Source organism: Sulfitobacter aquimarinus (assembly GCF_040149565.1).
Classification (GTDB): domain Bacteria; phylum Pseudomonadota; class Alphaproteobacteria; order Rhodobacterales; family Rhodobacteraceae; genus Sulfitobacter; species Sulfitobacter aquimarinus.
On record NZ_JBEFLO010000016.1, the window covers coordinates 1 to 48,054 of the forward strand.

At 59.8% G+C, this 48,054-nt stretch carries 33 protein-coding genes and 1 pseudogene; 13 read left to right on the plus strand and 21 right to left on the minus strand.

Annotated elements, in window-relative coordinates; genetic code table 11:
- The 5 genes from ABMC88_RS17890 to ABMC88_RS17910 form a co-directional block, all read right to left on the minus strand.
- Positions 1-286, minus strand: a 286-nt coding sequence (locus tag ABMC88_RS17890) for a sulfotransferase family 2 domain-containing protein (RefSeq protein ID WP_349578252.1), incomplete at its 3' end; no start/stop codon positions are given.
- Positions 287-288: 2 nt separating this feature from the next.
- Positions 289-1,017, minus strand: a complete 729-nt coding sequence (locus ABMC88_RS17895) for a CatB-related O-acetyltransferase (protein WP_349578253.1) — start codon at positions 1,015-1,017, stop codon at positions 289-291.
- Complete coding sequence (locus ABMC88_RS17900) at positions 1,014-3,491, minus strand: glycosyltransferase (protein ID WP_349578254.1); 2,478 nt, start codon at positions 3,489-3,491, stop codon at positions 1,014-1,016. The genes ABMC88_RS17895 and ABMC88_RS17900 overlap by 4 nt, the downstream gene beginning before the upstream one ends.
- A gap of 192 nt (positions 3,492-3,683) precedes the next feature.
- On the minus strand, positions 3,684-4,673 hold the full coding sequence (locus tag ABMC88_RS17905) for a ParB/RepB/Spo0J family partition protein (RefSeq protein WP_349578255.1): 990 nt from the start codon (positions 4,671-4,673) through the stop codon (positions 3,684-3,686).
- A gap of 98 nt (positions 4,674-4,771) precedes the next feature.
- Positions 4,772-6,157, minus strand: coding sequence for an AAA family ATPase (locus ABMC88_RS17910; protein ID WP_349578256.1), 1,386 nt, complete (start codon positions 6,155-6,157; stop codon positions 4,772-4,774).
- 438 nt (positions 6,158-6,595) lie between these two features.
- Between ABMC88_RS17910 and ABMC88_RS17915 the strand changes: the two genes are divergently transcribed.
- From ABMC88_RS17915 to rfbA, 4 genes are all read left to right on the plus strand, one after another.
- Entirely contained in the window at positions 6,596-7,663 is a 1,068-nt protein-coding gene (locus tag ABMC88_RS17915) for a replication initiator protein A (protein ID WP_349578257.1), read from the plus strand.
- Between the two features lie 77 nt (positions 7,664-7,740).
- Positions 7,741-8,304, plus strand: a complete 564-nt coding sequence (gene rfbC, locus ABMC88_RS17920; protein WP_349578284.1) for a dTDP-4-dehydrorhamnose 3,5-epimerase — start codon at positions 7,741-7,743, stop codon at positions 8,302-8,304.
- Positions 8,305-8,307: 3 nt separating this feature from the next.
- Positions 8,308-9,348 carry a dTDP-glucose 4,6-dehydratase gene (gene rfbB / locus ABMC88_RS17925; protein WP_349578258.1) on the plus strand — a complete coding sequence of 347 codons (1,041 nt, stop codon included), beginning with the start codon at positions 8,308-8,310 and terminating at the stop codon, positions 9,346-9,348.
- A gap of 43 nt (positions 9,349-9,391) precedes the next feature.
- Positions 9,392-10,267, plus strand: a complete 876-nt coding sequence (rfbA, locus tag ABMC88_RS17930; RefSeq protein WP_349578259.1) for a glucose-1-phosphate thymidylyltransferase RfbA — start codon at positions 9,392-9,394, stop codon at positions 10,265-10,267.
- Positions 10,268-10,288: 21 nt separating this feature from the next.
- Here rfbA and ABMC88_RS17935 read toward each other — a convergent pair whose 3' ends face one another.
- Together ABMC88_RS17935 and ABMC88_RS17940 are read right to left on the minus strand one after the other, a co-directional pair.
- A complete protein-coding gene (locus ABMC88_RS17935; protein ID WP_349578260.1) occupies positions 10,289-11,893 on the minus strand; it encodes a sulfotransferase in 1,605 nt (534 codons plus the stop codon).
- Between the two features lie 271 nt (positions 11,894-12,164).
- A complete protein-coding gene (locus ABMC88_RS17940) occupies positions 12,165-13,223 on the minus strand; it encodes a DUF2793 domain-containing protein (protein ID WP_349578261.1) in 1,059 nt (352 codons plus the stop codon).
- Positions 13,224-13,451: 228 nt separating this feature from the next.
- On the opposite strand from ABMC88_RS17940, the gene ABMC88_RS17945 reads away from it, so the two are divergent.
- Both ABMC88_RS17945 and ABMC88_RS17950 read left to right on the plus strand, forming a co-directional pair.
- Positions 13,452-14,609: an NAD-dependent epimerase/dehydratase family protein gene (locus tag ABMC88_RS17945; protein ID WP_349578262.1), complete on the plus strand. Its 1,158-nt coding sequence runs from the start codon at positions 13,452-13,454 to the stop codon at positions 14,607-14,609.
- 131 nt (positions 14,610-14,740) lie between these two features.
- Complete coding sequence (locus ABMC88_RS17950; protein WP_349578263.1) at positions 14,741-15,364, plus strand: sulfotransferase family 2 domain-containing protein; 624 nt, start codon at positions 14,741-14,743, stop codon at positions 15,362-15,364.
- Between the two features lie 23 nt (positions 15,365-15,387).
- Here ABMC88_RS17950 and ABMC88_RS17955 read toward each other — a convergent pair whose 3' ends face one another.
- The 7 genes from ABMC88_RS17955 to ABMC88_RS17985 all read right to left on the minus strand — a co-directional run bounded on the left by ABMC88_RS17955 (position 15,388) and on the right by ABMC88_RS17985 (position 28,845).
- On the minus strand, positions 15,388-18,270 hold the full coding sequence (locus ABMC88_RS17955) for a calcium-binding protein (RefSeq protein ID WP_349578264.1): 2,883 nt from the start codon (positions 18,268-18,270) through the stop codon (positions 15,388-15,390).
- Positions 18,271-18,494: 224 nt separating this feature from the next.
- The gene (locus ABMC88_RS17960) at positions 18,495-22,067 is read right to left on the minus strand and encodes a beta strand repeat-containing protein (RefSeq protein WP_349578265.1); all 3,573 of its coding nucleotides are present in this window, start codon (positions 22,065-22,067) and stop codon (positions 18,495-18,497) included.
- Positions 22,068-22,189: 122 nt separating this feature from the next.
- Entirely contained in the window at positions 22,190-22,681 is a 492-nt protein-coding gene (locus ABMC88_RS17965) for a toxin-activating lysine-acyltransferase (RefSeq protein WP_349578266.1), read from the minus strand.
- 257 nt (positions 22,682-22,938) lie between these two features.
- Entirely contained in the window at positions 22,939-25,008 is a 2,070-nt protein-coding gene (locus ABMC88_RS17970; protein WP_349578267.1) for a hypothetical protein, read from the minus strand.
- A gap of 93 nt (positions 25,009-25,101) precedes the next feature.
- The gene (locus ABMC88_RS17975) at positions 25,102-26,010 is read right to left on the minus strand and encodes an NAD-dependent epimerase/dehydratase family protein (RefSeq protein ID WP_349578268.1); all 909 of its coding nucleotides are present in this window, start codon (positions 26,008-26,010) and stop codon (positions 25,102-25,104) included.
- Positions 26,007-26,750, minus strand: coding sequence for a glycosyltransferase family A protein (locus tag ABMC88_RS17980; RefSeq protein ID WP_349578269.1), 744 nt, complete (start codon positions 26,748-26,750; stop codon positions 26,007-26,009). Before ABMC88_RS17980 ends, ABMC88_RS17975 begins: the two co-directional genes overlap by 4 nt.
- Entirely contained in the window at positions 26,740-28,845 is a 2,106-nt protein-coding gene (locus ABMC88_RS17985) for a glycosyltransferase family 4 protein (protein WP_349578270.1), read from the minus strand. Before ABMC88_RS17985 ends, ABMC88_RS17980 begins: the two co-directional genes overlap by 11 nt.
- Before the next feature lie 253 nt (positions 28,846-29,098).
- On the opposite strand from ABMC88_RS17985, the gene ABMC88_RS17990 reads away from it, so the two are divergent.
- Genes ABMC88_RS17990 through rfbD form a run of 3 tightly spaced genes read left to right on the plus strand, consistent with a single transcriptional unit; the run spans position 29,099 to position 32,594 of the window.
- Positions 29,099-30,271, plus strand: coding sequence for a nucleotide sugar dehydrogenase (locus ABMC88_RS17990; RefSeq protein ID WP_349578271.1), 1,173 nt, complete (start codon positions 29,099-29,101; stop codon positions 30,269-30,271).
- Positions 30,272-30,295: 24 nt separating this feature from the next.
- A complete protein-coding gene (locus ABMC88_RS17995) occupies positions 30,296-31,720 on the plus strand; it encodes a mannose-1-phosphate guanylyltransferase/mannose-6-phosphate isomerase (protein ID WP_349578272.1) in 1,425 nt (474 codons plus the stop codon).
- Between the two features lie 22 nt (positions 31,721-31,742).
- A complete protein-coding gene (gene rfbD / locus ABMC88_RS18000; protein WP_349578273.1) occupies positions 31,743-32,594 on the plus strand; it encodes a dTDP-4-dehydrorhamnose reductase in 852 nt (283 codons plus the stop codon).
- 8 nt (positions 32,595-32,602) lie between these two features.
- Here the strand turns inward: rfbD and ABMC88_RS18005 are convergent, their stop codons facing one another.
- Entirely contained in the window at positions 32,603-34,087 is a 1,485-nt protein-coding gene (locus tag ABMC88_RS18005) for a phosphomannomutase/phosphoglucomutase (protein ID WP_349578274.1), read from the minus strand.
- Between the two features lie 43 nt (positions 34,088-34,130).
- Positions 34,131-36,782, minus strand: coding sequence for a calcium-binding protein (locus tag ABMC88_RS18010; RefSeq protein WP_349578275.1), 2,652 nt, complete (start codon positions 36,780-36,782; stop codon positions 34,131-34,133).
- A gap of 105 nt (positions 36,783-36,887) precedes the next feature.
- Between ABMC88_RS18010 and ABMC88_RS18015 the strand changes: the two genes are divergently transcribed.
- Positions 36,888-37,556 (plus strand): hypothetical protein, encoded by a 669-nt coding sequence (locus tag ABMC88_RS18015; RefSeq protein WP_349578276.1) that lies wholly within the window; start codon positions 36,888-36,890, stop codon positions 37,554-37,556.
- A gap of 6 nt (positions 37,557-37,562) precedes the next feature.
- On the opposite strand, the gene ABMC88_RS18020 is transcribed toward ABMC88_RS18015, so the two are convergent.
- Both ABMC88_RS18020 and ABMC88_RS18025 read right to left on the minus strand, forming a co-directional pair.
- The gene (locus tag ABMC88_RS18020; RefSeq protein ID WP_349578277.1) at positions 37,563-40,115 is read right to left on the minus strand and encodes a M10 family metallopeptidase C-terminal domain-containing protein; all 2,553 of its coding nucleotides are present in this window, start codon (positions 40,113-40,115) and stop codon (positions 37,563-37,565) included.
- A 141-nt stretch (positions 40,116-40,256) separates the two neighbouring features.
- A complete protein-coding gene (locus ABMC88_RS18025) occupies positions 40,257-42,713 on the minus strand; it encodes a M10 family metallopeptidase C-terminal domain-containing protein (RefSeq protein WP_349578278.1) in 2,457 nt (818 codons plus the stop codon).
- A gap of 135 nt (positions 42,714-42,848) precedes the next feature.
- Here ABMC88_RS18025 and ABMC88_RS18030 point away from each other — a divergent pair, with 135 nt between their 5' ends.
- Both ABMC88_RS18030 and ABMC88_RS18035 read left to right on the plus strand, forming a co-directional pair.
- Positions 42,849-43,769: a glycosyltransferase gene (locus ABMC88_RS18030; protein ID WP_349578279.1), complete on the plus strand. Its 921-nt coding sequence runs from the start codon at positions 42,849-42,851 to the stop codon at positions 43,767-43,769.
- A 116-nt stretch (positions 43,770-43,885) separates the two neighbouring features.
- The gene (locus ABMC88_RS18035; protein WP_349578280.1) at positions 43,886-44,725 is read left to right on the plus strand and encodes a Stf0 family sulfotransferase; all 840 of its coding nucleotides are present in this window, start codon (positions 43,886-43,888) and stop codon (positions 44,723-44,725) included.
- Here the strand turns inward: ABMC88_RS18035 and ABMC88_RS18040 are convergent, their stop codons facing one another.
- Positions 44,726-45,385, minus strand: coding sequence for an ABC transporter ATP-binding protein (locus ABMC88_RS18040; RefSeq protein WP_349578281.1), 660 nt, complete (start codon positions 45,383-45,385; stop codon positions 44,726-44,728). It abuts the gene before it with no gap.
- Between the two features lie 9 nt (positions 45,386-45,394).
- Entirely contained in the window at positions 45,395-46,615 is a 1,221-nt protein-coding gene (locus ABMC88_RS18045) for a KpsE/RkpR family capsule polysaccharide export protein (RefSeq protein WP_349578282.1), read from the minus strand.
- A gap of 127 nt (positions 46,616-46,742) precedes the next feature.
- On the opposite strand from ABMC88_RS18045, the gene ABMC88_RS18050 reads away from it, so the two are divergent.
- The gene (locus tag ABMC88_RS18050; protein ID WP_349578283.1) at positions 46,743-47,558 is read left to right on the plus strand and encodes an ABC transporter permease; all 816 of its coding nucleotides are present in this window, start codon (positions 46,743-46,745) and stop codon (positions 47,556-47,558) included.
- Positions 47,559-47,587: 29 nt separating this feature from the next.
- Here the strand turns inward: ABMC88_RS18050 and ABMC88_RS18055 are convergent.
- A pseudogene (locus tag ABMC88_RS18055) lies at positions 47,588-48,054 on the minus strand (sulfotransferase family 2 domain-containing protein); the annotation flags it as partial.

Below are 48,054 nucleotides of genomic sequence, written 5' to 3' on the forward strand. Positions count from 1 at the left end.
GGCCCTGCGCCTCTTTGAGAAGATACAAAAAGAACGAGGCAATGCGTTCACGCGGATCACGCAGAACGGTAAAGACAAAGCGGTCGTCGGGCAGAGTCTCAAGCTCGGTCCAGTCGATGTGGCCCGAATACAAGTTATAGCCCATGGGCATCTGCGGCCCTTGGGGCGCTTGCGTGTGCACCCGCACCGGAGAAACAAACGCATCCCCGCCAACAACAGGCACAAGGACGTTATGCACGGTCTGGCCGGCGGTCTTGGGGATATGCAGGAATACGATTGCGGTCATGATTACTCTTTCGACAAATCAACTACTGTGGGGGCAAAGGGTTCAACCTCGTCGATCATTTTCATGACACCTTGCACAAAATCACCGGGCTTGCTCGGCTTCAGATGGGTCAATTGCCACGGCGCGAACTGCCACCATTTGCTGCGCAACATCGGCGAGATCAGCAAAGGATTCAGGCGGTATTTCTTGATGACGGCTGGATTGCCCGCAACAACAGCATAGGGCGGCACATCTTTGGTCACCACCGAATTGGCTGCCACAATGGCACCGTCGCCAATAGTCACACCCGCCTTGATCATAGCACCATGCCCGATCCAGACATCATTGCCGATGTTGGTCACCTGCACTTTGGTCGGGGCCTCGCCGTTTTCAAAACGGTAGGAATGGTATTCCTCGGACCCTTCAAACCCGCCTTTGAGCGAAAAGAGATTGTCATGCAGGTAAAACGCAGGGCTGGTGCTGGCCCATGTCAGCGGGTGGTCCTGCCGCCCGATCTGGATGTCTTCGCCGAACGAGCAATAGCGCCCGATGCGCGCAGCGAAACAATAGCCCGACACCTGATAGGAAAACGCCCCCAGATGGATCGAATGTTCGTACTGCGTCCACTTGAGCGAGGAGGGTGCCTCAAGCACTGTGTTCTTGGGCATGTTGAGCGACAAGGACGCGCCGCGGTTCAACACCTCGACCCCCTGCCCGCGCAGGCGGGAATAGGAAACGGAAACAGTACTCATGCGGTTACACCTTTTGCGTCTTCAAACATCGTATTCAACATCAGCGCAAAGTCGTCTGTGTGCGCGCCAAGGTCAAGCACCCCGCCCTGCCCGTTTGCCGCCGCCGCCCGCCGCGCCGCATCGCCTTGCGCACCCAGATCAAAGCTCCACACCGGCAGACCGGTCGCGATGACTTCGTGGATGGCATAGGAAAACGTCTCGGGCCAGATCGCGGGCATCAGCCAGTCGGTGATGCCGTATTTTTCAACCAGCGCCGGCACATCATCCAGCGCATAGCTGCCGTGGACTATAGCCGGAGAGGCAAGCGCATAGGCGGGGTCCAAGTTACCCACCACCACCAGATGCGCCTCGCCTGTTTTGGCCAAGTGGCGGCTGAGGTCTTGCAAGACTTTCGCGCCCTTTTGCAGGCCAATATTGCCCAGCACACCGATGACGGGTTTGCCGTCCTTGCCCCCGCCCGAAGGCACCACAGGGATGTTGTGCAACAACGTGTGGCGGATGATGCGCAGCCTGTCTTTGACCTGCGGATAGGCATGCAGCACCAGATCGGCGCTGTTTTGCGAGAACACAGTCACATGGTCGGCGGCCGCCATCGCGGTGCCCCATGCCGCGCGCCAGTCTTGCAGCGAAACGGGGACGCCTTCGGCCGTGCGCGTTTGGTGGGCGGGGTCCGTGCTGTCTGCGGCTGGCACCCCGCGGTACACGCCATCTCCGTCAAGCAGCGTATAGGACGGGCTGAGCGGGAAGAAGTCATGCATCAGAATTTCAAGACTATGCTCGGGGCCTTGCGCCAACGCGTGCAGCAAGGTCGGCAGCGCGGCGGGATCACGGTCGCCCACGGCGCAGGAATAGACCACATGCCGCGCGCTCAGCAAATCCATCAGATCGCGCAGCAGATCATCGTCTTCGGTATCGCCTGCAACAACGCCCCCTGCGCTGTGCACCTCGATCTGCCAGCGGTGCGGCCCGCCCACACGCAGCACCACGGCCGCGGCGCGGCTTTCCAGATCAGAGGTGATACGGTCCTTCAGGTAATGCTCGGCCCCGCCGCCCATATCATGCGCCATATAGACAGGCACGGGCCCTGTGTCCTGCCGTGCGGCCTGCGCATCGGCCCAAGCCAGCGACAGTGCCAGACGCGGAGAGCTGAGCGGATCGTGGCGGATGAAATCCTGCACCATCTGGTCATATCCGGCATAGCGTTTCGCGATGATCTGGTTGTTGGCCATCACCAGCTTCAGCTTTTCCTCGGACCCGAAGGACGTCCCGCCACGGTGCTCGACAAACAGGCCCGCATGACCCAAGTGCCGCCCGCCGCGTGCTTTGACACGGCGGCACCAGTCGACTTCCTCGCCGTAGCCCTTGCCGAAAATCGTATCCAGTTGCGGCTCTAACTTGAGGTAATCGATGTTCATCGCCATGCAGAACCCCACGCCGGTGGGCGCCTCGGCAAAGACGGTATCGGTGGACAGGCGGGCGGCGGCAGCGTCGATCAGATCGGCCACGCCGTCCTCCAGCGCGCTGCGCTCGCAGATGACCGGCACGTTGAAAATCTCGGCATCGTTGGACATGGGCGTGACGGTCGCGACCTTGTCGTGGGCAAAGATCGGCGCCAGCAGGCGGCTGGCCCAGCCCGCAGGCACAAACGCGTCCGAGTTCAGCAGCACAACGTGATGCCCCAGTTCCAGCGCGCGATCAAAGGCGCGGTTGACCGAACGGATAAACCCGAGATTCTCGGTATTTTCCAACAGCTCGATCCGCGGGGCGATGTCGGCGGGCAGGGCGGCGTGCCAGTCGCGCAGATAGGGGCGCACGGCCGCGTCGCTGGACTTATCCTCGACGATGATCAGGTGGTAGGGCAGATCGGTATGCGCCAGCACCCGCGCCAGCACATCGGGCAGCAGGTGGAAGGCGTTATAGACCGGCAACACAATGGTGATTTCGGTTTGCGGGGCGGGCAGGGGGGTTTTGGGCTCGGAGAACAGATCTGCATTGATCAGTTCAGCAGCAACAGTTTCGCGCAGGCCAAAGATTTCCTTTACATGCGCCCGCGCCGCAAGATCACGCGAGGCATACCACCGCACAACAGAAGGAACAGCCCTGAACACCGCGCCGATAAAAGGCAAGATCAACTTACGCTGCATGCGCCGCACATCTGATTTGCGAAATCCCGGCACTTCGAACGTCAGCCGTTCACCGTCTTGGTAGGTCCAGAAAACAGTGTGACCAAGAGAATAGCGCACCTCCAGGAAGAACCCTGGCGTTTTGACATCGATATCGCTGAAATTTGCTGCGACGTCCTCTCTTGGAAAGGAGGGAGAAACCTCATCATGATGGCCATCACAGATCACGCCCACAGGCATATGGAAGCACCATCCCTCGACCTTCAGCCGCCCCCCTTCGACAGTCAATGTGTCGATCATCCCCAACATATTTCCGGTCAGGTCTTTGAGCGGGAACCCCTTTGCTTCCATCCTGCCATGATGGCTCGCGTAGCGATGAAAAAGTTGGGACATACGTTTGAACATCAAAATACCCTAATTGCAAAAGTGTCGTCGGTCATGGAAGAAATCAGCCTTCCTTTACGCTGCTATGGCTGGGGTGTCCATTCAGGTATTCCCCCATAGCGCGTAGACGGCAAAGCGGCATGTTTCGCGCGCGAAACATCAGCCAAGCGAGCGGTTGAGCCAGCCCAAAAGCGCATCGCGCAAATCGGGCGTCAGCCCTGCGCCTTCAATCTCGATCCGGCCGTCCTCGAACAGGCGCGCTTGCACACCGCCACGCAGGCGGCGCACCTCCGGCACAGGGGTGCGGGGTTTTGGCTTGGCCTTGCGGGACGGTTTCTTTGTAGACTCTGAATACAGGGATAGAGCCTGTTTTATCGCGTCCTGCTCTTGCTCGGAGGTGGTGATATCTGCCGCTGCCAGCGCCGCACGCAGCGCGGCAATCCGGCTTGTGTCCTTTTGCACATGCTGGGCAATCTGCAATCCCAACCGCTCTCCCAATGTATCTGCAAACCGCAGATCGGCGTCGAGCGCGTGATAAACCGCAACAAAAGATCTGATCTTGGAGCGTTTGGCCCGCGACGCACTGGCATACAGCCTTTTTAGAGCCTCATCTTCATCCTCGAACGCACCTTGTGCCGTGGCTTTGACCGCGATGCGCGCGCGTTCGTAATAGCTGAGCCCCACGCGGATTTCGTTTTCTTCAACCATGGCCAGATAGCTTTCGGCCTGATCATCGGGTTGACGGACCAGCGCCAGCACCATGTCCTGCCCTAACTGCCGCACCGCCTCGCAGCGCCGCCAGCCCGAGATGAGGCCAAAGCGCCCGCCGTCGAGTTCGATCACTTCAATCGGAGTTTGCTGGCCCCGCGCCTCAATGGAGGCAACAAGCGTCGCCATTTCATCCGCATCTGCCCCCAAACGGTCACGCACCAGAAAGTCGGTCTCGATCTGCGCCAGCGGCACCTCGATCACCATACGGCCTTTGGCGCGGGCGTCTTGCAAAGTCTGGCTCAGTTCCGCCAATGCGGCACTGGCGGAGGCATCGGCGGCCACATCGGCAATCGGTGCGCGCATGGCGGGCTTCGGGGCAGTATCGGTGTCGGGCTGATAGTCCGAGATCATCGGCGACAGGCGTTTGCGTTTGGCCATGGGTCAGGCTCCTTTTATCTGGGGCTGCGCAGCATAGGGCAGGGCGGTAGAGGTCGCGTCACCACAGCGTACGGTGCCTATGTTTCGCGCGCGAAACATCACGGCGCATCCCGCGCCAGCTCGTCGCGCCTCCAACTGCCGAGCAGCAATTGTTTGAACGCCGCATAGGTCGCATCAAAGGTCTGCCGGCCGCGCACGTATGTCTCGCGGTTGAAGTCACGGTAGTCGGCTTCATAGATGCCTTGCACCTGTTCGCCCGCTTGCCCGATGAGGGATGTGAAATCCTGCCGGTGCGGCGACAGCACAGGACCCAGATAGGCCTGCATTAGAGCCGCAAGTTCCGCCTGTTGCGTGCCGTCATAGCGCGTGACCACGGCGCGCACCGCGTCCCATTCAAAGTTCAGCTCGGGCCGCCCCAGCGCACGGGCGGCCATGTTCTCGGCCTCCTCGATCGAGCCGAAGGTGGCGTGCAGCATGTCAAAGAACCGCCCCGTGCTGTCGAACTCCAGAAAGGACGCCCCCAGAGGCACCAGCAGGATGTCGGCCGCCGACAGCCCGTTGATGGTGAGATAGCCAAGGGCAGGGGGGGTATCGAGGAAGATCACGTCGTAGTCATCCAGCAGCCCGCCCGCCTCAAGGCTTTCGGTCAGGGCATCCCACAGCTTCCAGCCGCGGGCCGCCATGCGCCAGACGGGGATCTGGAACTCGGCCCAGTAAAGGTTCAGCTGCGCGCCAATGAGATCGATGTTGGGCCAGTGGGTTTTCTGAACCAGCGATTTGGGGTCTACCTCCAGCGCCTCGGTCATCGTCTCGTCCAGCGGGATGGGCGCTTCGCCACGGCTGACGCGGGACTGGTTGTCGGCGCGCACATGCTCGGCGTAGTGGCGGGCGAGCAGGGGGAAGACGGTTTGCCATTCATCCTCGACCTTGCCGCCAAAGATCGAGGTCATCGAGCCTTGGGAATCGAGATCGATCACCAGCACTTTGTACCCGTCAAGGGCGGCGGACATGGCCAGATGGGCAGCGGTCGAGGTCTTGCCCACGCCGCCTTTGAAATTGGCGACAGCGACCATTTTGGCGGGCAGGCCGTCGGGGCGGTAGGGCAGATAGTTTTTCGACTTGGACCCGATAGCCCCGAAATGCGCACGCAGGCGCAAGACCTCATCAAGGGTGAACCACTTGGCCCCGCCCGGTGTCTCGGACATGCCTTGGGGCAGCTCGGGGTTTTGTTTCAGCACGCGGCGGAAGTGACCGGGGGCGACGGGGATCAGATAGCGGGTGATCTCCCATGTAGAGAACGGGCGCAGACTGCGCGTGCCTGTCGCCTCAATATTGCGGGCGGCCAGATCGGCGCGGCCTGCATCACAGCGTTTGGCGATGGCACCAAAGGCATCTGTATCGGTGGCGGGCCCCAAAGCGGCCAGTGCTGCATCGGGATCAATATTGAAATAGGGCGGCAGGGCGGGGTCTGGATCTGATGTCATGGAATGCTCGATGTTCTTGCTTTTTGCTGATGTAGCATAAATGCGCGAACATGGGAATATAGCACGCACGCCTATTCCTTTTTCTAGGCAAATCAAGGGATCAGGCGGGGGATACGGGGGGAGTTTGGCGGTGCAAACCTCTTTTGACCAGTTATTTATAGGTTATTTATTAGTTAAGGGATGCGGGTGCTGGAAATAATCGCTTTGAAACATTGGGTTGGGAGATGAATTTCTGGTTGGGCGACTCTAAAACGACGACAAGGCGACTCTGATCCTTCGTTGCTGCGACTCTGATCCGCCGATGCGGGATGTTACCGTGCTGGACGCAGCTTGTGGATAACTTTACGCTGGTGTCACTGAAACCCCGAAGAATCGGGGGCAGTCACTTCAAGAGCCGGACAACCGGCCGAGAAATACCAGCGGTCGGAGCAGGACGCGATGCAGCAGCGAATACAGGCAGCGGGGGTACACCCTGCGCAGGGCGGGCTTTTACCCGATCGCCATCCCACGGCGGATTTCTTTATATGTGATGTGTTTGATGCGGCCCCCAAGGGGGATCTTGCCTCGATGGAGCATCCGATCTTTTCGCTCTCGACCAAGCCCGACCGCCGCATCCTGAGCTATGCGCATAATGGCTATAAGGTAGAGGTCACGCCTTCGGTGCGGGGCCGGGCCACGATGCATGACAAGGACATCCTGATCTATTGTATCAGCCAGCTGATGGCGGCGCTGAATGCGGGGCGTGCGTTGTCGCGCACGCTGACTTTGCGGGCACATGATCTGCTGATTGCCACCAACCGCAATACATCGGGCGACAGTTACGCCCGCCTGCGCGAGGCGTTCGAGCGTCTGGCAGGCACGCGCATCACTACCAATATCACCGTCGGCGGGATCGAAAGCACCCGCGGGTTCGGCCTGATTGAAAGCTGGGAGATCAAGCGCCGCGCAAAGGCGGAAGACGGGCGCGAAGGCCGGATGATCAGCGTGCAGGTGACATTGTCGGAATGGCTGTTTCGGGCGGTGACCTCGAAATCCGTCCTGACGCTGAGCCGTGATTATTTCCGCCTGCGCAAACCGCTGGAGCGGCGGGTCTATGAATTGGCGCGCAAACATTGCGGGCGCCAGTCGGGGTGGAAAGTCGGCATGGCGACGCTGCATAAAAAGGCCGGCTCGGCCGCACCGTTGCGGGTGTTTCGGGCCGCCATGCGCAAGATGATCGCGGGCGGGCATTTGCCCGACTACACCATGTCGATGAGCGATGAAGACGACATGGTCTACTTCACCCGCAGCGACACGGTGGTGGAACCCGCCACCCGCACAGGCCCCGTGCTGAGCCCGAAAGCAATGGACCAGGCCCGCGCCCAGATGCCCGGCTGGGACGTCTATGCGCTGGAAGCGGAATGGCGCACCTTCTGGGACCGCTCGGGGCGGCCCGCGTTGCAAGACCCCGACCGCGCCTTTGCCGGTTGGCTGGCGCGTAAGGCGGCGGATGCAAACAGTCTTTAGATCATGTGGTAATCGGTCTATAGGATCATCAAACGGGCCGGCCTTGGCCTGATAAATAAGTACAGGTGTTCGTGATGTTGGAAGTAACCCAGACCAAATTGCCCGGCGTGGTCTTGTTGGAGCCGCGCCGCTTTGGCGATAACCGCGGCCATTTTTCAGAGACGTGGAACGCCGCACGCATGGCCGAACACGGGCTGGAATACGATTTTGTGCAAGACAACCAGTCGCTGAGCGCGCAAGCCGGCACCGTGCGCGGCCTGCATTTCCAGACCCCGCCCCATGCGCAGACCAAACTGGTGCGCTGCACCCGTGGGGCGCTGTTTGATGTGGCGGTGGATATTCGTGAGGGCAGCCCGACCTACGGCCAATGGGTCGGCTATGAGCTGAGCGCCGAAAACGGTTTGCAACTGCTGATCCCCGCAGGCTTTGCCCACGGCTTTGCCACCTACACAGACAACACCGAGATTTGTTATAAGTGTGACGACTATTACGCGCCCGAGTGTGAGGGCGCGCTTCGCTTTGACGATCCTGATCTGGGCATCGACTGGGGCCTTGGCGCCCGTGTGCCGGTGTTGTCGGACAAAGACGCCATTGCAGGCGCATTCAAAGATTTCAAAACGCAATTTACCTTCGAGGGCTAAGACATGAAAATTCTGGTGACAGGTGGCGCGGGCTTTATCGGTTCTGCCGTGGTGCGGTTGGCGGTGGCGCGGGGTCATGAGGTGATTAATCTGGACGCGCTGACCTATGCCGCCTGTCTGGACAATGTGGCCGAGGTTGCACAGGCGCCCAACTATACCTTTGTGAAGGCCGACATCCGTGACCGCGCCGCGCTGGACAAGGTATTTGCCGATCACGCGCCCGACGCGGTGATGCATCTGGCAGCCGAAAGCCATGTTGACCGTTCCATCGACGGGCCGGGCGATTTCATCGAGACGAACATCACAGGCACCTACAACATGCTGGAGGCTGCGCGCAGCTTTTGGATGGCGCAGGGCAAGCCCGACAGTTTCCGCTTTCACCATATCTCCACCGATGAGGTCTTTGGCTCACTTGGCGCGGAGGGGCAGTTCACCGAAACGACGCCCTATGATCCGCGCAGCCCCTATTCTGCTTCCAAAGCCGCCAGCGACCATCTGGTCCGCGCCTGGGCCGAGACCTACGGCCTGCCCGTGGTGCTGACGAACTGTTCCAACAACTACGGGCCCTATCACTTCCCCGAAAAGCTGGTGCCGGTGGTGATCCTGAATGCGCTGGCGGGCAAGCCGCTGCCGATCTACGGGGCAGGGGACAACGTGCGCGACTGGCTCTACGTCGAGGACCATGCCGATGCGCTGCTGCTGGTGCTGGCCAAAGGTGAGCTGAACCGCAGCTATAACATCGGCGGCGAGAACGAGCGGACCAATCTGGAACTGGTGCGCACCCTGTGCGAGATCCTTGATCGCTTGCGCCCTGCGGATAAACCCTATGCCGATCTGATCGAATTCGTCACCGACCGCCCCGGCCATGATGCGCGCTATGCCATCGACCCAGAGCGTATCCGCACCGAGCTGGGCTGGCGTCCTTCGGTCACCGTCGAGGAAGGTCTGGAGAAAACCGTGCAATGGTATCTGGACAATGAAGACTGGTGGCGCGCGCTGCAAAACCGCGATGGCGTCGGCGACCGCTTGGGCGTCAAAGCCTGATAGCCCTTATTAGGGTCTGATATTTAGACAAAGGATTTTCAACATGACACAACGCAAAGGCATTATTCTGGCCGGTGGCTCTGGTACGCGGCTCTATCCCGTGACGATTGGCGTCTCGAAGCAACTGCTGCCGATCTATGACAAACCGATGGTGTATTATCCGATCTCGGTGCTGATGCTGGCAGGCATCCGTGACATCGCGATCATCACCACGCCCGAGGATCAGGCGCAATTCCAGCGCACCTTGGGCGATGGTAGCCAATGGGGTGTGACCCTCACCTATATCGTCCAGCCCAGCCCCGACGGGCTGGCGCAGGCCTATTTGCTGGCCGAGGATTTTCTGGATGGCGCACCCTCGGCCATGGTGCTGGGCGACAATATCTTCTTTGGCCATGACCTGCCCAAACTGCTGGGGGCTGCGGATACCAATGCGGCGGGGGGCACGGTCTTTGGCTACCGCGTGGCTGATCCCGAACGCTACGGCGTGGTGGATTTTGACGCGGATGGCAATGTGCGGTCCATCATCGAAAAGCCCGACGTGCCGCCGTCAAACTATGCGGTCACAGGGCTCTATTTCCTTGACGGCACAGCGCCCGAGCGCGCGCGCGGCGTGAAGCCCTCGGACCGCGGCGAGCTGGAGATCACCTCCCTGCTGGAAAGCTATCTGGAAGACGGCCAGCTGAGCGTGCAGCAAATGGGGCGCGGCTATGCCTGGCTTGATACCGGCACGCATGGCAGCCTGCTGGATGCGGGGAATTTCGTGCGCACGCTGGAGCGGCGTCAGGGCATGCAAACAGGCAGCCCCGACGAGATCGCATTCGCCGCAGGCTGGATCACCGCCGATGCGCTGCAAGAGCGCGCCGAGAAGTTCCGCAAGAATGATTACGGCGAGTATCTGCTGGGCTTGCTGAAAGCCTGACGGTCAACCGCAGATGCAGTTTTAATGCTGCATCTGCGCGATCTGCTTTGCAATCGGCTCGTGCTGGCTGAGCTGGGTCATCAGCGATGTCCAGCCGCCTTCGACGTAGGAATCTGCGGCAGCGTAGGGGGCAAACCCGTGCACTGAACCGCGCAGCAACCCACCGCCCAACGCCGTGAGAGTGCTGGGTGGACCGTCGGGTTTCATATCTGCTTCTACCCACAACAAATGGTGATCGGGGTGGCGGGCGTGAAGCTCTGCCAGCACTTTGCGCACTTTGTCTTCTTGCAGCGTTTTGTTGTCCTTGATGATATAGACAGCGACCTGACGTCTCATCTGGGCCATGAATTTGGCTTTTAGGTGGGCAACTTTAGCGGCTTCAGCCTGATAGATTTCGTCAAATGCCGCTTTGTCGGATAACAGGCGCAAATTGCCTTCTTCGTCGCGCTCTACAAGTTTGGAATGGAATTTGAAGCCGAACCATTTGTCGTGGACCATACCGGGCGAATGCACATCAAGGTCGCGTTGCAAATAGAGGGGGCGGTTCGGGGTCTCGAACATCGACAGCAAACTGTCGATTGGTGTAATGGCCCAGCGGAACAGGCTGGAGGGTTCATACCCGCGGTGGCGCTGCCAAAAGCCGTATTCGCAATTGTCACCAAGGCTTTCGGTCATGCGCATCAGCTTTTGCGTCGGCAAATCAACATCCTTCACGACATCGGGGTGGTTGATTTTTGCTGCGGCCTGCTTGTGTACATTATCAAGCCATGCCTTGCCGGGATCGGGCATCTGATCCGCGAATTTTGTGATTTCAGGCACGATCGCTTTGGCAATCTGTATTTTCTCTTTCGGGGTCAGAGAGCTTGTCCAGATCTGGTCATTCTGGTTTTTGTCGGAATGGAAAAAATCATCCGGTGCGCGGGTTTCCGTTTGCGGGGCCAGATCGAACCCCAGCAGCTGTGCCACACGGGAGGTGAGTGCTTTGGGGTCTTTGATCACATCCTCGAAGGGCAAGGCGATGAAATCATCCCCGAACTCCGCGCGCCATGTGTTGATGACATCGGCATAATCCCAGCGCTGCCGCTGCAGCGGACGCTCCAGAAACTCCGCCAGATCATCATGGGACGGGCGGCCACGGTACATGCCATGAAGGCTAAAATGCAGTTTGATTTGCGAATACAGACGCGGCAGCGGGTCGCGCATCAGATACAGAACCTTGCTGCCCTCGGGCAGACCTTTGCGCAAAAGGCGGATGTTTTCGGGGGGCAAAAAACAATAGGCGGGTGTGATATCAAGCGAGGGACGCCCCTCGACCGACATCAGGTTGATATAGGTTTCCATCGTGACGGGATCATGCAGATTGATCTTGCTCCAATCCTCAAGCCAGCGGGCCTGATCGGCGCTGTCATGGCTGTCTTCGATCTGTTTGCGTGCATCATTTGCCGCGTGATCGCGATGCTGTTGCGTGCGGCGCGAATTCCAGAACCGGACTTCTTTGACCAAAGGGACAAACAGGGCAGGGTGCTGGCGCATTTCGCGGAACAGCCATGTTGTGCCCGCACGCGGCGCGCCGATACACAGGTGGATAGGATGCATAAAGTCTTGCCCGTCTTTATTTTCAGTCATTGTCGTTCACCCTTCGTGCAGAGCCCGTAAACCACAGCTCTCCATTTCAGCGCAAAAAGCTGTATCTTTTCATATGCGATGATGACGCGTGATGCCAGTGCTGCCAACAGCCCCTCCTGCCCGGGGGCCGAATACCGCCTTACGCAAGGCCGGAGGAGGAGGGGGCAAACAGGCGGACCTGTCCAATGCCGGTGCTTGTATCCCGTATGACCATTCGGGACGGGCGAACCACCGCGCCGCAAGCGGAATGCAGCAGCGCGGTGCAGGGCTTCTAGATCATATGCGACAGGGTCACGCGCATATTCGCGGTGTTGGTGAAATTACCGTTGTTCAGTACCGATATCCCGCTGGTGCCTGAATTGAACAGCTGGATGCGGCGGCCCGGGCGGGTCCGGCATTTGGGCACGGTCAACCCGCTGCCGCCGCTGACAAAAAAGATTTCGCCGGGGTAATAGATCGGATTGGCGTCAAACGGCAGGTCCTGAATTTCGGCGGCCCCTGTGGCGGTCCCTTTGAATTGCAGGTCGATTGTGCATTGCAGCATCACAAAATTGCCGATGCGCACATAGCTGCCCAGCTGGTTGTCGTAGGTCATGTCTGTGTCATCGCCGCCAAAGGTCAGGCGCGGGGTCCATGTGCCTTCCTCGTAGTGGTCCAGCGTGGAGCTGCCAAAGCGGATCCCTGCGGGGGCCGACAGGGTGCCTGTGGCGGCATCCGCACTCAGCGCGTCGGTAAAGGTATTGCCATCGGCGCTGACGCGCAGGGCAAAATCCGTGCCCCCCGTCAGACCCATTTCGGCATGACCGGTAAAGCCCGATTGAAACAGCAGGCTGGCGGTGTCGGTGACGGCGGCCTTGTTCACCTTTAGCCGGTGACTGCTGCCCGCATGGGTCAGCAGCGTGGCATCCGAGGCGACGCTCAGCCGGTTGGTGGTATCAGCGCCCGTGTTCACCCCCAGCGTCAAAGCTGCCAGATCATCGGTTGAGCCGCCGCCGGGCTGGCGCCAGTCGGCCCCGTCCCAGACCACGCTCAGGTCCTCGTCCAGCACATAGGCCTGCCAGCCCGGTTGCGGCGCATAAAAAGACCAGCCATTGCCCTCATAAAGGGCGATGTCGCCCGCATGTCCCGTCCAGTCACCCTGTGCGCCAGTCGCCACAATATAGCGGTTGCCCGCATCCAGAGCCGCAGGCGGCGCATTCAGTCCCCGCGATTGCACGCCCAGCTGCACCAGCGCATCCAGCGCGCGCAGCGCCTCGTTATGGGTGACATGCTTTTGCGCCTGAGCGGGCTGTAGATAGGGCATATCCAGAAGGAGAGAGCGGTCAGACATCGGGCGATCCTTTGCAAAGCGAAAACTGGGATTACTCCTATCAATTCCAGCTTTGAGGAGCGGTGAACGCAGCGGGCGGCGCAGGGGCAGTTTACGCAACGGCGGAATACGGCAATTCCTTGCCTAAAATAGTGGCGCCGCGCTCTCTGTGAGGTTGAAAATAGCTTTAATAACACGCAGGCATTTGTCATAAGACGGCTTAATCAAGCTTTTACTAAAGGACATATCATGAAGGTTATTATTCTGGGCGGCGACGGCTTTTGCGGCTGGCCCAATGCATTGCATCTCTCGAACCAGGGCCACGATGTTGTTATCGTGGACAACCTCAGCCGCCGTGCCATCGACCTTGAGCTTGAAGTCGACAGCCTGACCCCCATCCGCCCCATCGGGGAGCGGATCCGCGTGTGGAAAGAACTGACCGGCAAAGACATCAAATTCGTCAACTTCACCGTGGGTGAGAACTATCACCGCCTGCTGACGTTGATCGAAGAAGAAAAGCCCGACGCCATCGTGCATTTCGCCGAACAGCGCGCCGCGCCTTACTCGATGAAATCGAGCTATCACAAACGCTATACCGTCTCCAACAATATCAACTCGACCAATGATGTGCTGGCGGCGATCGTGGAATCCGGTCAGGACATCCACATGATCCACCTCGGCACCATGGGCGTTTACGGCTATGGCACCGCGGGCATGCAGATCCCCGAAGGGTACCTGAAGGTCAAAGTGGACACCCCCGCAGGCGAGAGCGAGCAGGAAATCCTGTATCCCACCAACCCCGGCTCGATCTACCACATGACCAAATCCCAGGATCAGTTGTTGTTTGCCTTCTACAACAAGAACGATCAGGTCAAAGTCACCGACCTGCACCAGGGCATCGTCTGGGGCACCCAGACCGAAGAAACCAAGATGGACGAACGTCTGATCAACCGTTTCGACTATGACGGTGATTACGGCACGGTTCTGAACCGTTTCATCATGCAGGCGGCTGTCGACTATCCGATGACCGTGCATGGCACCGGTGGCCAGACCCGCGCGTTCATCCACATTCAGGACACCTGCAAGTGTATCGAGATCGCGCTGAACAACCCGCCTGCCAAAGGCGACCGTGTCAGCATTCTCAACCAGATGACCGAAACGCACCGCGTGCGTGATCTGGCGCAGATGATCCACGACGCAATGGGCGCCGAAATCGCTTACCTCGAGAACCCGCGCAACGAGGCGGCCGAGAACGAATTGCACGTCGCCAACGACCAGTTCCTTGGTCTGGGGCTTGAGCCGAAAAAGCTCGAAGGCGGGTTGATGGAAGAGGTCAAAGAGATCGCAACCAAATACGCCGATCGTTGCGACAAGACCAAGATCCCCTGCGTCTCCACCTGGAGCTGACACGCCTACAGGGCAAGAATTGAACCGGCGGGCCGCAGGGCCTGCCGGTTTTTTTATGGGCGCAGGGGGCAGCCCTTGCACGGGGGGGCGTGCTGGGTCACATATTTGCAATGGAGTGAAAGGACTGTCTGATGCCCATTTTTGATTTAGACGACCGCCGCGTGTTGTTTCTGCACATTCCAAAGGCGGCAGGATCTTCGATGACAAAATGGCTGTCGGGACATGGCAAAGTGTCGTTTTTCCGCCCCCGCCCTGTGCCGCCACTGACCATCCCGCCCCAGCATTTGCGCTGGCGCGACTTTGATTATTTGCTGAACGATCCCGTCTTCGACTATGCGTTCACCGTTGTGCGCAATCCCTATGACCGCATCGAGAGCGAGTATTTCTGGGCCCACCGCAATGCCGACACCAGCGGCCAGCCGTGGGATGATTTCAACAGCTGGATCGAACGGCAGATAAAGGCCGTGCGCAACAATCCGTTCCACGCCAGCAACCACCTCAGCACACAAGTGAGCTTTTTGGCCGATCCGGTCGAGGTCTTCAAATTCGAAGACGGGATGGAACAGATCACAGCGCAGATCGCCAAGACATTGGGGATCACACCACCTGACAAGGTGCCCTACCAAAACGCCCGCGCTGAAAAGGCCCGCACGCTGGTCTGGTCGATCGAGAGCATTGATCTGGTCCGCGACTTCTATGCCGCGGATTTCAAAACGCTGGGGTATGATCCCGACGGGCGCAGCGTATCTGCGTAACAGACGGCCGCGCCCTGCCGGTATCAGAAGATAAAGTCGTTCGCGTCCATCTGCGCTTCTTGCACGCCCAGCAGGGTAATCTGGTCGCCCCCGCCCAAGGTGATGACCAGATCGGCCCCGACGTTTGACGCCGCGGCGCTGAAGTCCGCGAAATTGTCGATTGCGCCAAGGGCGCGCACGTCCAGATCATCGACGTTCACAAGGAAATCGGTGATCACGTCCACGCCGCTGTTGTCCATAAAGACAAAGTCATCCGCGCCCGCGTCGCCGCGCATCGTGTCATTGCCGCTGCCGCCGATGATCGTGTCATTGTTGCCGCCGCCGCGCAGATTATCATCGCCGGTCGCGCCAATCAGGCGGTCATTGCCCGCTTGGCCCAGAATGGTGTCATTGCCGTCATTGCCGATCACCGTGTCCGACCCTTCGCCGCCCAGCAGGCTGTCGTTGCCGCTGCCGCCTGCGACAAAATCAAGACCCTGACCGCCGTTGACCGTGTCATCGCCCGCGCCACCGCTCAGGCTGTCAAAGCCGCCATTGCCGCTGAGGCTGTCATTGCCTGCGTCGCCGGTGATCGTGTCCGACCCTGAATCGCCGGCGATTTCGTCGTTGCCGTCCCCGCCGCCCAGCACATCGTTATCCAACCCGCCTTCAATTTCGTCATCACCGTCACCGCCCATGAGGGTGTCAAAACCCGAGCCCCCGAAAATACGGTCGCGCCCTGCGTCTCCGCTCACAATGTCGGCGCCGGCCTCTGCAAGGATATAGTCGTTGCCTTCGCCGCCCTCAACGCTGTCGTTGCCCTGACCTGCGACGACGACATCGCCGCCCAGCCCGCCAAACACAGTATCGTCGCCCGCACCGGAATAGATTGCATCGTTGTCGCTGCCCCCATCGAGAACATCATTGCCCGCTGACGTAGAAATGCTGTCATGGCCGATACCGCCAAAGATCGTGTCATCGCCGCCGCCCGCAATAATCGTGTCATCGCCTGCGATCGCGTTCACATAGTTATCGCCAAACCCGACATCGATATAGTCGGTCAGATTGGTGGTGATCAGGTTGGCATCCGTGCCATCGCCGTTCAGGAACTGCATGTGGTCCTGGGAGTTCGTCATACCTGTGAAGGTCCAGCCAGACAGGTTCAATGTCTCGCTTGCTGCGATATCGGTGCGGATAATATCAATCCCGACCGAGCCCTCTACCGCCAGATTGGCATCCAGCGCACCCGCGCCTGTGATGCTGCCAAGGTCCAGCTCGAACAAGGTACCGCCGGCACTGCCAAAACGCAGGACTTCGATGCTGTCAAAGACGATGTCGGCGTTGGTGGCGTAGGTGCCCGCCTCGCGCAGGACCAGCGTGTCGGTGCCGCCCCCGCCTGACAGGGTATCGGCGCCTACGGCATAGGTGGAAATCCGGGCATCGAATTCATCCGCGCCGTTGCCGCCCTCAAGGCTGTCGGTCATTGACGAACCACCGAGGGTGTCATTGCCGCCCGTGCCAACAACTTCGATCACAAGGTCATCGCCGGTGATGTTGTCGAACTGGGTGAAGGTCCATGAGGACATGTCGAAACTACGTGCGTCTGTCACGCGCAGCCCGTCCGCACTGCCTGCGGTGGTGTTGCCGTTAATGTGGTAGTTATCAGCAAACAGGCCCGTCTGGGTGGTGCTGGCCACCAACATCGTGGTGCCTGCGGCGATGTCATCGTTAAAGGCCAGCCCTTCCATGCTGGTGATGTCGAACACGCTCAGATCAAAGGTGCCCTGCGACATCAATTCGATCATATCGCGCCCGCCACCGCCGTCGATGGTGTCCACGCCATTGCTCAGATCATCGAGGAATATCTGCACAAAATCATTGCCTGCGCCGCCCTCGATGATGTCATCGCCCCAGCCGCCCTGTAGAACATCAGCGCCGCCATTGCCCAAAAGCGTGTCGTCACCGCCATTGCCGATCAGCGTGTTCGAGACGCTATTCCCTGTCATCCGGTCGCGGCCATTGCCGCCTGTCGCGCTCTCGAAGCTGGTGAACGTGTTGAATTCGGGGCTGGCAAAGCCCTGTTCCCAACGCTGGTTTTGCAGATCGATATGAGTGCCCGAACGGCCGCCGACAGAAATGTCGAACGTGTCGTTCCCGTTGCCGCCATCACGGATGTAGCCATCTGACAAGGGCTGGTAGCTTGAGCCCATGACAAAAACGTCATCGCCATCCCCGCCGTACATGTCGTCGAGGTTCCGCTCGAACAATGTGTCATTACCCGCCCCGCCATAAAGCTCGCCCGGGCCCGCGCCGCCTGACAGTTGGTCATTGCCATCGCCGCCGTCCAATGTCGTAAAGCCGTTGCCAGAGAACATGATGTCATTGCCCAGCCCGCCATATGCGATACTGAAACCGTCGCCGGTGGTGATCATGTCATCGCCCGCTCCACCTTCGAGGGTCACAAAGCTGTTGCTTCCTGTGATTGTGTCGTTGCCATCCCCGCCAAACACCAGACGCCCGCCGTCTGTCCCGTCAATGGAATCGTCGCCGCCGCCGCCTTTCAGCGTGGCACTGGCATTAGGGCCAAGAATGATGTCATCCGCGCCCAGCACCTCTGACAGAAATCCTGCGGTCGATCCGGTCATCGTGACCAGATCCGCGCTGAGACCTGTGACAACGTATTCGGGGTTGGCAGGGTCATTGGCCCCCAGATCAACCTCGAGCCGCTCAACCGTCCCGCCTGTGGCGACCCCGCCCGAGAATGTGATCCCTGTGCCCCAGGCCTGCACTGCCGTCCCGTCCGGTGTTGTCCACGCAAAGCGGGTGCTGGAATTCAGGCCGGTCATGTCTTGTTGTTGGAAAACGAACTGGTTCTCGTCCAGCATATTGACGATTTGACTGCTGCTGGTGACGGAAAAAGTAGCCATTGAAACCTCGGGGTTGTGATAAGGGCAAGACGCCCAAAAGAATGCCTGGGCGGTGGTGAAAATTTTATAGGTATTTTAACGCGCTAGGGTCAACCATAGGGTGAATCCCTGCACCCTCTCTGCAAAATGCGTTGCATAAAAGCAGAGCAGGGGGGGGCAAGAACGCAAAACGCCCGCGCCAGATCTCTCTGGCGCGGGCGCGTTTTTTGCGATGTCAGTGCAGATTAAAAGATGAAATCTGCCGCGTCGAATTGATTTTCCTGAACGCCCAGCAGGGTGATCTGGCTCCCGCCGCCAAGACCGACAACCACATTGGCACCCACATTGGACGCCGCCGCCGAGAAGTCCGCGAAGGAGTTGATCGCCGCAACAGCCGAGAAGTCCAGATCGTCGACGTTCACAAGGAAGTCGGTGATCACATCCGCATCGTTGATCGCGCTGAAGACAAAGTCATCCGCGCCGGTGCCGCCGGTCATGGTATCGTTGCCGGCACCGCCTGTAAGGGTGTCATTGTTCACGCCCCCCAGGATCACGTCAGAGCCGTTACCCCCGTTGATCACGTCGTTGCCGCCCTGACCTTCCAGCGTGTCGGCACCGCCGTCACCGTTGATCGTGTCAGACCCCGCGTTGCCCAGAACACTGTCGTTGGCGCCGCCTGCATTCACAAGGTCGTTGCCCAGCCCCCCGTCGATGGTATCAAGCCCGGTACCGCCGTCGATGGTATCAAAGCCGTTACCGCCAAGGAGGCTGTCGTTGCCAGCGCCCCCGTCAAGAACATCAGAGCCCGCAACACCCAGCACAGTGTCATCGCCGTTGCCGCCGTTCACGGTGTCATTGTCACCGCCGCCGTCCACAAGGTCGGCACCATCGCCCCCGTCAACAAGGTCAAACCCGGCACCGCCGAACACTTCGTCCTCGTTCTGGCCACCGAACAACTGATCCGCATTGGCCTGACCGGACAATGTATCCTGACCGATGTTGCCGCGCAGGGTGTCATTTCCCGTGCCGCCTGTCAGGATGTCTTCACCGTCACCGCCTGCGGCATCGTCATTGCCGCCGCCGCCTGTCAGCGTATCCTCACCCAGGCCACCGATCAGGCTGTCATTGCCATTGGCGCCGTTGATGTTGGACCCACCATCCCATGCCGTCACAGTGTCATTGCCACCGCTCGAATTACCAAGGAAGTTTTCAAAGTTGACCACAGCGCCTGCGATGCCGTTGACCGTTCCCGCTTCGAGATTGATATTCGACGAAGAGGTCGATGTGTTCTCGTAGGTGTCGATCCCCGTACCGCCATCGATAAAGTCGATGCCTGAGTCAATGAACCCGACAAAGGTGTCATTGCCCGCATTCATGTCCAGTACGTTGATCGAACCTTCTTCGATGCTGTCATTGCCGTTGCCGGTTCTGACATCGCGGACACTGCCTAGATCAACGGACATGCCCGTCGCGGTGGTGAAGGTACTTCCGACGGCCGTGATGCCTGCGGATGTGCCCGTAAAGAGGACAGAGTCACCGCTGAAATCAACAGTGTCGTTTAGGCTGGCACCAACCATCGTCAGCGTATCTGCCGTGTCACCGTCGATGAAGACATAGTCGGCACCGCCACCGCTCAGCACGATGCTGTCGTTGCCGTCAATGACGTACAGCGTGTCGTCACCTGTGCCGCCATCCAGCGTGTCATTGCCGACCGCCCCGACATTTGAATCCGTAGCCAAGGCATTGTCATTGTCGTACAGCACATCGTTATCGGCACCACCAGCGATGCTGTCGCTGCCGCCGCCGCCTTTGATGGTGTCATTGCCAACACCGCCTGCCATGTTGTCATTCCCTGCAGAGGCTTCAAGGCTGTCGTTGCCTGTCCCGCCGATGACGGAGTCGTTGCCAGTGCCGGTCTGGATCGTATCGTTCCCGTCACCCGAGCTAACAGTCGCGTTCCCGTTACCGGTATCGATGTTGTCATTATAATCAGTGGTCGTGAAGTTCGAGGAACTGTTATCACCGTTGATATAATTGATCTGGTCCGCGCCAGCGAACGAGCTGACATCCCAGCCTGAGTGGTCAAACGTCTCGTCCGAGGCCAGATCGATGTTCAGGATGTTCTGGGCAGAGTTGCCCTGAATTGTCCCCGTCGACGAGAATTCGGTATTGGTGTCCAGCTCCTGCGAGATGATGTTGAACGTCGTTGCAGCGGCGCTGTTTTGGAACGAGATCCGCTCAATGCTGCTCAGTTGCAGACCTTCGTTCAGCAGATAGGTGCCGCTGTCTTGCAAGAACAGCTCATCCGTACCGCTGCCGCCAAACAGGCTGTCGTTGCCAAGGTGGTAGGTCGATGTTTGCAGATCAAAGTCGTCATTGCCGTCATTGCCGTTCAGGCGGTCTGTCATAACAGACCCGTCAATGAAATTATTGCTTGTGTTGCCGTTCACCACAATCGCCGCGTCATCTGCGCCGGTGATGTTGTCGAAGCCCGTGAATGTCCATTGCGACATATCAAGGCTGCTGCCGTCCATGTTGATGACCAGCTCGTCCACCGTGCCTGCGTTGCCGTTGCCGTCAATCACCAGATCAGCAGCAAAACCCGTGGCCATCTGCGTGCTGGTAAAGATCATCTCGGTGCCGGCGATGCCGCTCAGACCGCGGAATTCGATCTCTTCGATTGTGCGACCCGAGGCAAAGACAAAGTCCTGGTAGTCGAAGCTGCCATTGCTCATCGAGATCAGCGTGTCATAGCCGCTGCCGCCGTTGATCGTGTCATCGCCCTGAGCGATATCATTTGAATAGACGCGGATCAGGTCGTTGCCCGAGCCTGCATCGATGCTGTCGGCGCCGAAGTTGCCGTCAATGGTGTCATTGCCACCAAAGCTTCTGATCGTATCATCACCGCCGTTGCCGCCGATCCAGTTGGCCTCGTTCCCCGAGATAATATCGTCGTCGCCTTGCGTCGCCTCGAGGTTCTCAAAGTTCGAGATGGTCTCGGTGCTGGTGCCGGCAGCGTTGGTCCATACCCCGGTGAAAATATTGATGCTTGTGCCGTTAATACTGATCGCGTCCATGTCCAGCATGTCGATGCCGTCACCACCGTCAAACACATCCGAGCCGATGCCGGCGCTGGTGACCTGGATGCGGTCATTGTCGTCGCCGCCTTCCAGCGTGTCATTGCCCGCTTCGGTCAGCGTGTCATTGCCCGTGCCACCCTCCAAAAGGTTAAAGCCGCTGCCGCCGTTCAAAAAGTCATTCCCCGAAGAGCCGTCCAGCGTGTCATCACCGCCGTCACCGTACAAAAAGTCGCTGTCCGCACCGCCGTTGATGCTGTCGTCTTTGGCACCGCCCCGGATGGTGTCATTGCCGTCATTGCCTTGCAGGTTATCCGCACCGTCATTGCCCAGAATGCTGTCGTTACCGGCACCACCCTTCAGGCTGTCGTCAAACCCCGAGCCGTTCATCACGTCGTTGCCGGACAATGCGGCAAAGGCAAACCCGCTGGAAAAGCTGCTCAACGCGTTGGGGTTGGCCAGTGTCACCAAATCGGCGCTAAGGCCGGACAGGACAAAATCGGGGCTACTGAAGTTGTTGTTGCCGACGTCGAATTCAAGCGAGGTGACAGTGCCGCCCGTAGGCGCGCCGCCCGAGAAGGTGATGCCCGACCCGTAGGCCTGCACATCAGTGCCGTCAATGGTCAGCCATGAATACTCGGTCGAGCTGTTATTACCGGCGTCTTGAGTGTCAAAAAGCGTGCCCTCACCGGTGAGCATGTCAAAGCCGGCAGTGGCATTTGTGGATGTAAGTATGGCCATGGTTTTCTCCAATATCTTGTGTGTGAATGAGGCCAAAGTGGCAGTCGGCCCCGAATAAAAAGGGTCTTTGATCGTATAAAAACTACAAAAGGGGCCTCTAAATAGCCCCGTCTGGATCGTGTCTAAGTCGTGGGTCCGGGCACTTTAATGTCCCGGTCAATATTCAGTACAAGGGCGCGTGATTTCCCGCTGGTATAACGGCGGCGCGCAAATAGTTTCTTCTTGTCGGTCCATTCCTCCCGCAAACGGCCGAGTAGATACGAGTTCATGTCTTTGCCATCTGCCAGCCAGGAATTCAGGATTACACTATCCCCTGTTTTCCCGTCACCGATGCCGCGCGGATCATTCCGTTCGGCCCAGTCATAAGCAGCTTTTTCAGAGCAATATGCCCAACCGATAAATCCGGTCGGCACATTGTTGCGGCAGATGAAGTAGTAGTGGTTGCGGTTGACTTGTCCCGCAATGAGGCGACCGATTTCACCAAGACGCAGACCCTCGAAGGCATCGTTGTTCATAAGCAGCACCATCGCACGTCCCGCAGCGGCATAGCCGTCTTTGGATCGCACCAGGTCAAATGTGTCCTGTTCGGCGCTTATGTCTGCATCAATTTTCAAAATTTGAACTTCCGGTCGAATATTTCTCGTGTTTATTAAAATTTAACTTATCCGTGAAGAATATTGTTGAAACACCGCCTGAAACGGGCGTGAAAGTAAGGAAATCCATACGTTTCCCGCATAGATATAAGGCGATTTGCAACCCTCGCGTGAGGCGCGTCTTGCGAATCAGTTACGATGCATTCCCAGACCCACGGGGGCAATTTTGCCTCCGCAGATCCTTACACATAACATAATTACAATTATAAAACCAGATGTCAGAGGATGAAGTTCGCCTCTGACAGCACGTGTTCTCCGGTCAGGCGGATGGCAAAATCCGACCATATATCGCCGTCGTTACTGCCGTGGATCACGGTCGTACCGTTGGTGGTGTAATAGCTCAGCTGCCCGCGCTCAAAGACGATCAGATCGGCCTCACCCACGAAGGTGAATGCATCGCCGGGGCGGAACCGCAGTGCGTCAATCGCGCTTAGGTCGATGATGTCCTGGGCTGCGTTGAAGTCGGTGATTACATCTGCGGACCACGTCAGCGCGTGGCCATTATCGCGCGCGGTCGCGTTCGTCTCTCCTAATGAGTTGAAGACGAATGTGTCGCGCCCGCCGCCGCCTGTCATCACGTCGCGGCCCGTGCCACCCTCCAGCGTGTCATTGCCCGCGCCCCCGTCCAATGTGTCGGCCTGCGCGCCGCCCCGCAGCGTGTCCTGCCCGGTGCCACCCGACAGATCATCGCCGTTGCTGCCGCCAGTCAGGCTATCGTTGCCGCCGCCCCCTTCCAGCGTGTCATTGCCGCCGTGGCCATGCAACGTATCATAGCCCAATCCGCCCATGATGCTGTCATCCCCCGTGCCGCCAGTAATGCTGTCGGTGCCGCTGCGGCCATAAATAAAATCGGCCCCCGCGCCGCCCGACAAAAGATCATTGCCAGTGCCGCCATCAATATGATCGATCCCGCCGTTGCCATAGATGATATCGCGTAGCGCACCACCAAGGATGATCTCGGCCATGCCCGCGCCAAAGATGCTGTCCACACCGGCGCCGACGGCGACATCAAACGCACCGCCCCCCACGATCTCGCCGTTCACGATGATACGGTCATAATCGACCCCGTGAAACGGCGTGGTCATATTGTCCAATGTGATACCCTGCGACTGGATAAAATCTACATAGCGGTTGTAGATGTTGATCCCGTGCAGCCCTGCCGGGGCGACAACATCTGTTACGATCACGTTCAGGTCGCCGAAATTATCCGACGTCGCCGCAGGCAAGCCGATCACATCGCCATTAAAGCGAAACGATGCAGCGTTGTCGAACTCGGGCAGATTGGTGAACACCCCGGGCGCGGCAAATGTCACATTTTCGATCGTTACGCCCAATCCGGCCCCATTCAGTTGGTTGGTCCAGTAGTCTGCCATGCTCGAGCCAAGGCTGTGGCCCGTCAGGTAAAGGTTGGTGATATCTGCGTTCGCCTCAAGATAGGCGGTAAGTTCGAGGAACAGATCATCATATTGCGCGACATGCTCGTTTTGGAAAAACCAGTCGTCGAATACCGCATCACCCGGCCCGTTGGTTCCGCGAAAGGCGACAAACAGGCTATCTTGGGTCCGTGCCACAAGCGCGCCAGCATTGGCTGAGGTGTAAAACCCTTCCAAAAATCCGTCTTGCGGATTGTCCGCATTCCCGCTGGCAACAGGGGCCAGCGACGGGAAATCCGCCGTTTGCAGGAAATAGAGCGGCCCCTCCAGCGCGTCTGCGGCAGGACTGGCGGCAGGGTTGAAATTGCCTGTCACCTCATGGGCCTGCAGCTCATACGCCGCCAGTGACAGAGTCGAAAACAACCCCATCCAGCCGAATTGATCCACCACCGATTGCGTGGTATTCAGCACGGCCACCGTGCTGGCCAATGTATCGGCGGGGAAGATTTCACTGGTGACATTGTCCGAGCCAAACACATCATAGGTCACGCCCGCCTGCATCAGCACATCCGCGCCGGCAAGCGAGACAAAGACCGACGACACCCAAGCCCCGCCCACTTTCACGGCCGCAATATCAAAGGTGTTATCCGTGCTCAGGTTACGCTGGCCGCCCAGAACAAATGTCTCGCCCACCCAGGCGTGGGCCGTGTCGCCATTGACCGAAACGACGACAGGATCGCTGCCTGTTTCGGTGCGCACACCGCCGCCAAGGTCATCATCGCCAATGCCGTTTGCATCATCATCGCTTAGCACGACGGTCATCGTCTGGCCCGTCCATGTGATGCCCTGCGAAATCACATCCGCCGCAGAAACGACACTGCCCAGTGCAGCCATCTCGAAACTATAAGTCGCCATTGTGGTCCCTTTTTACGTGTTAAGGCCCACCCCACGGTCACAGTTTACGCCGTCCCCCGCCCCGCGTACAGAGAGCCGCGAGGGGGAATTCCCTTACATCGCCGCCCAGATGTCCTGCAATGACGCGCGCAAACCGTGCGCAGGCGTCCAGCCCAACGCCCCTTTGATCGCCGAGGTATCCAATACCACCCGCGCCACATCGGTGCTGCGCGCTGGCGTGTGCTGGACCTTGATCTCGTGGCCGCTGACCTCCTGCACCAGCTCCAGCATCTCGCGCACCGAGGTGCCCTCGCCCGAGCCTACGTTCCACGTTTTGCCATTGCTGGCCTCGGGGTTGTCGATCACGGCCTCGATCGCGTGGGACAGATCGCGCACGTCGAAATAATCGCGCACCGCTGATCCTTCGCCGATCATGTTGAAGACCGCGCCCTGCTGCGCCGCCCGCATCAACGCGCCCACCACGCCTTGGCTCACGCTGACCTGCCAACGGCCAATGGGGTTGGACGGGCGCAGGATGGTCGTGCGCAACCCGTGGGTGCGGGCCATGAAATCCACGGCCGCTTCGGTCATCTTCTTGCCCAACCCGTAAGGAGAGATCGGGCGCAATTCGTTATCTTCGGCAATCATACTGGCTGTCGTCTCGCCGTAGACCGTGCCGCCAGAGGACAGGTAGATCACATTGGCGTCCGAATGGGCGGCCACCGCCGAGAGCACGCGCATCGCGGCCTCGACCGTGTCACGGGCCTCGCGCCATGGGGTGTCCAGATTGGCCCCCGGTGTGCTGGTGGAGGCCAGATAGACAACCGTCTCGACCCCGAACAGGGCGGCCTTGGGATCGGCCATGAACTGCTCTAGCCGCAGGGCACTGGTGCCGGGGGCGTGCTTCTCAAGAAACGCTGCATCAGGCGCACGCGAGACAACGCGCATCGCCTCGCCGCGGGCATGCAGGCAGGTGACAAGGTTCTTGCCGACAAACCCCGTACCGCCAAGGATCAGGATCATGATGCAGTGTCTTCAGCGGCGTACATCGGGTGGTCGAACTTCATCAACGGATGGCGCCGCGTCAGCGATTTGTTGGTCGATGCCTTCACAGTCTGCGAGCTTTCCTGACGGCGTTTGAACAGCACCGTGTCGGGCACGACCTTGTGGATGTATCCCGCCGCCACTGTCTCGCAGTTCCAGAACCAGTCCTCATAGGCATAGCCGCCCGCGATGTCGCGGTCACAAAACGGGAGCTCGCGGTAGATGGCCGTGGGACAGACGCACAGCGCGTCCCAGTAATTCGCCACCCGCAACAGATCGAGCCGGAACTCATCGCTCTCTTGGTCGATATGGGTGAAAATCGTCGCCTGTTTTTCGAAGAAATAGTTATATTCAGGGTGCGCGATATGGGTCGATGGCTTGTCCTTGAGGAAGGTCAGCGCCTCGACGAGCCATGTCTGCGACCACAGATCATCTGCATCAAGGAACGCGCAATATTTGCCCTTGGCCTTTTCCACGGCCCCGTTGCGCACCTTGCCCTGATCGGCAACGTCATAGGTATCAACCGCCACCGCGTCGTTCTTGTAGGTGTTAAACAGCTTCTCGGTCAGCGCATCGGGGCGGTCGAGACACAAAAGCGCTTCAACGGTAAACCCTGCGGCGCGCGCGGCCTCGATCGCGGCCCAGAAAGAGCGCAGCGACGGCACGGCAAGACGCCCCTCGCGGTGGCCGGTAATGATGCAAGTCAGATCACAGGTCATATGTTTTCACCATCTTCTTGATGCCATTGATATAGCCCTTGAGGGCGAACTGTTTGCCCAGACGGGTCTGCAACGCGGCGACACGTTTTTGTGCTTCCTCGGGGTCGGCGGCCATCTCGGCCAGTGCGGCGCTATAGGCGTCGATGTCCTCGAAATCCTTGACCAGCCAGCCGGTCTTTTTGTCCAGCATCTCCGAAATCCCCCCCACATTGGAGGCGGCAATCGGCAGACCCGCAGCGGCCATATCCAGCAAAATGGTCGGCAGACCGTCCCATTGGGCGGTATAAAGGAAGCCGTTGTACGGCGTGTCCAGCACCTCCTGAAGGTCGGAATAGGTGCCTTTTTCAATGATGTTTTCCGGCGGATCAAATTCGGCCAGACCTTTTTTGCCCAGCACGGTTTTGCCGTAGACATCAAATGTCATGTCAGGGTTGGCCCGCGCAATCGCCACCAGCAAATCCAGACGCTTTTGCGGATCAAACCGACCCGCCCACAAGAAGTGTCCGGCCCCGCTGCGCCGTTTGGCCAAGGTGGCAACCGCTGCCTCGCCGGTGATGGGGGTATAGACGGGCACGACCTGCGGTGCCTCGCCGGTTTGGTCAAAGCCCAGCCTGTCGGCCACATCATTGGCCAGATTTTTCGTGTCGGTCAGCAGCAGGTGATGGTGGTCTGCCGTGTCACGCAACCACTGGATCGGATAGCCGACGCGGTCGCCGCGCACGTTCTCGTCCCATGTGAACAGATAGGTCACGATCCGGAACTCGTGATACAGCTGACGGCCATACAGGCGCATCGCTTCCCAGACCAGACGGCTGTTGACGTTGATGAACGTGTGACACTCGACCCCGCGCAGCAGATCAATCAGCGCACGGATCTTGTCTTCGGGGCCAAGGGTTGTGATCTCTTTTGACAGATCAAAAATATCCAGCTTGTCCGAGAACCACTCGATATATTCGCTCTCGGAGCTGTCGGTGGTGATGACCAGAATTTCCGAAGGGTCCGCGACATTCGACAGCGCCTCGGCAAAGATCGAGGCGACGCGGCTGGCCCCCGACATGCGCACATGGGGCACTGCCACAACATAGCGGTAGGTCTTGCCCGCCAGCCGTCGCCGCAGCGCCCGCGCCACATCCGTGGTCTCGGCTGCCGCTTTCAGGGGCGAGGTGATGATGCGCTGCCCGCCGGGCATGGCAACCATCGGGTCCAGCGCTTTGGCTGCGGCCACCAGTTTTCCCATCTCCGGATTGTCTTCGAACAGATCAAGGATCTTCACATCCGCCACCGACGCCGACTGGCGCCATTTTTCGCGGTGGCCGTGTTTGAGATAGTGCACATAAGGGTTCAGACCCTGACGGCGGATATCCTTGTTCTTGCGCAGATAATACGAGACCGAGAAATCGCGGTTCGGGTCGCGCAATTCGATCCAGCCCAGCGTCATGAAATGCAACAGCGGGTCGATCCACTTATCCGCCAGATCGGGGTTCTGCGCGGTGTAGTATTCGGCATCGAAATGTGCGCGCACAATCCGCAGCTCTTCCTTGCCGGGCATGTTGGAGGCGATGATGACAGGGCGCGCGCCTTCTTCGTCATCGTCCAGATGTTTATCGGCCCAATAGAACACGCGGTTCTGGCGCAACGCTTGCAAATCGGCCTGCGCAATGCGGCCCGGCAGATCACGGTAAATCATGAAATGCACAAACGGGTTTATCTCGCTGGGGTCCAGCGTGGGGTGGCGGGCGACATATTCCTCGGGCACAAACCAGCCATTGGGGCGGCGGCCTTCTTTCCAGCCGTGCAACATATAATGGTCAAAAGGATCGTCCCCTGACCTCAACACATCAGGGTTATGTGACAGATAATAGGCTGCATCAAACCCCTTGCGCAGCTTGTCCATTTCGGCTTCCTTTGCATCATCGTCCTCTGCGCTCTCGGCCTCAGCCTCGATCTGTGCATCTTGTGCAACAATATCCTCACCCAGATCGTCTTGCGCCTCATCGGGCTGCACAACATCTTCCACGGCCTCGGACGGCGGCGTTTCAAGCGTTTCTGGCTCTGGCGCGGGGGGCTGTTCGGTTTTCTTGGAAAAAATACCCATGATGTAAAAACTTCTCTGTTAAACGGATTATTGGGGTCTTAGCCGAAGATAGCAGTGGTTAAAACGCATCCTTTGACAGATGCAAGTGCGGATATCCTCCATCTTTATGCCAGCAGCCTCGCCACGTATAGCACAGCCTACAAAAGAAGCATCGGCACGCCGTGGCCATACGATATCCAAACACGGCCTCACACCTGCCACATTAACCGTGTTATACTGCCCCCGAGCAGAGTAAAAAAAGAAAAGTTACATCATGAAGATTGCCGTTTTCGGACTGGGCTATGTGGGCATGTCCAATGCCGCGCTATTGTCGCAGAACCACACCGTCACAGGTGTCGACCTTGATGCGGACCGCGCCGCGATGGTCACGCGCCGGCAAAGCCCCATCATCGACGCCGAACTCAGCGCGTTTTTGCAAGACGAGACCCTCGATCTGCATGCCACCACCGATGCGGATGCCGCATTGGAGGGGGCCGAGCTGGTCGTGGTGGCCACGCCCACCAACTATGACGCGGATACCAATTCGTTCAACACCACCAGCGTGGACCATGTGATCCGCCTTGCCATCGCACACAGCGCCGACAGCACGGTGATAATCAAATCCACCATCCCCGTCGGCTATGTCGCCGCCATGCGCGCCGAGCTGGGCACAGACCGCATTGTCTTCAGCCCCGAGTTCCTGCGCGAAGGCCGCGCATTGCACGACAACCTGCACCCCAGCCGCATCGTGGTGGGCGACACGGGCCCCCGCGGCCGCGCCTTTGCCGATCTGATGCTGCAAGGGGCCGCCATCACGGATGTGCCCGTACAGCTCACCGACCCGTCCGAGGCCGAAGCGATCAAGCTTTTCTCCAACACCTACCTCGCCATGCGCGTGGCCTATTTCAACGAGCTGGACAGCTATGCGCTGGCGGGTGGCATGGACAGCCGCCAGATCATCGAGGGCATCTGCCTCGATCCGCGCATCGGCGATCACTATAACAACCCCTCGTTCGGCTATGGCGGCTATTGTTTGCCCAAAGACACCAAACAGCTGCTCGCCAATTACGAAGACGTGCCGCAAAACCTCATCCGCGCCATTGTGGACGCCAACCGCACCCGCAAGGATTTTCTGGCCGACCAGATCATCGCGCGCGCGCCCTACCCCAAGGTTGTCGGCATCTACCGGCTTGCGATGAAAGAAGGCTCTGACAACTACCGCCAAAGCTCCATTCAGGGGATCATGAAACGGATCAAGGCCAAAGGCATCCGCGTCGTCGTGTTCGAGCCGCTGCTCGAAGAGGACCACTTCTTCGGCTCGGAGGTCTACACCGATCTGGAGGCCTTCAAAGCGGCCAGCGATCTGATCGTCACCAACCGCAAGTCACAGGTGCTGGACGATGTGGCGGACAAGGTATTCACCCGTGATCTGTTCGGACTGGACTAGACGGCACTGCAAAAAGGAACGCCCATGACCCTGACTCCTGTTCTCCTGTGTGGCGGCTCTGGCACGCGGCTGTGGCCCTTGTCGCGCAAAAGCTATCCCAAGCAGTTCGTGCCGCTGGTGGGCGAACAGACCTTGTTTCAGGCCTCGGCCAGCCGCTTGGGGGATTTTGACGCGCCACTGGTGGTCACGGGATCGGACTTCCGCTTTATCGTGACCGAGCAGCTGGCCGAGATCGGCATCGACCCCGGCGCCATCATGATCGAGCCGGAGGGCCGTAACACAGCCCCCGCCGTTCTGGCCGCCGCATTGTACCTGCACGCCCGCGACCCCGATGCGCTGATGCTGGTGTGTCCCTCCGATCACCTGATCCCCGATGACGCGGGCTTTCGCGAAACGGTCATGGCCGCCTGCGCTGCCGCCCACGCAGGCCGCATCGTCACCTTCGGCATCACGCCCACCTACCCCGAGACAGGCTATGGCTATCTTGAGATGGACAGCACTGCAGAGGGCGACATCGTCCCGCTGGTCCGATTTGTCGAAAAGCCGGACGCCGCCACCGCCGAGCAGATGCTGGGCGCGGGCACTTACCTGTGGAACGCAGGCATCTTCCTCTTCCGCGCCTCTACCATGGTGGAGGCGTTCAAAACCCATTGCGCCGATATGATCGCCCCTGTCCAAGAGGCCGTGACGCAGGCCCAAGTCGATCTGGGTTTCCTGCGCCTCGCGCCCGAACCGTGGGCGCGTGCCGAGAATATCTCGATCGACTACGCGGTGATGGAGCGGGCGGATAACCTGTCGGTCGCGCCCTACCGTGGCCCATGGTCCGATCTAGGTGGTTGGGATGCTGTCTGGCGGGAAAGCACACGCGACGAAAGTGGCGTGGCGCTGTCGGGCAATGCCACTTCGATTGATTGCCACAACAGCCTGCTGCGATCGGAAAGTGACGGCATGGAGCTGGTGGGCATCGGGTTGGACAATATCGTAGCCATCGCCATGAACGACGCCGTGCTGGTCGCCGATGCGCGCCGCGGGCAGGACGTGAAACTGGCGGTGCAAGCGCTCAAGGAGCGCGGTGCCACGCAGGCCGAGCAGTTCCCCAAAGACCACCGCCCCTGGGGCTGGTTCGAAAGCCTTGCCATCGGCACGCGGTTTCAGGTCAAACGCATCGTTGTGCATCCCGGCGCGGCCCTGAGCCTGCAAAGCCACCACCACCGCGCCGAACACTGGATCGTCGTGGAGGGCACTGCAAAAGTCACCATCGACGAGCGTACCCAATTGGTCAGCGAAAACCAGTCCGTCTATATCCCGTTGGGCGCGGTCCACCGCATGGAAAACCCCGGAAAAGTGCCGATGGTCTTGATCGAGGTACAAACAGGCGCATATCTGGGTGAGGATGACATCATCCGCTATGAAGACGTCTATGCACGCGGCCAAGGGGCCAAGGGCTAGGGCCACTCCGGAGAGACACAGCATGAAGATCCTCGTATTCGGCCACAATGGTCAGGTCGCAACCGAATTGCGCGCGCAAGGCGGCGATGATCTGATCGCGCTTGACCGCAGGGCGGCGGATTTTTCCGACCCCGCCGCCTGTGCTGCCGCCATCGCGACCCATACCCCCGATGCCGTGATCAACGCCGCCGCCTACACCGCCGTGGACCGCGCCGAGGAAGACGAAGCGCTGGCCCACACCATCAACGCCGAGGCCCCCGCCGCCATCGCACAGGCCTGTGCCGCACTTGGCATTCCCTTTGTGACCATCTCGACCGATTATGTGTTTGACGGCAGCGGCACCGATGCGTGGCAGCCCGATGATGCGACAGGTCCGCAAGGCGCCTACGGGCGCACCAAACTGGCGGGCGAGCAGGCCGTGGTTGCCGCAGGTGGCACATATGCCATTTTGCGCACCTCTTGGGTTGTCTCGGCCCATGGCAATAACTTTGTGAAAACCATGTTGCGGCTGGGGGCCGAGCGCGATGCGCTGAACGTCGTCGATGACCAGATCGGCGGCCCCACCGGCGCGGCAGAGATTGCAGCTGCCTGCCTGACCATCGCGCATGCCTTGGGGGACAAGCCGCAGCTCTCGGGCATCTACCATTTCGCAGGCGCCCCCGATGTCAGCTGGGCGGGTTTCGCGCGCGAAATCTTTGCCCGCGCAGGGCTATCATGTGAGGTCACGGGCATCCCGTCGTCGGAGTATCCCACCCCCGCCACGCGGCCCCTGAATTCGCGCATGGACTGCACCGCCACCACGCAGACCTTCGGCATCCCGCGCCCCGATTGGCGCGACAGTCTGGATGCCATTCTGGCGCAGCTTAGGACCTGATTTAGAGCCTAAAACGTCTGGTCATACTCCCCCACACCCGGCTCGGTGCGGATGATCGCATCGATCTGCGCAAAGATCTCGCGCAGCTCTGCCTCACTCTCGGCGCTTTCGCAGACCACCACCAGATTGGGCGTATTGCTGGACGCCCGCACCAGCCCCCATGACCCGTTATCAAGGATCACCCGTGCCCCGTTCACTGTGACCACTTGCACGACCTTGCGGCCCGCGAGTTCGGTCAATTCCTCCAGTTTAGAGACGATACGCGCAAGGATATCGTATTTCTCCTCATCGGCGGCATAGGGCGACAGCGTGGGCATCGCATAACTTGTCGGCAGCGCACGGCGCAGATCAGACATGGACATATCGGGGTTGCGGTCCATCAGCTTGCAAATCTCGACCGCGACGCGCATCCCGCAGTCATAGCCACGGCCCAACGGCTCGGCCAGAAAGTAGTGGCCCGACTTCTCGAACCCCGCCAGTGCGCCCAGCTCTTTGACACGCCGCTTCATATGGGAGTGGCCAGTTTTCCAGTAATCGGTCTTGGCCCCGTTGGCCTTGAGTACGGGATCAGAAGCATAAAGCCCCGTTGATTTCACATCCGCCACAAATTGCGCATCAGGATAAATCCCCGACAGATCGCGGGCCATGATGACACCGACTTTATCGGCAAAAATCTCTTCACCCTCGTCGTCCACCACACCGCAGCGGTCGCCGTCGCCGTCAAACCCCAGCGCAAGGTCCGCGCCTGACGCTCTCACGGATGCGCTCATGTCATGCAGCATTTCCATGGCTTCGGGGTTGGGATTGTAATGCGGGAAGGTGTAGTCGAGCCTGTTGTGGCTATCCACCACCTCGACGCCCATGCGGGCGAACAGTTCGGGCGCGAAAGCCGCTGCCGTGCCGTTGCCCGTGGCGCAAACCACTTTCAAGGGCCGCGTCATTTTGAAGTCGCCCACCAGATCGTCCAGATAAGCCTCGCGCACGCCTTCGACGAATTCATATTTGCCGCCCTCGCGGGCCACACCGCGCCCCTCCAGCACGATGTCGCGCAACTCTGCCATCTCGTCAGGGCCGTGGGTGAGCGGGCGCTCGAACCCCATCTTCACGCCTGTCCAGCCGTTGGGGTTGTGCGAGGCGGTGACCATCGCCACCGCAGGCGCGTCCAGATGGAACTGCGCGAAATACGCCATGGGCGACAGCGCAGGCCCGATGTCTTTGACTTGGATGCCCGCCTGCATCAGCCCCAGCATCAGCGCGTTTTTAATCGACAGCGAATAGTCGCGGTAATCATTGCCCACGGCAATCACAGGCTCGATCCCGCGGGCATACATCTGCGTGCCAAGGCCCAGCCCAAGTGCGGTGATCCCCGGCAGGTTGATCGCCTCGGGGTACTGCCAGCGCGCATCATATTCACGAAACCCCGTGGGCGCGATCATCGCATCGCGCAGGAATTCCCATGTGTTGGGCGTAACGGTGGGTTGTGGTTTGGTCATGAAAATCCCCTTCTATGGATCGCCCCATAGAAGGGGATATGCGTCAGACGTCGAAGATATACGCGGTGAGCGCACCCGTGTCATCCTGACCTTGCAAGGTCAGCGTATTGCCACCCCCGAAGTCAAAGACCGTGTCGTTGTTCACAACGTTGGCATAGGTGCTGATGATGTCAGCCGCCGCCAGATCGGCCCCGCCCCACAGGTCACGGTCCAGATTGATCTGATCCAGAAACCAGTCCTCGATGATGTCGTTGCCGCCATCAAAGACAAAGGTATCGCGGGACGTGCCGCCGCGCATGACGTCATCGCCCGCGCCGCCAACCAGCGTATCCTGACCGCCGCCGCCGTTGAGGTAATCATCGCCCGAGCGCCCATCCAGATAATCCGCACCTTGGCGGCCAAACAGGCGGTTGTCGCCCGCATCACCGTAAATCGTATCGGCAAAGGCCGAACCTGCCAGATCCTCGATATTGACATAGACATCGCCTGCCGCCTCGCCTGTGTTGCGCGAGGCATCGGCCAGATCCAGCAGCACGGCCGTCAGCGATTCCGAATACTGCGCACGGTCACGGTTGGACCCGCCCGACAGGTGATCAGCGCCCACACCGCCAAACAGCACGTCATCGCCGATATGCCCCTCCAGCGTGTCATTGCCGCGACGGCCAAAGATATAATCGACATTGCGCAGACCGACGAGGTTGTTGTCCTCTTGGTTGCCGCGAATGTTGTCGGCGCCCTGAGAGCCGATCACATCCTCGATGCTGTCATAGGTGTCGCCCGCAGCAGCGAATGTGTTGATCTGGCTGAACTGCAAATCCACCCGCAGCGACCCGAACGAGCCTTCATAGCTGACCGCATCGCGGCCCGCGCCGCCGATAAACGTATCACCGCCCGCCGCATTGGACAGCGCATTCGGGTTGCCGCCGATGAACAGATCATCGCCGCCGCCGCCCACCAGCGTATCTTCGCCGCCGCCCCCTGTCAGCGTATCGGCATCAAGCGAGCCGAGGATGTTGTCGTTGTTCACCGTCCCTGTGCGGTCCACCCCGCGAATTTGCAGATCGCTCACCGCGATGTCGCGGCTGCCCACGGCACCGGCTTCCAGCACGCGGATCGTCTCAAAGTTGCGCAGCTCGAATACGGTGGTTGATGGGCCGTCGACCGAAAGGGTCACGATGTTGTTGACGCCGTCATCGTCGTCGCGCGAAACGGTCAATTCGTTGCGCAATTCGCGGTAGGTCAGACCCTCGTAAAAACGATCGCCCAGCTGTACCTGCGTCAGGTCCAGCACATCGCCCGCCCCCGCGCCACCATCCAGCACAAAATCGCTCATAAGGTCCCGATGCCCGACATAGCCAAGCTGCAGCGTGTTGTCGGCAGCATCGCCGTTAAACGAAAACAGGCCTGCCACGTTCAGGCGGACATCCTCGATCCCTGACAGCGCATAGGCATAGGGCGCCTCGGAGTTGTTTGCAAAAGTGCCTGTCATCAGCCCCAAACCCAGATCAACCGCGATGATGCGGTCCGCAGGGGCGGCAAAAAAGCTGGTGTTAAAGAACTCGGGGAAATCCCCGAAACCGATATCATCGCTCACCTCCAGCAGATCGCGGCTGCCCGCGCCGCCGTTGAGCGTGATGTTGGCATCGGTGGCGTATTCAGGGAAATGCGCGTCATATGTGTCGATCGCAATCCGGTCGTTCCCCGCCCCCATGTTATAGGTGACATCGCCAGTCTCGACGCCCAGGTTATCAACGTAAGCCTCGTCTGCGTCATTGGTGCCGGTGATGGTTGCCTGCGTGATATCGGTGCTGGCGTCATCGGTGAACGGGCCTTGCACACGCAACAGCTCCGCCCCGTTTTCGCGGATGATCAGGTTGTCGATGCCCAGCCCCGTGATCTGGTCAAGATTGTCGATGGGCGTGCCATTGGCCTCGGCCGCGTCGATCTGGTTGATCACGTCGATCAGCGCCCCAAAGTTGCCCGCCGGGAAATCGCCGTTCAGCTCGATCTCGGTGTTGACCGAGGTGAGGCGCAGCTGCGTATCGCTCAGGCTCAGGGCCAACAATTGCGTGGCGCCGTCCATCAGCGTAAAACTGGTAAAGCCTACGTCCTCCAGCAGATTGAACAGCACCTCCTGCGCAGCCTCGAAATCGGCCTCGGTATCGGCATCGCCCGCGTTCTGGAACGCCGCCAGCAAATCAATAATCCCGTTGAGCGAGCCCGGCCCTGCGCCCACCAGATCAAAGGACAGATTGCCACTGCTCACCGAGACGCCCGTGGACCCCAGACCAATGCTAAGTGCGGGGACGTTTTGATAAAAGAAGTTGAAGGTGTTGAGCGCAAGCGAGCCCAGACCATTTGTGCTGGCCGCGCCCGATCCGTTCAGCGCCGCCTCGATCGCGGCGCGGATGGCGATGTCGAGTTCCTCCAGCGTATCAAACGCGCCAAATCCCGTGCCCGTCAGTTCAACCCGGCCGCCGTTATGCGCCCATGTTATCCCTGTCGCCCCCAGCGCGATGGGGGCACTATCCAGCGCGATGTCTACCCGCGACGGATCCCCGTCAAACAGCGCATCCAGCTGCGTCTGGCGTGACAGGGTGACCCCGTTGAACGCGCTTTGGATGGCGTCAATCCAGGCGGGTGTGTCATCGTTAATATCGGGGAAGAAATTGGTTGATGCGGTAAGAGTCGCCATGGGTAAATTCCTTGGATATGTCTAATGGGGTCTTTCACCCCTTTATACCGTCAAGTGGACCCTTTGATACAAGTTGTAATTTCCCTCATGCGTTGTTGTGTCCTCTTGGTCCCGGCCTGTGTTCTGGCGGCCTGCGCCCAGACCCCGATCCCGACCCAGACGCGTCTGCATCTGGGCACCGATGACGGGGCCACGCATCCGAAAGGGGCTGCATCTGCTGCGATCGCGTTTGGGCTGGGCGGAGATGGTAGCGCCTTGCCGGACGGGCTGTTTGGCGGGAGCGGTGCGGATACGGATGCAGGCCGCGCCCCTACCACTGTGCGCCTGAAACGTAGCCGCAGCGCGGGCGTCTCGGTCATGCAGCGCCACGCGCTGCGCCCTGCCCGTCTGACGCTGGAGCCTACGGTCTATGCAGGGATCGCGCAGGCGCGTTACGCCCTGCCCGATGGCGTGTTGCTGGCCAATAACCGCACGCGGCTGACCGACCCGCTGCGCACCGATTTCCTGAGCCTTCGGGTCGAGCCGCAGGTGAACGTGGCACTGGCGCTGGGGCCTGCACATGCGCCTTGGGGCAGCCAGAAAATCGGGGTGGGGATTGCGGGCGCTTATGTGAAAACGCGCATCACATCCGCGCTGATCAATGCGCGCGGCCATAGCCGCGTGGTGGACCCGTTCATCAGCGCCACCACCCAAGTGGGCGGCGCCACGCTGGAACTGCGCCGCTACCGCGATTTCGGCACCACCGGTAAGGTCGAGTGGCGCCACAAGTTCTAGGGTCGCCTAGAAGACGAAGATGTTCGTCTCAAGATCCGCCAGCGTGCTGATGTTTTGCAACACAACCGTGTTATCCGCATCAAAGCGCAGCACAGCGGTGCCGTTCTCGATGCCCGCGAACTGCGCCACAACCTGTGCGCCGCTCAGGCCGGTGACCTGGTCAATCACCCGCGCTTCGATGCCCAGACGGTCATTGTGGTTCAGCACCATATCCTCGACCACATCGCGGCCGCCGTTGAAGATGAAGGTATCGGCCGATTGCCCGCCGCGCAGCGTGTCATTGCCAAGGCCGCCATCCAGACGGTCACTGTGGGCCCCGCCATTGAGGTAGTCATCGCCCGCACGACCATAAAGCAGGTCATTGCCCTCGCGCCCGAACAGCCGGTTGCTGCCGGTGTCGCCCGACAGCTGGTCGTCGAACCGCCCGCCTGCCAGATCCTCGATGCTGCTATAGGTGTCGCCAATGGCCTCGCCCGTGTTGCGGGCCGTGTTCATCAAATCGACCAGAATGGCGGTCTGGCTTTCGGAGTATTGGGCGCGGTCGCGGTTCTCGCCGCCGATCAGCACATCGGCACCGGTCCCGCCAAACAGCACGTCATTGCCAACGCCCCCGTCCAGCGTATCGTTGCCGCGGCGGCCAAAGATGTAATCCACGTTGCCCTCACCTTGCAAAAGGTTGGCATCAAACGTGCCGCGTATGTTGTCGGCGCTGCGGCTGCCGACAAGGTTTTCGATGCTGGTATAGGTGTCGCCCGCCGCGATGTTGGTATTGATCTGGCTGAACAGCAAATCCACCCGCAACGACCCGCTGGAGGCGCTGTAGTTGACCGTATCAATACCTGCGCCGCCGTCCATGCTGTCGCTGCCTGCACCCGCCATCAGCATATCCGCGCCGCCGCCGCCCTCCAGCGTGTCGTCGCCGCCCGCGCCGGTCAGCCGGTTGGCCGCGTCATTGCCGATCAGCACGTCATTGCCGCTGCCGCCTGTGGCGTTTTCGATCACCACCCCATTGGCGATGGTAAAGCCGCCCGCGATGCCGTTGGCCTGTGACAGGAAGCCCCCGCCGCCGACTTCACCTTGCAGGGTGGCGGCACGCAAATTGATTGTCGCGCCCGCGCTGCCAGTATGGCGGATCTCGTCCACACCGCCCGTGTCCCAGATGCTTTCCCAATGGGTGCCCTGCCCGTTGCTGGCATCAAGTGTATAAACATCATTACCGCGCGCCGTGGTGGTATTGGCCCCGTACAACCGTTGCAGCGCCCCGATATCAAGCGCCATTGGCCCCGCTTCGCCGCCCCAGCTGGCATTGGTCTGCGAGGTGCCTGCCGCCCCCGTGGACAACCCGCCGTTATAGGACTGCGTGGTAAAGACCCCCTGATTAAGCCCGTGAATCCCGAAGCTGCCGAAGGCGCTGCTCACACCGGGCAACACACCCGACGTGCCACCCGCATCATGGCCATGCGCCATGCCCAGACCGTGCAACAGCTCGTGGGTGATGGTGGCAAAACCGATGCCGCCCGCCTCAAGGTCGCCCCCTGCGGAGCGGTCCCATTCATTGCCGTTAAACACCCCCAAAGCGGTGCCTGTCCCGTTCGACGTAGGCAGCGTGAAATACCCCAGCAAACCGCTTTGCATCTCGTTGGTGTCCAGCACCAGACGGAAATCCGCAGACGAGGCCGAGTTTACGACATTGAAGGTAATATTGGTCACCGCTTCGACCCGCTCGAACGCCTCGATGAAACGCGCGCGCTCATAGGCGGTGAACCCTTCGGAGGTCACGGCAGGCGTGCCCGGCACAACCACACCCGCGCTATAGCCCGAGGTGCCGAAATAGACGTTGATCGTTTCAGGGTTGGCCAGCTCGGTCCCCCACAAAAGCGCATCGACCGGATCGTAATCGTCATAGGTCACAGCCTCAGCGCCCGTCACCTCCAGCGTATAGGTGCCGCGGTGGTTGCTGTAGCCGCCCGCCTCGACGTAATAGGTGCCTGAATTGGTGGCCGTAAAGGTCAGCGACGGGTTCAGCCCCGGACCGCCATCATCATCAAACCCCACCAGATTGCCCGCGCCGTCGCGCATCCGCAGCAGCGGGTCATCCAGCGTGATACCCGTCTGGTCAATCTGCACCGTCTGCCCTGCGGTCAGTGTCAGCGCGAACCAGTCGGTGTCATAGGACACCTCGAGGTTGCCACTGGCCGAACCGCCCACCTGCAAGGTGCCCCTGGTCGATGAATTGCCCGCGTAATCATCAGACGTATTCGAGATGTCAGGAACCGCCGAGGGCGGGATATTCTCGCTTTTGTCAGCGGCACCCGTATCGTCATCGCCGTGATCATGATCATGGTCATGCAGGTGCAAGCCGGGAATGGTCGTGTCACAATCGGTATGGGAGTCGCCCCCCCCCCCGTCTTCATGGTCATGCACATGGGTACAGCCGTCGGCACCACAATCATCATGCCCGCAGTGATCCTGCACCGCGACATCCCCCTCCATCAGAGCGCCACGGGACATATCGTCTATTTCAGATGCCTCTGATTGTGCGTTTGCCTCATGTGTCATGCTGATGTTCCTCACTCTTTATGTCTTGCTCAGGCATCCCGAATGCCCCCTCGTGTTGCGCGTATCTTTAGGCAGGCATTGCGCCCACTTCATGGCATGACGCGCACGATTTTATGCCCGCCGTTTTATGCCCGTCATTGGTTAAAAAACAAATATCTGGCCCTCCAGATCCGATACCGCGCCGACCCCTTCCAGCGTCAGCGATCCGTAAGAGCCGAAGTCAAAGACGACATCCCCGTTTTGCACAGTTGCAAACTGCGCCATCACCTGCGCCGCAGGAGTGGTTGTGGCAAAGGGAAGGCCAGGGGCGGCAAAGCCGATCTCGTCCCCGAAATGCGCGCTGAAGTCTTCGATCACATCGTCCCCTGCATTGAAAATAAACGTGTCAGCATGGCTGCCACCGCGCATTGTGTCATCGCCCATACCACCGATCAATGTGTCAGAATGTGCCCCCCCATTAAGGTAATCGTCTCCCCATCGCCCCTCAAGCCGGTCTTCGCGTTCGCGCCCGAACAGGCGGTTTGCCGCGCCATCGCCCGAAATGTGATCCGCCGCCAACCCGCCTGCCAGATCCTCGATACTGTCATAGGTATCGCCTGCGGCGCGTTCGGTATTCCGCTCTGGCAGGGCCAGATCCAGCACCAGTGAGACGGGGCTTTCAGAGTATTGCGCACGGTCGCGACCCGAGCCGCCAATCAACACATCCGCCCCCACGCCGCCAAACAGCACGTCATCGCCAACGCCGCCATCCAGCGTATCATCGCCGCGCCGCCCGTAGATATAATCGACGTTGCTGGCACCATAAATCCAGTTCGCCTCGAAGGTGCCGCGCAGGTTGTCGAACCCGCGGCTGCCGATCAGGTTCTCGATACTGTCATAGGTGTCACCGATGGCGATGTTTGTGTTGAGTTGCGAGAACAGCAAATCCACCCGCAGCGACCCGGTCGAGCCGGTGTAATCAACCACGTCCACACCCGTGCCGCCCTGCATCACATCCGCCCCCGCCCCGCCATTGAGCGTGTCATTCCCCGCGCCCGCAATCAGCGTGTCATTGCCGCCCCCCCCGTACATCATCTCGCGGCTGAGCGAGCCGAGAATGCGGTCATTGCCGTCGGTGCCGTTACGCTCGGGGCCTTGTACGGCATCCGCCACGCTGATCCGGTCGCTAAAGATGAAATCGCGCAGGGCGAAATCATCGGCGTTCAGATCCGCACCATTCGCGCCGTAAACGCGGATTTCCTCTTCGCCCAGACGGATGCCCACGCCACCGTCATTACGGGTCTGGAAGCTCATGCTCGACAGGCCGGTGAACCCCTCGAACGAGGAGATGTCGATGCGGTCCACGCCCATCTCGAAGTCCATGATGCGGTCGCCCTGCCCGTCGTCGGCCATGATAACGAACACATCCGCACCGTCCCCGCCGCGCAGCGTGTCGCGGCCCATGCCCGCCATCAGCACATCCTGACCCGCGCCCGCGGTCAGGTTGCTGCCCGACTGGTTAGAGGCCGCCCCCCCGCCACCTGCGCTGACAATCATATTGTCGTCCAGATCAATCCGCCACGCGCCCAATATGCCCGTCCCGCTTTCGGCCACGAACATATCAATGCCCCCGTCCCGCGCGCTCAGGCTGATGGAACCCGGGCCATCCAGCCCCGTCACCAGCGTATCGGCCACCGTGGCCAGATGCAGCAGGCGGCCCTCGGGCAGGACGGTGAACAGGCTCAGCCCGTCGTCATGGCCGCCCGCCACCACATAGGTGGCACCATTTACCTCGATGCTTTCCATCACGCTGACCCCTGCAAAGCGCGTGTCCAGATCATCGTTGACCTGATGCACCGGCGTCAGACCGCCGCCCGCCTCCAGCCGCAATAGCGTGAGCGAGCTTGTCCCGTAGGATCCCACCAGCACAAATTGCGTGCCGCCTGCCTCGATCACCTCCAGATGGGTGGGCTGCGAAATCCCCAGACCGTCCAGCGCGCCAACCTGGGAAACAGGCTCTAACACGCCTGCATTGCCCACTGAATAGGTCGAAATCTGGTGATCAAACACCGAAGCGGCCACCGCGAACATCCGCCCGCCGACCTGCACCATCTCGACGCTGATGCCGTCACCGCGCATCCCCACGGTCTGTGTCTCGACGAAGGCGAAATCGCCGCTGCCGTTCTGCCGCCAGACATCCACCCCCGTGGCGCCCCGCGTCACGGTGAGTGCGACCATCTGGCCCGCGACGCTGGCCCCTGCCATATCCGTTATGGCCCCGTTGCCGGTCTCCACATGGTGCACAGCGTTCAGCCCGCCGTCCGCTGCCACAGAGAACCCTTGCGCGCCCTGCCCTGCCACACCGTAGACCCAGACCATATTGCCGTCGGCGTGCATCCCGACCGGCGCGGATAATCCAACGGCGTTTTGCAAGATATCGTTATGCACCAGCACCGCGTTGTTGCCCGTCACGTTCCAGGTAAACACCTGCCCCGCCTCGGCGCCTGTGGCCTGCAAAAACCGCTGGTTGCCTGTGCTGACCAGTTGCAGATCGCTTAGCCCTGACAGGGCCACGTTTTGCACGCCGCCCACATTATACAAATGCTCAAAATAGCTCACCCAAAGCCACCCCTTTTTCCCGTACTCACCACGAACAGGGAGTAAAATCGGGGGGTGCCGACGGCAGGCGCGGCGGGTGTCAAATTCGTGACGTTTCAAAAGACTTTTGCGACAATTGAGTGTAAGTGCCGATCCATGAACATGACCACGCCTCCGCCCCACATCACCATTGCGCTGTGCACCTATAACGGGGCCGCCCATCTGCGTGCCCAGCTCGACAGTTATCTGGCGCAGGATCACACGGCGTGGTCGCTGTGGGTCAGTGATGATGGATCAACAGATGACACCCGCACCATCCTGCAAGACTTTGCCCAGACCCATGGCGCGCAGCATCCGCTGCGGGTGATTGACGGGCCGCAACAAGGCGTGGCCGCCAACTATCTATCGCTGCTGTGCCATCCCGAATTCCCCGCAGGCATGACCGCCCTGTCGGATCAGGATGACATCTGGCACGCGCATAAACTCAGCCGTGCGGTAGAGGTCATGCAAGAGGCCACCCAGCCGTGGCTGTACGGGGCGCAATCGGTGCATGTGGATGACACGCTGACGCCCATCGGCGCCTCCTCGACCACGGGGGCTGTGCCTGCGTTTTCCAATGCGCTGGTGCAAAACATCGTCAGCGGCCATTCGGCGGTGCTGTCGGCACAGACACTGGCGCTGGTGCGCCGTGCGGGCGTGCCGCAGGGCATCCCCTATCACGACTGGTGGCTGTATCTGCTGGTCACCGGCGCGGGCGGGCATGTGGTGGTGGATGAGGCCGAAACGCTGCTCTACCGCCAGCACGGGGATAACCTGATGGGCGCGCATGGCGGCTGGCGCAGCACGGTTGCGCGCCTGTCCCAAGTCTTTGGCACCACCTATGCGGGATGGCTCGATGCCAATACCGCCGCCCTGTCGACCTGCGCCGGTCTGCTGACCCCGCAAGCCCGCGAAACGCTGCACAGCTTTGCCGCCCGCCCCCGCACATTGCGTATGCTGCGGCGTGCAGGCATCCACCGCCAAGGGCGCATGGGCACCGCCTGCGTTCATCTTGCAGCACTGCTGAGACGGCTATAGGATCGTGTTGATACGTAGGTCGGAAAGACAATATTGACGCACATTTCACTGGCACTAGAAACATGCCCAACTTCTATTCATCTAAACATATTTGACCTTTAATAAGGCTTTCCCTGATGGCTCAGAAAAACTCTTTCCCCACAGCAATCGACGATCCCGAAAAACATGAACGACAACTGGCCCTGCCCGCCGCAACAACACGCTACGCCATCTATTTCACCCCGCGCAGTGGCTCTTCGTGGCTGGGTGATATTGCAATACAGACCAAACAGCTTGGCAACCCGGGAGAGCCGTTCAACCCGCCGAATGTTCCCGTCATTGCACAACGCCTGAACGCGACCGATCTGGACAGCTACATCGATAAACTGACACGGGTACGCAATACAAAAGGCGTCTTCGGCTTTCAGATCACATTTGGCGACATCGGCGTCACGTTCGAGGGCCCTCATGCCCTTATGAAACACTTCCAACGTGATCCATGCTTTTGGCTGATCCGTGAAAACATCCTGTTGCAAGCCGTGTCGCTTTCTAAAAAAGCACAGACCCGTATTGGTCACACCACCCAGACCGACGCAGCACAAAGCGCCGACACAGGCGCGCAATACGACGCGGCAGGGATCAAACGGTTTCTCACGCATATCGACCATTATGAACGCGGCACCGAAGCCATCTTTACACGCTATAAGCTCGCACCGCTGCGTCTGAGTTATGAACGAATGACACAGTTAGAGCCGATTGAAGTCGCTCAGGTTATTGCCCGCCATATTGGTTTACCAGACATGCAGTTTGACCGGATAGAGCAGACCCATGAAAAGTTAGGCACGTCACTGAACAGGGAATTCGCCCAGCGTTTCCGCACCGAACATCCCGACCTTATGGCCGAGATCGACAACCGCCGCGCCCCTATGCTTGCACAGCTTGAATCTTTGGAAACCTTAACCGCGCGCCAAGGCTGATTAGATCGACTTCATGTTTTGCTGGTGCACTGCAATGGCCTCTTCGACATCTTCGTAATAGGTAAGCACGCCCTCGTTCAGAACTGCCCCCGCATCACATAGCTGTTTGATCTGTCCCATCCCGTGCGAGACAACAACCGCACTGGCATGCTCCATCCGCGCATTGAACACCTCGGCGCTTTTGGCGCGGAACGAGGCATCGCCCACCGATGTCACCTCATCCACCAGATAGGTATCAAACGGCACCGCCATCGAGACGCCAAAGGCCAGCCGCGATTTCATGCCCGCCGAATAGGTGCGAAACGGCAGATCGAAATGCCCGCCCAACCCCGCAAAGTCGCGCACAAAATCCACCAGCTCGTCGGTGTCCACACCGTAGATCCGCGCGATGAAGCGTGCATTCTGCGCGCCTGTCAGCTCGCCATGAAACGATCCCGCAAACCCCACCGGCCACGAGATCGACCCGTCCGAGATGATCTGCCCCTCGGTCGCGTCCATCGTGCCTGCAATCATCTTGAGCAGGGTCGATTTCCCGGCCCCGTTGCGCCCCAACAGCCCCACGGCCTTGCCCGTCGGGAACACCACATTGATGTTATCCGCCACCACCTTGCGCTGTCCGCGCAGGTGAAACACTTTGGTCAGGTTGCGAAATTCGATCACGCGCCGCGCCTATCTGCGGTCTTTGAGCGAGTAGACCACCAGCGTACCGATCGCCCAGGCCATGAACATGAACAATGCAAACAAGCCCAGCACCGTCACCCGCTGCGGATAGAGCGAGCGTTCGGCCAGTGTGGGGCGGATGTGAGCCGCCAGATAGCGGCTTTGGCGGCGTGCCTCGGCCAAGGACGCATCGCGGGTGGCCAGCGATGACACATAGGTCTGCTCGGCAAATTCACGGTCCACGATCAGCCGCTCGTATTCCCCCACAAGGGTCGAGAACGTCTCTTCGCTGCCGCCACTGATGCCGCGCTTGCGGCGCTCTTCCTCGATCCGCCTCTCGATCACTTCGACGCGGCGTTCGGCCTGCACCACCCGCGGGTCGGCAGATTGCGAGGTGGCCAGCAACAGGTCCAGATCAATCAACGCCTCGGCCAGCTGCGTCTGCAAAGTGCCCAACAGGCCCGCCTGCGTGGCCAGATCAACACTGGGGTCCACGATGCGGTTGTCATTGCGGAACCGCGTGATCGCCTCGCGCGCGGATTTCAGCCGCTCGACAGCGGTCTCCAATTCATCACGGGCATAGCGCACAGCATCCTCGCGGGCGACCGCGCTCAGCTCGTTGATCATGTCAGAGCTTTCGGCAAAAATCCCTTCGGCAATCGCCTGGGCATCGGCGGCATCAAAGGCCAGCACGCGGACCTCGATCAGGCCGCTGCCGCTGTCGTAATAGATCCGCACCATACGTTCCCAGTATTTGATCAGATCCTCGATCGTGCCATCGGCGTCATAGGCAAATACCGGATCATATTCGGGCTTGGACCACAGGCTGCGCAGGTCCAGCTTTTCATCCAGCAGCGACACCATCTTCTGGCTCTGGATGTATTCGTACAGGATGTCCGTATCAGACGAGGACGATCCCGACAGCTCGGTAATGCCGCCAAGGATTTCCACGGCCGATCCGACCTCTTCCTTGCGCACCGAAAACCCCACGGTCGAGGCGAACTGGTTCGCGGCCACGAACCACAGATAAAAGGCAAGTGCGGCCACAGGGACCACAACGATCACAAAACCGCTGAGCAGCGCCAGCAGATGACGGCGGCGCGGGCGTGCGGGCGATGCAGGCGGTGCCACAGGGGCGGTCGGTTTTGCGGCGGGCGCGGGCTTTGCGGCGGGCGCTTGGTTCGCTGCGGGCGCTGGCGCCCCTGCATTTGGTGATCCGGCCTGTGACACGTGGCGTACCCCGATGTGTTTCTTTTATTGCTGTTAGGGTTTAACCATAGACCTGCGGTGCTTTGAATACCAAAGCAAACATGCCCCGCACCCGATTAATACGCAGCCCCCAGAGCAAAGGACCGCAATGGCCCCGCTTCCCCAACACGCCGCAGGCAGCCTGCACCGCAAAAAACGGCCCCTTGCCAGCCTGCGCACGATCACTGCATTGGTCCTGCGCGAGATGGTGACAACCTATGGCCGCTCGCCGGGGGGCTATGTTTGGGCCGTGTTAGAGCCTGTTGCGGGCATTGCGCTGCTCACGCTGATTTTCTCGGCGGGGTTCCGGTCGCCTGCGCTTGGCACCAGTTTTCCGCTGTTTTACGCCACGGGGATGCTGCCGTTTTTGATGTTCACGGATGTGTCTGGCAAAATCTCGCTGGCGATCCTGTTTTCCAAACCGCTGCTGGCCTATCCGGCCGTGACCTATATGGACGCGATCCTTGCGCGGTTTGTGGTCAATATGCTGACGCAGCTGCTGGTGTCATACCTGCTGCTGGGCGGGATCATGATGTTCTTTGATACGCAGATCGTGCCTGATTATCCGACCATCGTGCTGGGCTTTGCGATGGCGGCCATGCTGGCGCTGGGGGTTGGGACGCTCAATTGCTACCTGTTTGTGCGCATCCCCTTGTGGCAGCGCGCCTGGTCGATCCTGATGCGGCCGATGTTCATCATCTCGTGCATCTTCTTCGTGTTCGAAACAATCCCCCAGCCCTACCGCGACATCCTGTGGTATAATCCACTGGTCCATATCGTCGGCCTGATGCGGCGCGGGTTTTATGCCAATTACGATGCGACCTATATATCGCTGATGTATCTGACGGGGCTGTCGATGGTCTGTTTTCTGGCAGGGATCGTGCTGCTGTACCGTGGCCACCGCATGTTGGTCAACGACGGCTGAACAGACCCTAACACAGGGGGTTTGTACCCTTATGCCATGCCCAAGCGCTGCATCAGGATGTTGTCGCTTTCCACAAAGCTTTCCAGCTTGGCGCGGGTTTCATCCTTTTCGATCCGCGCCATCAGCTTGGGCCAGCGCGCCTCACCACGCGGCACGGCGCCTGTGTTGTGATAGGTCTTGGTCAGGCTGATGGATTTGCCCAACCGCGCCTCGATGTCCGCCTCAAGCCGCCCCAGATCATCGACGGAATAAACCGCGTCAATCTGCGCCAGCCCCGCTTGGGCGCGGGTGACCAGCTCTTCCTGGGGCAGGTCTTTGATCTCGTGGTGGCCGCGGATTTTGCGGGTCGCGAAATAGCTGCAATAGAAGTTGTCGTAATGGTCCGCGATAAACCGCTGCCACGGACGGTCCCCGCCCATGAAATACTCATCCGCCGATTGGTCCAGCATACGCTTTTTGCCTATGTTATGCGGCTTGTCCAACTCCTCTTGGGACA

What these genes read in the sequence shown, in the direction of transcription:
- ABMC88_RS17895 (WP_349578253.1), bottom strand. Translation starts at nt 1,017, where the DNA reads ATGAGTACTGTTTCCGTTTCCTATTCCCGCCTGCGCGGGCAGGGGGTC.
- ABMC88_RS17900 (WP_349578254.1), bottom strand. Translation starts at nt 3,491, where the DNA reads ATGGAAGCAAAGGGGTTCCCGCTCAAAGACCTGACCGGAAATATGTTG.
- ABMC88_RS17905 (WP_349578255.1), bottom strand. Translation starts at nt 4,673, where the DNA reads ATGGCCAAACGCAAACGCCTGTCGCCGATGATCTCGGACTATCAGCCC.
- ABMC88_RS17910 (WP_349578256.1), bottom strand. Translation starts at nt 6,157, where the DNA reads ATGACATCAGATCCAGACCCCGCCCTGCCGCCCTATTTCAATATTGAT.
- ABMC88_RS17915 (WP_349578257.1), top strand. Translation starts at nt 6,596, where the DNA reads ATGCAGCAGCGAATACAGGCAGCGGGGGTACACCCTGCGCAGGGCGGG.
- rfbB (WP_349578258.1), top strand. Translation starts at nt 8,308, where the DNA reads ATGAAAATTCTGGTGACAGGTGGCGCGGGCTTTATCGGTTCTGCCGTG.
- rfbA (WP_349578259.1), top strand. Translation starts at nt 9,392, where the DNA reads ATGACACAACGCAAAGGCATTATTCTGGCCGGTGGCTCTGGTACGCGG.
- ABMC88_RS17935 (WP_349578260.1), bottom strand. Translation starts at nt 11,893, where the DNA reads ATGACTGAAAATAAAGACGGGCAAGACTTTATGCATCCTATCCACCTG.
- ABMC88_RS17940 (WP_349578261.1), bottom strand. Translation starts at nt 13,223, where the DNA reads ATGTCTGACCGCTCTCTCCTTCTGGATATGCCCTATCTACAGCCCGCT.
- ABMC88_RS17945 (WP_349578262.1), top strand. Translation starts at nt 13,452, where the DNA reads ATGAAGGTTATTATTCTGGGCGGCGACGGCTTTTGCGGCTGGCCCAAT.
- ABMC88_RS17950 (WP_349578263.1), top strand. Translation starts at nt 14,741, where the DNA reads ATGCCCATTTTTGATTTAGACGACCGCCGCGTGTTGTTTCTGCACATT.
- ABMC88_RS17955 (WP_349578264.1), bottom strand. Translation starts at nt 18,270, where the DNA reads ATGGCTACTTTTTCCGTCACCAGCAGCAGTCAAATCGTCAATATGCTG.
- ABMC88_RS17960 (WP_349578265.1), bottom strand. Translation starts at nt 22,067, where the DNA reads ATGGCCATACTTACATCCACAAATGCCACTGCCGGCTTTGACATGCTC.
- ABMC88_RS17970 (WP_349578267.1), bottom strand. Translation starts at nt 25,008, where the DNA reads ATGGCGACTTATAGTTTCGAGATGGCTGCACTGGGCAGTGTCGTTTCT.
- ABMC88_RS17975 (WP_349578268.1), bottom strand. Translation starts at nt 26,010, where the DNA reads ATGATCCTGATCCTTGGCGGTACGGGGTTTGTCGGCAAGAACCTTGTC.
- ABMC88_RS17980 (WP_349578269.1), bottom strand. Translation starts at nt 26,750, where the DNA reads ATGACCTGTGATCTGACTTGCATCATTACCGGCCACCGCGAGGGGCGT.
- ABMC88_RS17985 (WP_349578270.1), bottom strand. Translation starts at nt 28,845, where the DNA reads ATGGGTATTTTTTCCAAGAAAACCGAACAGCCCCCCGCGCCAGAGCCA.
- ABMC88_RS17990 (WP_349578271.1), top strand. Translation starts at nt 29,099, where the DNA reads ATGAAGATTGCCGTTTTCGGACTGGGCTATGTGGGCATGTCCAATGCC.
- ABMC88_RS17995 (WP_349578272.1), top strand. Translation starts at nt 30,296, where the DNA reads ATGACCCTGACTCCTGTTCTCCTGTGTGGCGGCTCTGGCACGCGGCTG.
- rfbD (WP_349578273.1), top strand. Translation starts at nt 31,743, where the DNA reads ATGAAGATCCTCGTATTCGGCCACAATGGTCAGGTCGCAACCGAATTG.
- ABMC88_RS18005 (WP_349578274.1), bottom strand. Translation starts at nt 34,087, where the DNA reads ATGACCAAACCACAACCCACCGTTACGCCCAACACATGGGAATTCCTG.
- ABMC88_RS18010 (WP_349578275.1), bottom strand. Translation starts at nt 36,782, where the DNA reads ATGGCGACTCTTACCGCATCAACCAATTTCTTCCCCGATATTAACGAT.
- ABMC88_RS18020 (WP_349578277.1), bottom strand. Translation starts at nt 40,115, where the DNA reads ATGACACATGAGGCAAACGCACAATCAGAGGCATCTGAAATAGACGAT.
- ABMC88_RS18030 (WP_349578279.1), top strand. Translation starts at nt 42,849, where the DNA reads ATGAACATGACCACGCCTCCGCCCCACATCACCATTGCGCTGTGCACC.
- ABMC88_RS18035 (WP_349578280.1), top strand. Translation starts at nt 43,886, where the DNA reads ATGGCTCAGAAAAACTCTTTCCCCACAGCAATCGACGATCCCGAAAAA.
- ABMC88_RS18050 (WP_349578283.1), top strand. Translation starts at nt 46,743, where the DNA reads ATGGCCCCGCTTCCCCAACACGCCGCAGGCAGCCTGCACCGCAAAAAA.